Source organism: Halorussus salinus (assembly GCF_004765815.2).
Taxonomy (GTDB): domain Archaea; phylum Halobacteriota; class Halobacteria; order Halobacteriales; family Haladaptataceae; genus Halorussus; species Halorussus salinus.
Map to the genome: position 1 here is coordinate 278188 of NZ_SBIS02000008.1, position 56795 is coordinate 334982.

Below are 56795 nucleotides of genomic sequence, written 5' to 3' on the forward strand. Positions count from 1 at the left end.
ATAACTCGCACGGGTAAGCCCGGATTACTTCGTCGCTCGCCCACTCCGAACGGCCTCACTCGTCGCGGCGACGGGCCAGCGACGAGGCGACGCGCTCGGCGCGCTCGGGGTCCCACTCGGGGTGTCTGCGCCGGAGGTGGGCCGCCATCTGGTCGCGCGTCGGCCCGACGCCGAGGCCGTCGCCTCGCCCGTCGGTCGGGTCGCCGGAGTCGCGTCGCCACGGCCGAGGAGCCTTCGCGGCTATCGACCCGACGAGGTCGGGGCGGCGCGACCAGAGGCCCAGTCCCGCGACGACCGCCGCGCCCGCCGCGAGCGTGAGCCACGCCGAGTCGCGGACGACCAGCAGGGCGACCACCAGCGGCGGGAGACCGGCCGAGTGGGAGTAGTCCAGCAGGACGCGCTGGCCGTCGCCCAACAGCGCGGCGACGAACGCGTGATTGCGGCCCTCCTCGACCATCGCGTCGATGAACACAGACGAGTCCGAGACCACGACGACCCGGCCCGCGCCCAGTCGCTCGCTGGTCACGACCGGCGCGGAGGTCAGGTTCTCGGCCGCGCCGAGTCGGCCGTTTCGGTCGGTGTCGAGGTAGGCGTACCCCGAGGAGTTGTAGACCACCTGCGCGCCGTTGGGTTCGACCGCGGTCCCGTAGTTCAGCGTCACCGAGTCGGCCCCGCTCGCCGCGCTCCGGTCGCCGGTTTGCGGTCCGGCGGGAGCGCCCGACGCGCCGGGCGCTTCCGAATCGCCGGAACCGAGCGAGGAGTTCGGGACGCGCGAGGCCACGGGCATCGCCGGGGTGCGGTAGTTCGACCGCGGGTCCCGGAGCGGTCGGCCGTCGAGGCGCGCCTCCGCGCCCAGCACTCGGAGGAGGTCGTTGGCGTGCGGCCCGAAGTCGCCCGCCACGACCAGCGTGCCGCCGTCGCGCACGAATCGGCTCACTTCGAGGACTTCCGCCGACGAGTAGTTCGAGTCGGGCGAGAGGACGAACGCCGTGGTCCCCCGCGAGGGCACGGTGCCGTACGCGCCGGTCTCGCGGGCGACGACGACCTCGCCCCGCTCGCCCGCCAGCGACCGGAGGTCGCTCGCGCCGTCCCAGTCGGCGTTGTAGGGACTCAGCGCGGCCGACGACGAACTCCCGGCCAGCACCGCGACCACGAGGACCGAGACGGCCAGTCCGACGAGGACGATGCGGGGAATCGAGAGGTCGGCGGCGAAGTCGCTCGCCACGGTCAGGTCCCCCGAGGCCGACCACGAGTGTCGGGCAATCCGGAGCGAAGCGATTCGGCGGCCATCGGTTCGGCGGGGCTACGACGGCGCTCGTATAGAATCGTTCGGCGAAAGCCGTGGTTACTCCGCGGTGGTCGCGTCATCCGAACTCAGAGATACCCCAACTCCTCCAACTGCCGTTTCGTGCCCTCCTCGATGTCGGTCTCGTCGCCCGACCGGTATTCGAGCGGACCGAGGTCGTCGGTCGCTCGCTCCCGGAGTCGGTCGGCGACCGCCGGGCGCTCGCCGACGAGGTTCCGGGTCTCGGCGGGGTCCTCGCGCAGGTCGTAGAGTTCTTCGGTGCCGTCGCTGGCCTCGACGTACTTCCAGTCGGGCGTGCGGACCGCCCGGAGCGCCCGGTCGAACGTGGAGATATCGCGGGGCACCTCGTCGTAGCGGTCCCGCACGTCCCCGATTTCGGGTTGGGGGTGCAGGTACTCGCTGACGGCGTACTCGCGGTCGGAGCAGAGCGATTCGTCCGCTTCGTCGCTCACGAGGACGTTCCGGGAGGTCGCCGAATCGAGGTCGGGACCGCCGGAGTCGAGGGCGTCGAGGTCCGCCGGGTCGCCCCCGGCCAGCGAGAGAATCGTCGGGTAGAGGTCCCGGAGTTCGACCGGCTCCTCGCAGGTCGCACCGCGAAGGCGGTCGCCCGCGTCGCCCGGCGGACGGACGACGAGGGGCACGTGGACCAGCGTGTCGTAGAGGCAGTACTGGTGGTCCATCAGGCCGTGGTCGCCGATATTCTCTCCGTGGTCGCCGACGAGTACGACCGCGGTGTCGTCCAGTTCGCCCGACTCGGCGAGGAAATCGAGGAGGTCCCCGAGGCGCTGGTCGAGGTAGCGCAGTTCCGCCTTGTAGAGTCCGTGCAGAATCTCGAACTCCTCGGCGGTGCGCTCGTCGGCCCCGGTGATGTGCGCCCACGCGTCCTGATTGACGGTCTCGGCGCGGGCTATCTGGCCGTCGGTCAGGAACTCGCGCTGGAACCGCTCGGGCGGGTCGTAGGCCAGATGCGGTTCCATGAAGTTGGCGAACGCGAAGAAGGGCCTGTCGTCGTCGCCGTCGCGCGACCGGAACCACCGCTTCATCCGGCGGACGGTCCGGCGCGCGCCCGAGTCGTACGTCTCCCGGAAGAACTGCATGTAGAGGGAGTTGACCAGCGTCTGCGGCCCGGTCGGCGAGAGGAGTTCGCCAGCGAGTTCCCGCACCTGCTCGGAGCGGTCCTCGGTTTTCGCTATCGAGGCGAGGTCCGCGCCCTTCGAGAACAGCTTCCAGCACGGCGAGAAGTGGTCGAAGCCGTCGAAACCGAAGCTCGGCGAAATCCACGGGTTGTTCGAGAACGCCGCGGTCCGGTAGCCCATCCGGCCGAGTCGGGCGGGAAGCGAGCGGTCTCCGGCCGAGAACTGCTTGGTCCCGGCGTGCGCGCCGTGGTCGGAAGTGCGCTGGCCGGTGAACATCGCGGCGTGGGAGGGCAGGGTCCACGGGCCGTTGGCCGTCGCGTTCGTGAACCGGACCCCCGACTCCGCGAACTCGGTCAACCGCGGCGCTACCTCGGCGGCGTCGTCGCCGAACACCGTCGCGGCTCTGGCGGTGTCGAGGACGACGAACAACACGTTGGGACCACGCATCGTAGCGTCTGTCGGCAGTCGGCTTCATATCTCTGACGGTCCCAGACGGGAGAATTGGGCCATTTCTCGGCGTTACGGCCTGACCACTTTTGTGGGAGAACGTCGAACCCACGCCGATGAGTAGACGCCCGCAGTCGTCCCGCAGAGTCGAACGACTCCCGCTCGACTTGGCGGCGGTGGCGGCCCTCGACGTGGTGACGGTCGCCGCGCTTCTGGTCCCGGCCGTCCGCGCGACGCCAATTCGCGCCGTCTTGGGCCTGCCGTTTCTCCTCGTGCTTCCGGGGTACGCGGTCGTCAGCGCGCTGTTTCCGGAAAATCGGCTCGCGGTCGCGCCCGACGAATCGGCGAGCGAGACGGGTCCGTCGGCGAGCGGGACCGCCGCGAGCGACCCCGGCGTCTTCCTGCGCCACGAACTCGACGGCTTCGAGCGACTGGGCCTGTCGGTCGGCGCGAGCATCGTCGTCGTCTGCACCCTCGCGCTCGGCCTCGACCGGTCGGCGGTCGGACTCGGCACCGCCACGCTCGTCCCGACCGTCGGCGCGTTCACGCTCGGCGTCGCGGCGATTGCGGTCCTGCGGCGCGAGGAGCTTTCCCCGGACGAACGGTTCGGGGGCGCGCTCGGCGCGGAACTCGGAGCGACGCGCCTCGGGGGCGGGAGCGTCGGCGCGCGTTTCGCTGGCGTGCGAGACGAGCTTCTGAACCCGGACACGAAGGTAGACGCCGCGCTCAACGTGTTGGTCGTGGTGAGTCTCCTCGTGGCGGCCGGGGGCACCGCGTTCGCCGTGACCTCCGAGTCACGCGGCGAGGGCGACACCGAGTTGTACCTCCTCTCGGAGAACGACGACGGCGCGCTCGTCGCGGACGGCTACCCCGACACGCTGGCCGAAGCCCGGCAGAACCCGCTGGTCGTGGGCCTCGAAAACCGGGAGGGAGAGGCGACCGACTACACCGTCGTCGCGGAACTGCACCGCGTGACGGGACCGCCCAACGAGACGACCGTGACCGCCGAGCGCGAACTCGCCCGGTACGGGGTCCGAGTCGCCGCCGGAGGGTCGTGGCAGACCCGCCACGTCCCCCGCGAGCGACTGTCCGGCGACCGCCTGCGACTCGTCTATCTGCTGTACCGCGGCGACCCGCCAGCTGACCCGAGCGTCGCCAACGCCGCCCGCGAGGTCCACGTCTGGCTGAACGGGAGCCGGTCGGCCGGAGGCGGAGCGGTAGGGAACGCGACGGCGGGAACCACGACGGCGGCGAACGCGACCGCGAACGCCTCGGCTCTCGATAGCCCCGGCCTCCTCGGGAGGTGGTCGTGAGTGGACGTAGCGCGCTCGACGCTGAAGCTCTACGTCGCGCAACTCGGGAGCGCCGCGCTCGTGGCGGTCGGACTCGTCTTCTTCTCCCGAGAGTTGGGCGCGGCGACGATGGGGGTGTTCTTCCTCTTTCAAGCGGTGCTGGAGATGCTGATGATTCCCGCCGACTTCGGCGTCCGCGGGGCGGTCGAGAAGCGCATCAGCGAGGGCGAGAGCCCCGCGGACATCTTCTCGACCGGACTCCTGTTGAAGGCGGGACTGGCCCTCCTCGCGGTGGCTGGCATCCTCGTGTTCCGGGGACAGCTCAACGACTACATCGGCGCGGAGTTGGCGCTGTATCTGGCCGTGGCGGTCGTCCTCCGGGAGTTCTCGTGGCTGATGATGCGCGTGCTGAAGGGCGAACTCCGCGTCGAGGAGACCGCGACCCTGAAGTTCGCCCAGAAGGCGGTCTGGATTCTCGGCGGGGCCGCGTTAGTCTACCTCGGCTGGGAGGTCGAGGGGCTGGTCTACGGGCTGATGGGCGGCTTCGCGGTCGTACTGGTCTGGGGCGCGTGGAAGGTGGCGACGCCAATCGGTCGCCCCTCGCGCGAGCGCGCCCAGTCGCTCGTGGACTACTCGAAGTACAACGTCGTCACGTCGGTCCAAGGCTACGTCGGCAACTGGCTGGACGTGGTGTTCATCGGCTTCTTCCTCACCCAGACCCACGTCGGGGCCTACGAGGTGTCGTGGCGCGTGACGACGTTCGTCCTGCTCCTGAGCAAGTCCATCGCACAGAGCATCTTTCCCCAAATCAGCGAGTGGAGCGGCGAGGACGCGACCGGCCGCATCGAGCGACTCATCACCGCGGTCGTCACGCCCTCGGTGTTCCTGCTCGTTCCCGCGCTGGTCGGGACCGCCCTGCTCGCGCGGCCGATTCTCGAACTCGTGTTCGGCGCGGAGTTCGGTATCGCGAGCGTCGCCTTCGTGATTCTGATGGGGTTCACGCTGGTCCGAGGCTTCGGCGTCGTCTTCGGCCGGGCGCTCGGCGCGATAGACCAGATGCGCCTCGCGGCGACCTCGGGCGTCGTCGCCACGACGAGCAACGTAATTTTGAACGCCGTTCTCGTCTTCCAGTTCGGCCTCGTCGGCGCGGCGGTGGCCACGCTCTGCTCGGGACTCATCGGGACCGGACTCGACGCCCGCTTCCTCGCGCAACACATCGACCTCGAACTGCCCGTCACTGAACTGAAGTACTGCGTCGTCTCGGCGGGCGTGATGGGCGTCGCGGTTCTCCTCGCGCGGTCGAGCATCGGCGTCGGGAACCTCTGGGAACTCGCCGCCGTCATCGCGGTCGGGGCCGGGACCTACGGGGCCGCCGTGCTGGCGTTCCGACCGCTCCGGACGCGCGTCCTCGGGACGCTCCCCGTCGGGCGACTGGAGAGGTGGTCGCCGTGAGTTGGCTCCCGTCGAACTGGCCGTCGTGGGCGAGGAGCGACGGTGAGACCGACCGCGGCGGCGAGACCGACCGCGGCGGCGAGACGGAGAGTCGGGCGGAAGGCGAGGAGAGGACCGGCCACGGCGTTCTGACGCGAGCGAACGTCGTCAAACTCGCGGTGATACTCGGGTCGCTGTGTTCGCTGAACGCGGTGTACCTCTGGTCGTACCGCGGCGCGCTGTCGGGGTTCACCTTCGCGCGCCTCGGCGTGCTGAGTACCCACGTCCGCAACGACCTGTTCCTGCTGGAAGCCACGCCGTCGTTCCCCTTCGGCGCGTACTACCTCCGGTCGTTGCAGGCCGTGGTCGGCGGGAGTCTGGTGGACGTGCTGTACCTCCCCGTCGCGGCGCTGTTGAGTCCGCTGTTCATCTATCCGTTCGTGCGACTGTTCTTCGACGACCGGACCGTGGCGATGCTCGCGTCGCTCCCGGTGTACCTGCTGGTGTTCGCCGACAGCTACCACTTCCGGGCCTACGAGATGGGGAAGCTGTTCTACCTGCTGTTCGTGTTCGCTACCGTCCTCTTTCTCAACGACTTCGAGGAGTACCGGTATCGGTTCGGGCTCCTCTCGCTGCTCTTTTTCGCGGGCGTGAAGTTCTTCGCGCCGCCGATGGAGGTCTGGGCGGTGACGTGGGTCGGCATCGTGACGGTATTGGCCATCTTCCGGCGGTTCTACCGGGGCGACCTGACCATCACGCGCCGGACCGTCGCGCGACTGCTGGTCCTCGAACTCACCTTCGTCGTCCTCATGTTCTCGTACAACAACAAGTTCTACAACCAGTTGCTGACGATGGACTTCCCGCTGACCGGCGAGAACCTGCTCTACTCGGTGTTCGCGCTGGTGTCGGTGTTGGCGGCCGACCCCGTGACCGTCCAGAGCCAGTACGTGGTGGTCGAGGAGTCCCAGCGGCTCCTCCAGCTGGTCAACGTCCTGACCTTCGTGCTGATAGCGATTCCCTGCGCGCTGGTGCCGCTCTCGCGGCTGATTCGCTCCGGGCCGTCGTTCGTCTTCCGGAACGCGCGGGAGCTGTTGGCGATATCCCTGCTGGCGGCCTACGCCGAGGAGTTACTCCTCTACTCGCTGGTCGGGTCGGGCGTCCAGTTGCGCTACGTCGAACTGGTCTTCCCGGTCGTGGCGCTGTACTTCTACGCCGACGCGTCGGTCGGGGATTGGGTGCCAGCGATGTCGCTCCGGAAGGCGATGCCGGTCGTCCTCGGCGTCCTGTTGGTGACGAGTTCGTTCGCGCTCGGCTACGAGTACGAGAACCAGACCCAGCGCCAGTACGTGGACGAGGAGGCCGCCGACGCGCTCGTGGCGTGGCTCTACGAGTACCGGACCGGCGAGGAGGTCACGACCGACTTCCAGACGTTCGGCTCCATCGTCGCCCACTCGGGGATGCAGTTCGGCGAACCGTACTTCACCAACCTCGGGCGAATCGGTCCCGAGACCTACGCGAAGTTGGACGACGACGACACCGCCGACAGCTACGGCATGAACTACTTGGTCGTGAACGTCGGCTCTATCGACCAGCCGGTCATGCGCGGCCCGCCGACGTGGACCAACTTCGAACCGCTGGGCCGCCACACCGACGCGATAGCCACCGAGCGCGCGCTGAGTAAGGTCTACGCCAGCGAGTCGTTCCGCGTCTACCGGCCGGGCGAGGTGGCAGGCTCCGCTGGCGAGTCGGCTGGGGCGGCAGACGCGGCCGGGGAATCGGACACGGCCGGAGCGACAGACGCCGCCAGAGCGGCGGATACGACCGTAAACGGTTCCGAAAACGAATCCGAAAACAGTTCTGCAAACATTTCCGCAAACGCCGCGGAGTCTCGGCAATCGAGCCCGCGAATCGGAAACTCGGTTTCTACAGCACTTCCTCGGTCAGATACCGCTCGAAGTTCTCGACGTAGCGCGCTTGGCTGAACCGCTCGACGACCGTCCGGCGGGCCTCGCGGCCCATCTCCTCGCGCAGTTCGGCGTCGCCGCCGAGGAGTGCTATCGCGTCGGCGAGGTCGTCGCTCGACCCCTTCGGGACGACGAGTCCGTTCTCGCCGTGGGTGACGAGTTCGCGGGTCCCGCCCGCGGGCGTGGCGACGACCGGCACGCCCCGCGCGAACGCCTCCAGAATCGACCGGGGAAGCCCCTCGTTGTACGACGGGAGGACGAAGAGGTCGATTTCCCCGAGGAGCGCGGGCACGTCGTCGCACCACCCGAGGAAGGTCGTGCGCTCGGCGATACCCCGGTCGGCGACGCGCTCGCGGAGCTTCCGGCCGTAGTCGCTCCCGTGCTTGTACGCCTCGTCGGACTCCTCGCCAGCGAAGACGAGTTCGTAGTCGCCCAGCGAGTCGGCGGCGTCGGCCACCGCGTCCACGAGGTGGTGCTGGCCCTTCCGGGGTTGAATCGTGGCGACCTCGGCGATTATCGGGCCGTCGCGGTCGGCGAAGGGAAACTCGGAGTCGTCCGCGTCGCTCCCGCTTTCGGCGGCGGCGTTCGCGGGCGAGAACTCGTCTAAATCGACGCCGGTGTAGATGGTCTCGGCCTTCCCGTCGGGCGTGAGGAGTCCGTCGAAGCGGCTCTTGGTCCCGTCCGAGATGGTTATCACGTGGTCCGCGAGGTGGTACGCGAGCGTATCGAGGACCGAAATCGGCGTGTCGATGCGGACGTACCACAGAACCGGTATCCCGAGGAGTTTCGCCGCCGGACCGAACAGCACCACGGCTTTCAGACTGTTGCAGTACACCGCGTCGTAGTCCCGCGCTCGGAGGTAGCGCACGATGTTGCGCTGGTAGCCCGTCACGCTCGTCGCGGTGTCGAGGAGCGCCGCCGGGTGGGTGTCCAGTAGCGCGTCGCCCGACCGGTCGAGTTCGTCGGGGAGACCAACCACGTCCACCGCGACGCCGCGCTCGCGGGCCTCGTCGGCGAGCGCGCCCTCGCTCGGGACGACGAGTCGCGCGTCGAACTCGTCGCTGTCGGTCAGCAACGGGAGCATCGACTGCTGGGCACCCGTCACGCTCTCGTAGTACGGCTCGACGAAGGCGACCTGCGTCACGCGACTACCCTAGCGAGAACGCCACTTAGTAATGCTCCGCGTATCGAATCCGCGAGCGAGCGGGTGTCAAACCGAGAACCGGAACCGACGGTGAAACGGTCGAAATCCCTTTCCCCCAACTCGTCGTCGGTGACGACCAATCGTGTCGGGTGGGATTCGCGTCTGTCACGTCCTCAACGCGCTGGGCGACGGCGGGGTACAGAATCTGCTGTTGAACATGGTCGAGCGTTCCGAGAGCAACGTCGAGCATTCGATAAGCTACCTGAACGAACTGGAGACCTCCCTAGAGCCTGCGTTCCGCGCGAAGGGCGTCGAAGTCACCGACGCGAGTCCGGGCGGGCAGTTCGACCCGCGAGCGGTCGGCGCGCTGGCCCGCCACGTCCGGAAACGCGACGTAGACGTGCTTCACGCCCACCTGCCGTGGCAACAGGTGGTGGCCAGACTCGCCGGTCTCGTCACCGACACCGCGGTCGTCAGCACCCACCACAACCTCGGCGACAACAGTCACCCGGCCGTCCTCGCGGCCGAGCGAGCGACCAGACTCCTCGACGCGGCCACCGCGGCCGTCTCCGAGACGGTCGCCGAGCGCCACGCCGGACGGTGGGTCGGCGCAGACGACCGGTGGCGCGTCGTCCACAACGGCATCGACGTGCCGGGGTTCCGCGAGGAGGTCCGGTCGCGCGACGGAATCGAAGCCGGGCAAAAACGGGCGACGCCGGACGGCGGAGCCGAGAGCGATTCGAGCGCCCCGACCTTTCTCCACGTCGGGCGCTACATCCCCGGCAAGTCCCAGAGGGACCTCCTGCACGCGATGGCGAGCGTGGTCGAGGAGGCCCCCGGCGCGCACCTCTACCTCGTCGGGTGGGGAGACCTCGAAGCCGACCTCCGGGCGGCGGCCGACCGCCTCGGTATCGCGGATAACGTCTCGGTCACGGGCTACCAGAGCGACGTGGAGGACTACTACGCGGCGGCCGACGCGTTCGTGTCGAGTTCGCTCTCGGAGGGGTTCCCCATCACCTACATCGAGGCGATGGCCGCCGAACTGCCCGTCGTCTCGACGGCGTTCGGCGGCGCGGCCGACATCGTGGCCGACGGCGAGACCGGGTTCGTCGTGCCGACCCGCGACAGGGCGGCGCTCGCCGACGCGATGGCGAGACTGACCGACCCCGAGGAGCGCGCCGAGTTGGGGCGCGCGGGCTACGAGCGCGCCGAGGAGCTATTCGACGTGGCGCGCACCGAAGCCGAGTACCGCGAGATTTACCGGGAGTGTCTGGACGAGTCAGCCACAGGAGCGCCCCCGACGCCGCGGTGAAGTCGGCGGGACGCTACCCCGACGAGTCCGGGCCGAGCCGAGCGGTCGCCTCCTCGTCGGGGCGAACGTCCGGCGGACGGGAGGCCGAGGCGACGCTCTCGTACATCCCGATGGCCCAGTTGTGGCCGAAGACGCCGTTGCCGAAGTCGATGTTGCCGTCCACCGCGCACCGCCACGTCCGGCCGTCGAACCACGGGTCCACGTGGTGCATCTTCCCGGAGTTCCACCCGACCGGCGAGTCGCTGGCCTGCACCGTCGGCGACGAGTCGAGTTCCGCGTCCTCGTACCGGTCGGGTGAGAGGGCCGTCACCTCGAAGGCCCGGACCCGCTCGCCGTACCCCGAGACGCACTGCTGGAGAAAGAGGAGGACGCCCTCCTCGCGGACGACGGGCCGACCCGCGGGCCGCGCTCCGCGCGGCCGGTCGCGGACGACGGGGTTGTCGGCGTGGGGTTCCCAGTCGTCGGCCCGGAGCGTCGGCGAGTGGAAGGCGTAGAGGTCCCGCTCGTCGCCCGCGATGGCCCACCAGCGGTCGTCCCACCGGAAGACCACGGTGTCGCTCACGGGATAGTCGAGCGAGAGAATCGTCGCCGCCTCGGTCCAGTCGTGGGGGAACTCGCGGGCTTCGTAGAGGAGAACGTCGGCGGTTCCGGCCGACTTGTCCCACGGGTCGGGCAGGAGGTAGCGGGTCCCCTCCCACTGGAAGACGTAGGGGAACGAGAGGTGGGCGTCGGTTCGCAACACCACGCGGTCGTACTCCCACGACGACCCGCCGTCCGGACTGGTCGCGTGGCCGACGACCGCGGTCGGGTCGGCGTCCTGATTGAACACCTCGAAGAACATGTGCCAGTCGCCCGCCGCGGTGACGAACAGGAACGGGTCGGCCACGCCGCCCGCCCGACCGTAGTCGGTCACGTCGCGCGCGGTCAACACCGGATTGAGGACGTTCGGCGAGGGCTGGAGCGCCACCGGGTCGAACGGGGCGTCGCGGTAGGGGTAGGTCGGAATCGACTCGCCGGTGAACCACGGCCTCGCCGACGGTTGGCCGCGGCGGTGCCCGGCCGACGACCCGGCGGTGCGCGCGTCGCCGACGACCTGCGGGACCGTGTGGTGGAGCGTCTCGCCGACCCGGCGACTGAGCCACCGGACCGCGCGAACGTCGCCGAGTCTCGACCGGAGTGACCGAAGCAGTTCGTCCCGGAGTTCAGACGAGAGCGCCGACATCATCGCTCGACCTCCGGTTCGTTGACTTCCAACCGGGAGCGTTGCGGTTGATCGCTCGACGCCGGTTCGGCCTCGGCCTCGCTCCCGCCGGACTCGTCGCGGCCCGCGAGTCTGTCGGCGAGTCCGACGAGGCGTCGCCCCGCGTAGGTGGCGAACGGCAGGGGGTCGGTCGCGTCGAGGTAGTCGAACCGGGGGTGGCGAACCAGCGAGGTCGCCACGTCCGCGGCCGTCCGGGCGAACGAGGGCCGTTCGACCAGCGCGGTGTCGTCGGCGAGGAGACTCAACAGGTGGCTGGCCTCCCCGCTCAGCAGGTGGCCTGCGGTCCCGACCTCGTAGTCGCAGTCGATGCGGTCGGTCGCGCCGGTGGCCAACAGCCACGCGTAGTAGGGGAAGTCCGCGCCCGCCTGCACGGTGAAGGGAAGCGACGACCAGAACCGCGGGTTTATCTCCATGAGCGAGAACTCGCCGGTCTCGGGGTCCCGGAGGAACTCGACCATCGCCGCACCGTGCCAGTCGAGGTGGTCGAGCAGTCGCGTCCCGAGGCGCTCCAGTTCGGGAATCTCGACTGACTCGCGGTAGGCGCTCGCGCCGCCGCTGTAGTGGACGCCCCGAATCTGGCGATGCTGGAACGACGCCACCTGCTCGCCCTCGTCGTAGAGCGCGAAAAAGCCGTACTCGTCGGTCGCGGGCAGGAACGCTTGGACGATGGGAACGTGATACATCTCGTTTACCGCACGTGTTACGTCGGGACGCTCGCCCGCCGGGAGGTAGCGCGTCGTCGGCGGTCGGGCGAGGCCGTGGGACTCGCCCCCGGTCTCGGGGGCGCGACCGTCGAGTGCGCTCGCCTCGCCGTCGGTCGGCAGGACCGAGTACCGGCCCTTCAGAATCCACGGCCGCGACCAGTCCGTGCAGTCGGTCAGCAGGTGGGTCTCGGGCGTCGCCACGCCGACCTCGTGGGCGGCGTCGTAGAGCCGAATCCGGTCTTGAACCGTCCGAAGCGTCTCGAAGTCGGGCCACGGCGTGCCGACCCACTCGGCGAACTCGTCGCGGTACTTCGCGAGGAGGTACACGTCTTTCTCCCGGACCGGTAGCACGGTCCGGACGCGCGACCGGCGCGCGAGGTCGAGCAGGGCGTCCTTGTACCCGAGGGCGTCCCGAGACGGCGACGGCACGACGACCGACTCGTCGCAGTAGCGCGACCGGAACGCCTCGGCCGACGGCTCCTCGGAGACCAGCGTCGTTTCGATACCGCGGCGACCCAGCGACCGGACGCAGGCGAGTGAACTCGGATGAGTTATCGCAGGCACGACTACCCCATCCCCCGCCCCACCATTCGCAAACATGTTGTTATTGTAACTAATACGGTCGGTTTTCTTATAGAAGTTGCTCCCGTTGCCACCGCTCCCGCCCGTTATTCTATCGACGTATCCCCGAAATTTCATGCTTCACCCGTATCGAATCCGCTCCCGACGCGCCACGAGTTCGCTGGCGATGGGTCTCCGATTTCGGCGTGCGAGACTCCTCCGGCGAGCGACCGGGGGACTCCACTGCCCGTCACAGTTTCCCCGCGACCCGAACGAAGACAGCGTACCCGAACACGACCACGACCAACGCGACGAACCACTTCAAGCGGCGTCGCCACTCCGGCGAGCGCGTCGTGGGTGCGGTGAGCGCCACCAACCCCAAGAACCCGACGAACGAGACGAAGGCGAACGCTTGCAGGGACATGAGGCCGAAGAGAGTGAGTCCCACAACCCCCAACAGCATCCACGACACGTGAGCGAGCACGAACTCGTGGCGTCGTAGCATCGAGATAGACCATATGCCACGGCATTCTATGTAAGTACCGGCCGGAAGGACGGTGGACCGAACGGGAGCGACCCGCCAGCGCGGGACGTTCCCTCGTCGGCCCTCCGCGACGGTTCGGGGCCTCCTCGTCACCCGACGCCCGAGACCAGTCAGAGCCCGGCACGAAAGAAAACATCTCTACTAGGAATAGTAGGAAGAAAGCGCCTATTACCTACGTTAATTCAGAGATACATCCAAATACCGAAATATCTAGTTGCTGTTACGGAAGATTGATGAAGAGGTGTTGCAAACGCAGTTCCCGTGACCCCGTCAGCGACTGTCCGGCGGCGACGCCCTCCTCGCGGGAGACGACCACGGGGCGAGTGGGAGAGCGCCCGACAGTCCGACCGGGGGACAACGACTCGATATCTATGACACAGAACCACGACTATCAGACCCCCTCGAAGGGAACGAGCGATTGGCACGTCCCCATCAACGAGAACTTCGCGGCGCTCGACGCCGATGTCGAAATCCGTGACGCCGCCTCGAACAGGTCCGACTACGAACCCAAGCAGGGCGCGAAGTTCCTCGCGACCGACTCCGGCGAGCGGTTCCTCGGCGACGGGAGCAGTTGGAACAAGCTTCCGTACCCCGGTACCAGCGACGGTCCGAATACGTCACAGACCAACGACGGCGACCGACCGCTGGCGACGACCGGCGGCGTCGGCGTCACGGTGGACGCGAACGGCGGCGGCGACTACCAGTCGATTCAGGCCGCCATCAACAACGAGGTGCCGTGGCTGGTCGAACACCCCGTGGACATCCGCGTGAAGCCGGGGACGTACGACGAGGACGTTCTCCTCCCGCCCTACATGTCCAACTGGGCCGAGCAGAGCGACCGAGGAGAGCGCATCCCCATCCAGATCACCGGCGACACCAACTCGCCGGGCAACGTGAAGGTCAAGTCGTTCATGGCGACCGGCGGCGTCGGCGTGACGCAGGTACGTGGCATCGAGTTCACGGGCGCGAGTTCCTACGACGACGAGAACACCGCCTTCTCGGTGTACAACACCAACCGCGTCGGCATCATCGACTGCAACATCAACACCGGCGGGAACGCCATGACCGCCTACAACGGCGAAATCTGTGCGGTCCGCGTCAACGTGAACGGCGGCGGGTGGGGCGTGAAGGTCAAGCACAACGGCCAGTACTGGGAGTCGGGCGGCGGAACCTCCGGGTCGGTCAACGGCGCGGCCTACAACATGGACGACGGGACCATCAAGTTCAACCACCGCGACGAGGGCCACATCTCCGGCAACCCCCTCGTCGCGGCCGACAAGAGCCACGACGGCGGCTTCGTGATGGACGAGGGCAAGGGCCGACTCTACGGCATCAACCGGCTCGCGGTCGCCGACCAGAGCGACGGCTCGCTCCACGACATCGTGGTCGAGAACGGCTCCGTGACCGCGCGAAAACTGTAATCCTCCGGGATTACATCTCGACGTAGCCGAGGTCGGCGAGACGCTCCGAGACGGTCTCGTCGTCGATGCTGTCGGTGTCGGCGCGCGAGTCGCCGGACACGATTTCTCTGCGCTCGTCGGCCTCTTGGACGAGCCACGGCACCCGGACAAGCGGGTCGGTGTAGAGCTTCGGCGGGTGGCCGTAGAACTCGACCGGAATCGGCCGACTGCGCTCGCCGAACATGTTGCCGTGGTCCGACGTGACGACGGTCCGACCGTCGAGTTCCCCGACCAACCGCTCGACGTGAGGCAGGGCGCGTTCGAGGTTCTCCTCGAAGAGGTGCCAGAGCTGACGGCGCGAGATGTCGAGGTCGCCGTGGTTGAGTTCGTGCCAGAAGCTCTTGTCCTTCTCCGCGCCGTCGTGAAGCTGTTTCTTGTCGAACTCCGTGTCGGACTCGACGAACGGGTAGTGGGGCTGGATGTAGTGGACGAGGAGTCGCTTGTCGGGGTACTCCTCGGCCGCGTCGAGCGCGTACTCGGTCGTCGTCTCGGGCAGGACCGTCTTCACGTCCTCGTGCCAGCCCTCCTCGTTCCAGACGTTGATGACCTCGTGAAACTCCGCGTCGATGGCGTCCCGGTGGTAGTAGTAGATGGGGCTGGCCGTGACGTACACGGTATCGGAGAGGTCCCGCCCGTTGCAGTTGGCCTTCAGGAACTCCGAGGTGTTCGACCCCCGCGAGACCTTGGTCTCGACTTCGCCAGCGAGCGTGTTCGTGACGCGAAACTGGTCGTCGCGACAGGCGTCGAGGATGGCGAGGTTGTCCCAGTCCTCCGCGAAGACGTTGGTCCCCTCCGTGTTGTACTCGCGTCGGTCCATGCGGGTGTGGTAGAGACTGTTCAATTTCTTTATTATCAGATTCGGATGGTACGGGAGCGTCTCTGCGAGCGTATCCATAGCTACCGTACACATCGTCCTCACCTTTATACGTAGTGCCCGTCCGGCGCGCGGCCGAACGGTCGCTTCGGGACGGTATCTCGTCAGACGACGGTTGGTTGGGACTTGAACCGACGACCGGGATTCTCGCCGATTCGTCGCCACGGGTAACGGGCACAACGACCGCGAAAACGAGACGCTAATCCGTCAGTTTCGACGCTCCCGCGCGTCGGTCCGGGAGCGACCTCTCCTCGTTCGACCTCACGGGCCGATTCCGCGCGATTGGGGACGGGCGCGGCCGGTCGCTCGCCGTCGGTCGTCGAGGGTCGCGGTCGAACGTCGAAACGAACGAATACCCGAACGAAATCCGGCGTTCCGTAAATGTGTCACGAGTTATAACTTTCGAGCCCAAATAACAACGGCCAGATAACAAAGGAAGCAAGACCCCTCGTTTCAGGCGAGGAGATGGGGAAATGGGGGTACTACCGTCAGGCCCACAGCGTGTCGAGCGTCCGCACCGCGAGCGACGCCCGGCCGTCGGTCTGATAGCGACGGAGTCGAACAACGAGTCAATCGAGCGAACGGTACGACGAGCCAACGAGCTAGGCTACGAGATATTCGTCGTGCCCGGCGACGACGAGTCGGCCGACCTCGTCGCCCGGACGGGCGGAACCGTCGTCCGGACGGACGGCACGAGCGACGGCGACCCGAAGGTCGCGATAGCCGCGACCGCCCGCGACGAGGAGGTTCCCGGAGTCCTCCTCGCCGAGGAGCCGACGAGCCGAATCGACTACACCCGGAGCCTATCGGCGTTTCGAGAGCGCGACGCCTACGTCGTCTCCGCTGTCGAGGACGATGCGCGCACGGCCGCAGACGACCCGATACTGGCGGGCATCCCCGCGTACAACGAGAGCGAGACGATAGCGCAGGTCGTGGACGTAGCGACCGAGTACGCCGACGAGGTGGTCGTCGTGGACGACGGGAGCGCCGACCGGACCGCGCGAGTGGCCCGCGGGGAGGGCGCGGTCGTCGTCCGTCACTCCACCAACGAGGGGAAAGGGGCCGCGCTGAAGAGCCTGCTGGACTACGCCGAGCGCCGGTCGTGTTCCGCGCTCGTCCTCCTCGACGGCGACGGCCAACACCTGCCCGGAGACATCCCGACCGTCGCCGAGCCGGTTCTCCGCGGCGACGCCGACGTGGTCATCGGCAGTCGGTACCTCCAGCGGGGGATGGGGTCCCAGACCCCGCTCTACCGGCGCGTCGGCCAGCGAATTCTCGACCGGAGCATCTCCGTTCTGTTCGGCGTCTCGGTTTCGGACACCCAGAGCGGGTTCCGTGCACTGTCGCCGCGGGCCGTCGAGGAGATAACCATCCGGACGAACGGCATGGCCGTCGAGACGGAGATGCTGGACGCCGCGAACCGCAACGACCTGACCATCGCCGAGCGCCCGATTCGGGTCCAGTACGACGTACACAACGGCCAGACCTACAACCCGGTCCGCCACGGCGTGACGGTCCTCGGGCGAATCGTCCAGTTGGTCGCCCGCGGCGTCGTGACCGGACCGACCGCCGAGGAGACCGACCACCGCGGGCGAGCGACCGACGCCGACTCGCCCACCGAGGGCGAACGCGTGGCGAGGCGACGCGAGCGCGCCGTAGCACGAAACGGCGGCGGCGCGCCGCCGAGTGACGAGACCGGGGACCAGCGGAGCGCCGACGAACGAGAGCAGTCACGACGATGACCGACAGCCGAGAGACGACAGACGGACGAGAAATGACAGACAGGCGAGAATCGACATCGACACCGCGACGCGACGCATCGGAGCGAGGAGAGACGTTACGGATTCTCCGCGTGACCAGCGACATCCACCCGGAGGTCCCCGGCGGACTCGGACTCCACGTCCACAGCCTCTCGAAGAAGCAGGCCGAGATGGGCCACGACGTGACGGTCCTCACGTCGGACCACGGCGACCGGTCGCTCCCGCGCACGGAAGTCCGGGACGGCTACGTGCTGAAGCGCCACCGCGAGGTGGCCAGTCCCGTGGACAACAGCATCGTGCCCGGACTCGCCGTCTCCCTGTGGGACCTCACCGACGAGTACGACGTGGTTCACGCCCACTCGCACCTGTTCTTCTCGTCGAACCTCGCCGCGCTGTTCGGGTCGCTGACCGACGTGCCGCTGGTCGTGACCAATCACGGCCTGTTCTCCCAGTCTGCTCCCGAGTGGGTGCAGAAGGCGTACCTCTACACCGTCGGCCGGAAGACGTTCGACGCCGCCGAGCGCGTGTTCTGCTACTCGGAGACCGACCGCGACCGCCTGCAGTCCTACGGCGTCGAGACCCCGGTCGCGGTCGTGCGCAACGGCATCGACTGCACGGAGTTCCGGCCGGTCGAGAGCGAAACGCGAGACGAGAGCGGTGGCGGAAACGGAGAGACCGGAATCGCCGGAAGCGACGACCACACCCTCCTGTTCGTCGGGCGACTGAAGCCCGGCAAGGGGGTCCACGTCCTCCTGCAGGCGATGGCCGAGTTGCGCGAGGAGTTCCCCGACCTGACGCTGAAAGTCGTCGGCGAGGGACCGCTCCGGGAGTCGCTGGAGGAGTACGCCGCGGACCGCGGCGTCGCCGACCGCGTGGCGTTCACGGGATGGCTCGCCCAAGAGCGCCTGCCCGAGGAGTACAGCGACGCCAGCGTCTTCGTTCTCCCGAGCTACAACGAGGGGTTCCCGCGGACCGTCCTCGAAGCACTGGCCTGCGAGACGCCGGTCGTGACCACCGACCTGCCGCAACTCGAATCGGTCTTGGACGGCGTGGGCCTGACCGTACCGCCCGAATCGCCCGACCTGCTGGCCTCGGCCGTCGCCGACTTGCTGGGCGACGACGAGCGCCGCGAGGAGATGGCCGCCGAGGGCCGGGCGCTGGTCGCCGACCGCTACTCGTGGGACCGGACCGTCGAGGAGACCACCGAGACGTACTACGAGGTGCTGGACGCCCACCCGCGGACGCGCGAGCGACCGGTCCCGGCGAAGAGGACGCCGCCGCGATGACGGCCTCCTCGGGGCGGGTGGTCTACGAGCGGGTCGTTTACGAGCGGGTCGTCGCCGAGACGCCACCCCCCGAGCAGCGTTACGCGCCGCGAAACGCCGAAACCGTGACCAACCTTGATAGCGGCCGGGGTCGTGGCCGAGGTGAACGATGACGGTTCGCGTCGAGACGACTTCGGACGCCGACGAGTGGGACGCCTGCGTCGAGCAGTCGCCACAGACCGGCTTCTTCCACCAGCACGACGCGCTGGCGACGCTGGCGGACCACTTCGACGCGCGACTCCACACGCTGGTCGGCTACGTCGGACAGGAACCGGTCGGCGTCTTCCCGGTGTTCGGTCTCGAACGCGGCCCGCTGTGGGTCGCGGCCTCCCAGCCGCCGGGCGTCGAGATAAACACCGGTCCGGCGCTGTTGAACCACGAGAAGCTGAAACAGCGCAAGGCCGAGAAGCGCCACCGGAAGTTCCTCTCGGGGTGCATGGAGTTCGTCGAGGAGGTGCTGGACCCCGACTACTGCAAGATAGCGACCACCGACCGGTACGACGACGTGCGACCGCTGGTCAACCACGGCCTCGACGTGCGGCCCTCCTACACCTACGTCCTCGACCTCGAACCCGGAGCCGAGGAGTTGATGGCGCAGTTCAGTAGCGACGCCCGGAGTAACGTTCGGAACACCGACGAAGACCGGTACGAGATTCGGGAGGGCGGCGTCGAGGAGGTGGCGCGAATCGTCTCGTTCGTCCGGCGGCGCTACGACGAACAGGACGAGGACCACTACCTCGACGCCGATTTGGCGACCGACCTCTACGAGACGCTGGGCGACGAGGCGGTCCGACCCTACGTCTGCGAAGTCGATGGTGAGGTGGAAAGCGGTCTCCTCGCGCTCGAATACGGCGACACCGTCTATCGCTGGCAGGGCGGCCCCCGCCCGCGGGTGGACGTGCCGGTCAACGACCTGCTGGACTGGCGGGTGATTCGGGACGCGGTCGAGCGGGACCTCGCTCGCTACGACCTCGTGGGCGCGATGCTCCCGCGGCTCTGCGAGTACAAGGCGAAGTTCGGTCCGGAGCCGAGACCGGTGTATCTGGCCGAGCGGCGCAACCTCACCGCGAAACTCGCCTCCGAGACCTACCGGGGACTCCGGACGCTTCGGGGACTCCAGACGTTCCGGGGACTCTCGCTGACGGACTGACGAACGAACCCGATTCGAGTCGAAGATTTTAGACAGCATGACGAAACTCCAAGCAAACGTCGTCGGGAGCATCGACGCGGTCAACGAAAACCAGTGGGACAACGTGGTCGCCCAGTCGGAGTGTGGCACCATCTTCCAGCAAGCGGAGTGGCTCCGGGCGATAGAGAACACCTTAGACCGGACGCCGAGACACGTCGTCATCGAGAAGAACGGCAATCCGGTCGCGGTCTTCCCGAACTTCGTCTCGGACATCGAGTTACCCGTGGACCTCCCGGTGGACGCGAAGGCGGTCGGCGCGAGGCGACTGAGTTCGGTGGACCCCGGTTTCGGCGGGCCGCTCATCATGGGCAAGAAAGAGCGCGTCCTCGGCGCGCTCGACCGGACGCTCGACCGCGTTCACGACGAGAACTCGGTGTTCCACAAGATGCGAATCCTCGATTCGAACCACGTCCAGTACGCCCAGACGCTCCGCAAGTGGGGGTATCGGCCCTCCCTGCTCTACTGCCGGTTCGCGCTCGATTTGGACGACTACGACCGAATCATCGACGGGATGGACAAGGAGCGCCGGAAGGAGATTCGGGACGCCAAGGAGATAGACTACGAGGTCGAAGTCGAGGAGGGCGACCCCGAGGCGATGCGGGCGTTCCACGGCGAGTACCTCAAGACCATGAGTCACGTGGACGGGTCGCCGTTCCCCGAGGCGTTCTTCGCGGAGTTGGGCGAGCATCTCGGCGACCAGATTCGGATTCTGACCGCGCACGTCGAGGGCGAGGAGGCCGGGCAACACCTCTACCTGTGCGACGACAATCGGAACGCGCTCCACTACTTCTTCGCGGGCGTGGACGAGGAGTACTTCCGGTACTCGTCGCCGACGCTCATCCACGACCACGCCCTCCAGTGGGGAATCGACGAAGGGTACGACCGGTTCGACTTCGGGAGTACGAACGCCAACTACGCGAACGGCACCTTCAATTACAAACACAAGTTCGGCGCGGAGTTGGAGCCGATATACGAGTGGGAGAAGGGGACCGACCCGATTCGGTGGCCGGTCTACTGGGCGGCCCGGCGGCTCTACCGACGGCGGAGCGACACCCTCGAAGGGTGATGAAACTCGTGTACCGCTCGACTAATCGCGGTAATAGCGCGTTGGCGAATCGACCGACGGTGAACGGTAGCCGCAGTTTATGCACGCACGCCGGGAATCTCACTGGAAATGTACGGGAATAGCGATACACCCCTCTCGATGCAGTTGGTTTGGTCGCTCTACGACCACATCCCCGAGGAGGTCCAAGACGCGGGCGAACCGATCTACTATTGGTATCAGAGCAAGCGAGCGGACCACGACCACGAACCGCCGACGAGGAGCGTCCGGCGGCGCGACGACGCGCCCGACCACGTGCTGACGGTCGTCGTGGACGCGCTCCGGCCCGACCACGTGCCGAGCGTCGGAATGCCGTTCGACACCGCTATCGCACCGAGTACGTGGACGTTCCCGTCGGTCACGAGTATGCACACCGGCGTCTATCCGAGCGAACACGGCGCGGCGGCCCACACCCGACCCGACGCCGACGAGTACGCGATGCCCCGGCAGGTCGAGGACCGGCCGACGCTCCCGGCGGAGTTGGAGGCGGCGGGCTACGACACCTACGGCGGGTTCGCGTTCGTCGTGCCGTTCACCGCGCTCCGGGGCTGGTACGGGACTCACCGACTCTACGGTAACGACCTCGCGGAAGACCTATTCGAGGACTATATTTCGTGGCGGAGCGGCAGGGAGCGGACTTTCGGGTACGTCCACCTCGGGGACCTCCACACGCCCATCGAGGTCCCCGACGAGTACTTCGAGGGCCGAAACGTCGATACGGACGTGTTCGAGGAGCTACAGCCGTGCGTCGAGTTCGACGGCTGTGAGAACTGTCGGCGACTCCAGCGCGAGCGGTTCGCCCGGTATCGGGCGGCCCACGACTACGTGGAAGACCAACTTCGGCGACTCCTCTCGGTGGTCGGCGACGACACGCTGGTCGTCGTGGTGGGCGACCACGGCGAGGGGCAGGGCGAACACTACGAGCGCGCCAACCGCATCACCGACTCCCGGCCCAACGGCGGGAGCGGGTATCGCGGCAACGTCGGCCACGGCGGCACGCCCTTCGACGTGGTGGCCCGCGTGCCGGTCGGCGTCTCGACACCCGACGCGTTCGCGGGGTCGGACGACGACCTGCTCCCGGAGGGCGGGTGGCCGAGTCTGGTAGACCTCGCGCCGACGATTCTGGACGCGACCGTCGAGGAGTCCCTCCTCGCCGACGAGGCCACGGGCCGACGGTGGCAGGAGCCGATTCCGGCCGACCGGACCGCCGTCTGCGAGGCGGCGCGCTTCGGCGTCGAGCGCAAGGCCGCCTACCGGGGTGACTCGAAGGTTATCCGGTCGGAAGCCGACGACGTGACCTACACCGCCGAGGTCGGCCGGTCGGAGCCGGGCGAACGGTTCCGGACGATTCCGACCCGCGAGCGCGAGGAGTTGCTCGCCAGCCTGCCCGACAGTTGGGAGGAGTTCGACGTAACACAGTCGGTCAGTCCGGCGGTCGAGCGTCGGCTAAAGAAGTTGGGTTATCGGTGAGTCGCGACGCGTCCGCGGTCCTCCGCGACCGACTGCTACGCCCAGTAGAGGAGGTAGAGCAGATACGCGCTGGAACCGACGACGAGCAACCCGGTCGCGGCGAGGACCACGGAGACCAAACCGATAGCGTAGAGCGACACTTGAATCGTCTGTAGGCCGACGAGAGCGGCGAAGACCGCTAACACCGTCCAGAAGACGGTCGAGAGGACGGACCGTCCGGCGCTCGAAAGCTCCTCGCGCACGATGCGCCGAATCTCCGAGTCGGTGAGGCCGTCTGAGTCACCCATACGACCACTCCTATTCGTCGCCTGATATACGTTGCGCCGAGGAGCGAGCGATTCGGTACCGAACGGCCGTCCCACTCGTCGCTCCGGACGAAACCCGTACGTTTACCCACCACCACTACCGGAAGAAACAGCAGGCCAGCAAACCTTTCCCCGCAGGAACCCACAACCTCATCTATGGAAAACGAACCCGACGAACACGGCGAGCGAATCGAAGTAACGGTCGAGGAGGAACCGCCGGGGATGGAGCGCGTGCGGGCCATCGCCGACCTGCTGGACGAGGCCATCGAACTGCCGGTAATCAACTACAAAATCGGGCTGGACCCGATTCTCGGCATCCTGCCGGTCGGCGGTGACGCCGTGTCGGCGGCCATCTCGCTATACATCGTCGCCGAGGGTGCCCAGATGGGTGCCTCGAAGGACACCATCATGCGGATGCTGTTCAACATCGGCGTGGACGCCGTTATCGGGTCGATTCCGGTCCTCGGGACGCTCGTGGACGCCGTCTGGAAGGCCAACGTGCGCAACGTCGAGATGCTGGAAGACGAGTTCGGCGCGGACGACGAGTTCGAGAGCTACTGATAGGGATTATCGTAGAACTGCGGAGATTTATCGGCCAGAATGTGGGTGCTGTCGCTCGATTACGCTGAACTCTGTAGCGAGACTCTATGACTTGCTACGATAATCCCTATGAGCGGCGGGCGAGAGCGCCAGTCGCAAGCGGCGGGAGTCGTCGGGTCGTCCGCGGCAGGTCCGAGACGAACGTTTCTTCGGCGCGACCGGATTCGAAGTCACCTCGACACGACCGGCGTCGCAGTCGGACGCAAAATTGTTGACGGGCTAGCAAGAAGGCGGCGTATGGTCAGCAGACGAATCGTCGCCGTCGTGGAGTTCGCCGCGGCCGGACTGTTACTCGCGGCCCGGTTTCCGCTGTGGCGACGGGCATCGCCGGACGACGAAGCACTTCGCGTCTCGCCGTCCGAAATCGTCGTCGGTGGCGCGAGTCAGTTCGTCCGCTACTGGGCGCTGGACCGCGACGTGGCGGGGATTCGGACGCGCCGCGGTCGGCGGGTCGCGGCCCACCTCGCGTGGAGTGCGTGGAATTTCGTCGTGCGACGGCGGTCCGACGACCCGGAGAACGCGAGCAAGAACTTCCACGTCGGGGCGCTCGCCGCGACGATGGCGTATCGGCTTCGGTACGGACTCCTCGGTCCGCTCCACGACGACGACTGAACTCCGCCGGTCCCGGTCTCCGCCGCGAATCGACACGACGGTCCCTACTCGATTCGGACCCAGCAGAAGCCGTAGCGGCCCAACTCGAAGCGCCACGAGCCACCTTCGTCGTCGTCATCAGCTCCTCCATCAGTGTTAGCCACTCCTACAGATTTTTCAGCAGGTTCTCCACCTTGCTCGTCGTCCGCGTCGCTCCGGCCGTCACTCGCTCCATCCGACTCGTCGTCGGCGGACTCGCCGTCCCCGACGCGCTCGACGGTCGCCTCGCCGAACAGTCGCGTCGGTTCGCCGGGCAGGTCGAGCGCGACCTCGGTCTCGGATTCGTCCAAGTTGTGGACCGCGACGACGGTTCCGTGGTCGCTGGTCATCGCGTGGGCGAACACCGCCGGGTCGTCGGCGTCGAGTATCTCGCAGTCGCCGTGGCCGATTTCGGGACACTCCCCGCGCAGGCGGTTCAGGCGCGCGAACCACCCGAGGAGTGAATCCGGGTCGCCCCGTTGGTCCGCGACGTTGACCTCCTCGTAGCCGAACGCCCCGCCGGAGACGACCGGGCGCACCAACTCGTCGGGGTCGGCCGTCGAGAACCCGGCGTTCCGGTCGTCGGACCACTGCATCGGCGTCCGGACCGCGGTCCGGCCCGGCAAGTCGAGGTCGTCGCCCATGCCGATTTCGTCGCCGTAGACGAGCAAGGGGGTGCCGGGCAGCGAGAACAGCAGGCTGTAGGCGAGTCGGATGCGGTCGCCGTCGCCGTCCAGCATCGGCGCGAGGCGCCGCCGGATGCCCCGACCGTAGATGCGCATCTCGTCGTCGGGCGCGAACTCCGCGAAGACTTTCCGCTGGTCGGCCCCCGAGAGCCGACCCACGTTCAACTCGTCGTAGTTCCGGAGGAAGTTGGCCCACTGGCCGCCCTCCGGCGTCGGCGGGAGGAGGTTCAGCACCTCCCGAATCGGCTCGGACTCGCGCTCGGCCAGCGCCAACACGAGGTAGGCGTCGAGCAGGAAGTTGAGCAGGACGTTCATCTCGTCGCCCTCGCGGGCGGACGCGGCGGCCGCGGCGTCGTCCACGGACCGCGCCACGTCGCCATCGGACGCTACCGCGTCGCCCCCAACGCTCGAATCGGGGACGCGCCCGCCGAAGTAGTCGCCGAGGTGTTCGGGCGCGTCGTCAGCCTCCGCGAACAGGATGGCGTCGTCGCCCCGGCGCTCCACGAAGTGGCGCATGTCCCGGAGGACGCCGTGTGGGTCGTCGAGTTTCGTGGATTCGAGGCCGCCCTTGTGGTCTATCATCAGCGTCGCGGCGTCCACCCGGAACCCCGAGACGCCGAGTTCGAGCCAGAAGCCCATTATCTTGCGAATCTCCTCGCGCACGTCCGGGTTGGCGAGGTTCAGGTCGGGCTGGTAGTGGTAGAACCGGTGGTAGTAGAACGCTTCGGCCGCCTCGTCGTAGCTCCACACCGCGTCCTCCTCGCCGGGGAACACCGGCCCGCGGTGCGGGTCGGGTTCGTCGGGCAGGTCCTCGCGCCAGACGTAGTAGTCCCGGAACTTCGAGTCCGGGTCGCTCCGGGCGGCCCGAAACCACGGATGCTGGTCGGACGTGTGGTTGACCACGAGGTCGATTATCACCCGAATCCCCCGGCGGTCGGCTTCGCGGACGAACTCCACGAAGTCCCCGAGCGTCCCGTGGCGGTCGTCCACCCCGTAGTAATCGGCCACGTCGTAGCCGTTGTCCCGGTTGGGCGAGGGGTAGAACGGCAACAGCCAGATGCAGTCGATACCCAGACTTTCGAGGTAGTCGAGGCGGCCAGTCAGCCCCCGGAAGTCGCCAACCCCGTCGCCTTCGGCGTCGGCGAACGCCTCCACGTCGATGGCGTAAAACGTCGCGTTCTCGTACCAGCGGTCTTTCGTTCCCATGTGAACACCCCGGTTGTAGCTCCCGACGGGTCCCATCGACAAAACTGGTTTGGCGACCGGCGTCGCCGCCGAGCCGTCGGGGACGAGTGAAAATTCTTAGGTATCTGGTCGCGCAGAACGAGGAGCCCCGAAGTTCGTTCGCGTGTGGGGGTTTCGCGGGGACCTCCTCGGTCGGGAGAGTGTTCAGCCCGCGGTCAGAAGATAAGCTCGGCCAAAGCGACCGGCCGGGGCGGTCCGGGCGACCCTACCCGGAGAAACGGGAGATTTGTTCCGTAAATCTGGGTTAAGACGATAAAATCCCGCCTAAGCAACGTTCGGGTTCACAATCCTCGGGGCGTACAGTGTCGCTCGGGGCAACGAAATGACCGATTCAGACGACGATGGTCGAACGAACGGGTGGATGAATCGCCGAACGATGCTGAAGAGTGTAGCCGCCGCGGGCCTCGTGGGCACCGGACTGACCGGGAGCGCGAGCGCGACCGGAGACGACTGGCACGAACTGACGCTGTGTGCGAGCGGTGACGAAACGTTCAGTTACCACGTCGAGTTCAGCCACGGCGTCAAGCGCGGTGGCACGTACCAGAGCGACGAGGGCGACGAGGTCTCGAAGATGTCCGTCCACGGCGCGGTCTCCGACGAGCGGTGCGACAGTTTCCTCTTCAAGGGAGAAATCGAGGACTACGACCTCGACGGTCCCGGCACGGTCGAGGTGAACGGGAAGGTCGTCGAGGACACGAGCGGTGACGACGAGAAGGACGACGAAGACGACGAGAAAGACGGCGAGACCAAAGAGGTCACGTTCTGCGCGGCCGGGGACGACACGTTCAGCTACCGCGTGGAAGTGACCGGCGAGATGATGCGAGGAGGCACCTACCAGAGCGACGACGGGGACGAGGTCGGCGACGACTACGCGGAGGGAGCCACCGCCGAAGGGCGGTGTGACAGCTTCCTCTGGACGGGGAAAGTCAAAGACCTGAAAGTGGACGGTCGCGGCGTCGTGAAGGTGGACGGCGAAATCGTCGAGGACACGCGGGAGGACGACGAAAAGGACGACGAAGACGACGGCGACGACGGCGAACTCGACAAGGAGGTCATCGTGTCGAGTCCCGGCACCGACGAGCAGATGAACTACGTCATCGAGGTCACGGGCGGCCTCGAAAAGCTCGAACCGAACGAGGACGGCGGTGCGGCGGTCGATAACGTCTCGGAGTCGGGCGGCCGAATCCGGGTCGAGGGGACCGTCGGGTCCGGCGACGACCGGTTCGCCTTCTCGGGCGACCTCATCGAGGTCGAGGTGCCCGACGCGGTGCAGATAGAAGTTCGCGACCGCTGAGAGCGGCCCGAGCGCGGACCGACTCGTAATTACCGCTCTTTTTGTGCCGGGTAATCGGAGCGTACAGCCTGAAACGATAAGTGGGTTCGTCCCTTCTACACTCCCATTCTGGTGGGGGAGATGGACGCGAGTTCACGAACAGCGACGGAGGAATCGGACCGCAGGGAAGCGGTCGTCGAGTGCGACCGAGTGAGCCGCCGGTACGAACGCGGCGGGAGCGGCGGGTGGTTCTCGTTCGGCGGCGACGACGACACCGACGAGCGCCCGACGGTCACGGCGCTCGAAGACGTGACCCTGACCATCGAGCGCGGCGAGTTCGTCGGGCTGTCGGGACCGAGCGGGAGCGGGAAATCGACGCTCATCCACCTGCTCTCGGGACTCGACGCGCCGACCGAGGGGACCGTCACCCTCGCTGGCGAGGAGGTCTCGTCGCTCTCGCAGAAACAGCTCACGCGACTGCGACTGGAGCAGGTCGGCATCGTCTTCCAGCGGTTCCACCTGATGCCGTCGCTGTCGGCGCGGGCGAACGTCGCGCTCCCGCTCGTAGAGCGCGGGATGGGCAAATCCGAGCGTCGCGAGGAGGCCGCCGACCTGTTGGAACGGGTCGGTCTCGGCGACCGGCAGGACCACCGGCCCGGCGAGATGTCCGGCGGCGAGCAACAGCGCGTCGCGGTCGCTCGCGCACTCGCTGGCGACCCACTGGTCGTCTTCGCCGACGAACCGACGGGCGAACTCGACACCGACACCGGCGGGGTCATCCTCGATTTGCTCGGGGACCTCGCCGAGGAGCGCGCCGTCGTCCTCGCCTCGCACGACGAGCAGGCGCTGGCTCGGACCGACCGCGTGATTCGGCTCCGCGACGGGCAGGTGCAGGAATCGTGAGGTGTGACCCATGAGTGGCCTCTCGCGCTGGGTCGGTCTCGTCGGGGTCGCGCTCCGGCGGACCGCCACGAAGGCGACCCGGACCGCGCCGCGCCAGACCGCGGTGAGCGTCCTCGGCGTGGCCATCGCCGTCGCGCTGATGCTGGTCGTGACCGCGACGGGCCTCGGTCTCGTACAGGGGACGACGGTCCGCGGCGACGCGGTGGACTACTGGGTCGTGCCCGAGTCGGGCGGTGCCTCGACGATGGTCGTCTCGACGGCCTCGGCGCAACTCGGCGGCGTCCACGAGAAGACCGCCCAGTTGAACGCCGACGAGCGCATCGAGTACTCGACGCCGGTCCAGATTTCGGTGTTACAGGTGCGGTCGGGCGACGGCGAGGGAAGCGGCGGAGGCGGCGAGTACGTCCTCGGCGTGGGAGTAATCGGCTCGCCGAAACTCGACGACGTGGCGGGACTCCCGACCGCGCCGCTGTCGCCGGGCGACCCCTACTACAACAACGGGAGCTACAACGGAACGTGGACCGGCGAGGCGGTCCTCTCGACCGGGGCGGCACAGCAACTGGGCGTCAACGAGAGCGCGAACCTCTCGGTCAGCGGCGCAGTCTCGGGGTCGGGCGACCGCCAGTTGCGGGTCACGGCGGTCAGGCAGGCCGCCGTCGAATCGGGCCTGTCGGGGATGCCGGTCATGATAACCCACCTCAGCGAGTTGCAGGCCATCACGGGCGCGCAGTCGGGCGACCAAGCCGACCAGATTCTCGTCCAGTCGAGCGTCGGCGGTCTCGAATCCGACCTCGAAGGTCGCTTCGAGGGCGCGAGCGCAGTGACGCGCTCGGGGTTCACCGCCCAGAAGTCGGTGGACTCGGACCTCCCGCTGGCGATGGGACTCGCGGCGCTCCTCATCGCCGTCGTCGTCGGAACGCTGTTCGTCGCGACCACGCAGGGCTTGCAGGTCGAAGCCGACAGCGAGCAGTTGGCGACGCTCACGGCCATCGGATTCTCACGGCGCGCACGCGCAGTCCTGCTCGTCGTGCAGGCGCTCGCGCTCACGCTCGTCGGGGGCTTGCTCGGAATCGTGCTGGCGTACGCGACCACGTTCGTCACGAACTACGCGGCGACGCGCGCCATCGCGCCGGTCCCCATCGCGTACTTCCACCCCCTGCTGGTGGTCTACGGACTCGGCGTCTCGGTGTTCATCGGAATACTCGTCGCGCCCTACCTGCTGGCGATGGAGGGGCGCACCGAGGGCGTCGCGGAGGTGATTCGATGAGCAAACTCCGAGTAGCGGCTTCCGTCGCGGCCGCGCAACTGCGCCACGACCGCGCCCGGACCCTCCTCGCGGTGGTCGGCATCGCGGTGGCGGTCCTCTCGACCACCCTGCTGGCGAGCCTCGGCTACGGCGTCTTCCAGACCGGCCAACAGAAGTTCGACGCCTCGGGCCGGGACCTCTGGGTCACGGGCGGGTCGCTCTCGGAGGGTCCCGGCGGGTTCGGGACCTCGATTACGGACTCGCACATCACCGCGGGCGACATCGAGTCCCGCGAGGAGGTCCAGTCCGCGGTCCCGATGGCGTTCCGCGCGGTGTACGTCGGCAACGGCTCCGGGGAGATGCAGACGCTCGTCGGGGTCGGGGTCCCCGGCGGCGGCGGGGCCGTGGACATCTCCGAGGGCGAGGGGTTCCAGACGTACGACGTTCACTACGCCGGGGGCGACTACGACGGCAACATGACCTACTCGGTCATCATCGACACCCGGACCGCCGAGATGTTCGACGTGGGTGTCGGCGACACGCTCAACATCGGCGGGTCGGTCTCGACCGCGAAGAACCACGAGTTCACCGTCGTCGGTATCTCCTCGACGTTCTCCAGTTTCCTCGGAGCGCCGACGACCACGATGCACCTGAGCGAACTCCAGCGCGTCACCGGCACCACCGGGACCGACAAGGCGACGTTCATCACGGTCGATTTGAAGGACAGCGCGGACGTGGACGCGGTCGAACGGCAACTTCAACAGGAGTACCCCGACTACACGATTCGGACGAACGACGAGCAGATGCGCGCGGTCCTCCAGAACAACGCGGTCGTCATCGCGGTCGGCGGCGCGCTGGTCGTCCTCGCCGTCATCGCGGGCTTCGCGCTGACGCTGAACGTCCTCTCCATCGTCGTCTTCCAGCAGAAGGAAGAACTCGCGGCGCTGACCGCGCTCGGGGTCTCCTCGAAGACACTCGTGGCGATGGTCGCCGGGCAGGGCGTCCTGCTGGGCGCGGTCGGCGGGTTGCTGGGCGTGGTCGTCACGCCGCCGTTCGTCGTCGGCCTGAACTTCGTCGCGGCCGAAATCGTCGGCTTCGAGGGGCTGGTGCAGGCTCCGGGGTCGGTGCTGGCGCTCGGCGCGGGCATCGCGCTGGTCATCGGGACGTTGGCGGCCGCGGTCGCTGGCTGGCGGACGCTCCGGACGGTCGGCATCGACCAGTTGGCGCGTTGAGGGCGTCCGGACGAAGCTTTTTGTTTCTCAGCGTCGGGTTGGGACTCGATGGGAGAATCCGACTTTGACACCGACGCCGATTCCGAGGAGGACGCCGCGAAGGACGCCGACACCTGTTCGCGATGCGGCGACCCGCTCGACCCGGAGCGCGACCATCACGTCGCGCTCTCGCGGACCTCGGTGGACCTCCGGACGGCGAGGAGGTCCACCGACGAGCGCGTGTTCTGCCTCGACTGCACCGCGTCGTACCTCGACGCGGACCCGGACCGGGCGGCGGGGTCGGGTCCGGTTGGAGAGTAGATTTGCTCGCCGACGCCTCAGAGCGTAATCGTCTTCGACTGCTTGACGACGCGGTTGCCCTCGTCTTTCGCTCGGAGCGTCACGTCGAGCGTGCTGCCGACGGGGAACTGGAAGAGGTCCCACCCCGAGTCCTTCGTGCCGCTCACGTCGGAGACCGAGAAGTTCACGTCGGCGGCACCTTGGTGGACGACGACCTCCACCACGTCGAGGTCGGCGTCGGCGTCGGCGACGGCCCACTTCACCGAGAACATGCGGTCGTCGCCCAACTGCTCGCTCTTGGATACGTCGAACCGCTCGACGGTTGGCGCGGACTCGGCGGCCCCGCCGCCGAAGGCCATCTGGCCGTAGCCCCCTTCCCCGAAGCCGACCGGTTCGGCCGCGGTGGCGCTCCCGGACCCGGCGGCGACCGCCGCCGCGGCGGACCCGGCGAGTTTCATGTACGACCGTCGGTCGAGTAGCGAAGTCTCTGTCTCGTCGTCTGCTTTCAGTTGCTCGCGTGCCATGCGCAGTCGAATGGCTCTGAGGGCTAACTATGAACTTTTCGGTATCCTTGTAAAAAGAAAGGGTTCTTTGAACCTTCACCGCGGCGAAGTGACGGGGCCGCGTCCGACCGACCGCTCGGCCGAGCGCGGGCGAGGCGACCCGTCGCTCGCGTCAGTTCGAACTGTCGTTCTCGTCGTCCTCCGGCGGCCCGTCCCGGACCGTCACCTCGACGGACTTGCCGAAGTCGGTGGTCAGCACGTCGAGGAACGTCTGGCCGGGTTCGAGGTCGAGGTCGGCCTTCGAGACGGTGTACTGGATTTGCACCGACTCGCCGGGGTCCACCTTCACGCGGCGTTGCTCCACGAGGGTGCCGTCGATGCGCAACTCCACGACATCGGTGACGACTTGGTCGCTCGGGTTACTAACCTGCGCGTTCACGACGAGGGTGCCCTCGTCCAGCACTATCGTTCCGGGCGCGTCGAGCGCGGGCACCCGGAGCGAAGGCTCGTCGGCGGCCGGTTCTTCGGTCGTCGTTTCGGTCGGTTCCTCCTCGGTGGTCGTCGTTTCGGTCGGCGTCTCTTTCTCCGTCGTCTCTGTCGGCGTTTCCGTCGGGGTCGCTTCTTCCGTCGTCGTCTCGGTCGGTTCTTCTTCCGCCGTCGTCGTGGTTTCGGTCGGCGGCTCTTCCGCCGTCGTCGTCGTTTCAGTCGGCGGCTCTTCTTCCGTGGTCGTGGTTTCAGTGGGTTCCTCCTCGGTGGTCGTCTCGGTCGGCGTCTCCGTCACCGTCGTCGTCTCGGGCATCATCTCGTCCGGGAGGTCGAACTCCACGTCCTCCGGCGCGGTCACGACGAACTCGACGTTCTGGACCGTGACGTTCCGGAAGACGAACCGAACGTCCTGCACGTCGGACGCGGCTATCTGCCCGGAGTCGTTCGCGGCCTCGCCGACGGCCTCGGCGGGCGCGGCCCCGCTCAGAATCTTCGTGAGGTCCACCCGGACCGTCCGGTCGCTGACCGACACGTCCTCCACGACGACCGTGCGGTCAACGTCGGTCGCGTCACCGACGACGAGCGAGAACTCCTGAATTTGGAGGTTGTCGATGCGGAACTTGAACGTCTGTTCCGCGACCGGCTCCTCGACGACTTCAGTGGTCGTCTCGGTCGCTTCGGTCGTGGTTTCGGTCTCCGTCGTCGTCGTCTCGATTTCTTCGGTCGTCGTCTCCGTCTCGGGCGGCGCTTCCGTCGTCGTTTCGACCGGCTCCTCGGTCGTCGTCTCCTCGATTTCTTCAGTTGTCGTCGTCTCTGTCTCTTCGGTCGTCGTCTCCGTCTCTTCAGTCGTGGTTTCGGTTTCTTCGGTCGTCGTCTCGACTTCCTCGGTCGTCGTTTCGACCGGTTCTTCGGTCGTGGTGGTCTCCTCGACCTCCTCGACGGTCACCGCGGCGTCGTCCGCGACGACCTGCTCGTCAACCGTGTACGGGGCGTCCGCTTGGCCCTGCGTCTCCACGAAGTCGAACGTCTCGTTGTCGTTCGTGTCCTGATACGCCAGCGCGAGGAGGGGCTGGGACTCCGTAATCGGCTCGTCCAGCGTCACCCGAATCTCCTCGTGGGTCCCCGGTTCCAGATACTCGGAGACTCCGCGGACGCTCTCGACTACCGACCCGTCCAGCAGACTCGTGTCGTGAATCACGACGAAGCCACCCTCGGGGAGGGTCGCCTGCGAAATCGTGACGACGGTCCCGTTCGAGGTCTGGTTCTCGAACGTGAGCGACGCCTCGGCCTCCTCGGTGGTCGTCTCGGTCGTGGTCTCCTCGGCTTCTTCCTCGGTCGTCGTCTCTTCTATTTCTTCAGTTGTCGTCGTGGTTTCCTCGACTTCTTCCGCAGTTGTCGTCGTCTCCTCGACTTCTTCTTCGGTCGTCGTTTCGACCGGCTCCTCGGTCGTCGTGGTCTCCTCGGCTTCTTCCGCAGTTGTCGTCGTCTCCTCGGCCTCCTCGACGGTCACCGTGGCATCGTCCGCAACGACCTGATTGTCCACGGTGTAGGCGCTGTCGTCAGCGCCCTGCGACTCCACGAAGTCGAACGTCTCGTTGTCGTTCGTGTCCTGATACGCCAGCGCGAGGAGGCGCTGGGAGTCGTTGATCGGGTCGTCCAGTGTCACCCGAACCTCCTCGTAGGTCCCCGGTTCGAGATATTCGGACACCCCGCGGACGCTCCCGAGGACCGATCCCTCCAGCAGGCTCTCGTCGTGAACCACGACGAAGCCGCCCTCGGTCAGATTCACTTGCGAAACTGTGACGACGGTCCCGTTCGAGGTCTGGTTCTCGAACGTGACCGACGTGTTCTCTATCGTCTGGTCTTGGCGGACCTCCTCGCTCGCGGGCGACCGGTCGCCCGCCGCGTCGGGTCCGGTCGCACCGAGCGTCGTCGCGACGCCCCCGGAAACTGTTCCCAAAACGAGCATGATAGCCAGAGCTACGTGCTTGCGGCTCACTTTTTTCTCCCCGAAGGTACTCACTTCGAGGAGCGGCATAAATCCGCTGGCGGCCGATACCCCGATTCTCGGGGATTCAGACCGAGAGACGGCGGCCGACCCACCGGGGAATCGCGGCGACCACCCGGAGTCCCGGCGCGCCGTCGTAGAGCCAGAGGAGAATCATCAACAGCGCGAACAGTCCCTCGTCGCTAACGAGAGCCGCCGGAGAGAGTTCCTGAAGGTGTGCCACGAAACTCTGTTCGGTCTCGTACTCTATCGGGGCCACGAGCGGCCACGCGAGAAAGCCCAGCGAGTAGAGGTCCCCCGCCAGTAGCGGGTCGAGTGCGTCGCCGAGCAGGTGCGAGAGGTAGCCGATGACGAACGCCGTGCCTATCGTCGCGTAGTCGAGGAGTCGGAGAACGAGCCACACCGCCGTCAGGAACACCGCCGCGACGACGAGCGAGTGGGCCAGCGACCGACCGTTCGGGATGACGCCGAACGTCCACGCGAGCGGTTTGTCCACCAAATCCGGAAGTTGCGTCCCGAACGCGAGCGCGACGGTCGCGTACCCGTCGGGCGCGCGTCGGGCGCTGGCGTGGACGAACGACGAGTACAGCAGATACCCTACCGCGAGATGCCCCCAAGGCCACATGGAGTTCGGTTAGGGAAGAGAGCGCTTAGTCCTTCGGGCGAGAGCGCCGCGTTAGGCAGTGACAACCACGACTCGGTAGGGGCGAACAGTTCAAAGTGGCCGAGGATTTTTTAAAACATCGAGTAGACGTGTCTGTGGGGAATGGGAAATGAAAGCTGTTATTCTAGCCGCCGGAAAGGGCACTCGTCTGCGGCCGCTGACCGACGACAAGCCCAAGGGCATGGTAGAGGTAGACGGCGAACCGATTTTGACTCACTGTTTCGAGCAGTTGGCCGAACTGGGAGCCGACGAGTTCGTGGTCGTCGTGGGCTACCGCAAGCAGGACATCATCGAACACTACGACGACGAGTACGAGGGCGTGCCGATAACGTACTCACACCAGCGCGAGCAGAAGGGGCTAGCCCACGCGTTGCTGACCGTCGAAGAACACATCGACGACGACTTCATGCTGATTTTGGGGGACAACATCTTCGACGCCAACCTCGGGGACGTGGTCAAGCGCCAGCAGGAGGACCGCGCCGACGCCGCGTTCCTGACCGAGGAGGTACCGTACGACGAGGCCGACCGATACGGGGTGTGTGACACCAACGACTACGGCGAGATTACCGACGTGGTCGAGAAGCCGGACGACCCGCCGAGCAACCTCGTGATGACGGGCTTCTACACCTTCACGCCCGCCATCTTCCACGCCTGTCACCTCGTTCAACCCTCCAACCGGGGAGAGTACGAAATCAGCGAGGCCATCGACCTCCTCATCCAGAGCGGCCGCACAATCGACGCCATCCGCATGGACGGCTGGCGCGTGGACGTGGGGTATCCGGAAGACCGCGAGCGAGCCGAACGGCTCCTCCGGGGCGAGGAGATAGAATCCGGCGACTTCTCCGAGTCGGAGGCCGACTCGGCGGAGGCCGACTCGGGCGAGTCGGCCCCCGACACCGCCGAGGCGTCGTCGGACTAATCTCGTCGCTCGGTCACCGCTTCTCGAATCCGGCGTTCGACCGTCTCTCGCGTCCGCGACTGGACCGAGACCGTCGAGACGCGCCCGTGGACCAGTTCTAACAGGTTCAGCTCCGAGAGGAGTCGATGGGTCTGCTCGCGGTCGATACCCAACTCGCGCTGGACCTCGTAGAGCGTCTTGGCGGTGCAGACCGCCTCGGTGACCCCGACCACCGAGAGGTCGCCGGGGAGGTTCACCTCGTCGGCGATATCCGCCGCGACATCGCCGCTGTCGGGCGTCACGTCGCGGTCCGAAGACGGAGCGTCGTCGGCCGGTAGCGCATCGCGGTCCGAGCCTCCGGCCACTAATTCGGACTCGGACGGGTCCGCCTCGGGGTCGTGGATGCCGTACTCGACCATGTAGTGGCGCACCGTCTTCGGCGTCACGTCCACGCCCAACTCGTCGCGCATCTCCGGAAACGTCCGCCCGGCGTCGTACACCGCCGCCAACTCCTCGGGGTCCTTGTACGCCGGTTTCGGCCCGTCGTCGTCCGAGGGGACCGTCTCGGGGTCGTGGATACCGTACTCGACCATGTAGTGGCGCACCGTCTTCGGCGTCACGTCCACGCCCAACTCGTCGCGCATCTCCGGAAACGTCCGCTCGGCGTCGTACACCGCTTCCAACTCCTCGGGGTCCTTGTACGCCGGGCGGTCCGCCGCCGTCGCTCCGGCCGAGGAGGGCGTCGAGACGATAGCCGTCCCGCCGTCCGTGACCCCGCTGGCGGTCGCGTTCGCGTCGGTCGCTCCCTCTGGAGTCGTCTCCGCCTCGCGACCCATGTCGGTCGGGGAGGCGTCGCCGACCTCTGACGGGAGCGCGTCGATAGCCGACGCCTCCTCGTCTGCGCGGTCGATAGCCGTCGAGAACTGTATCGAGATATCGCCGTCGTCGGTCAAGCCCGCGTTCGTCACGGATAACTCGGTGATACCGCCGTCTACGTCTGCGTGGAGCGGTATCTCCACCGATACGTCTGCTTCGATACCGCCGGTCTCCTCGTTGCGCGATTGTAGTTCGGTAATCTCCGGTTCCGACCCTTCGAGTCGTTCGGCGAAGGCCGCCAATCGTCTGAGTGAATGACTAACTCCCATAGTTCTCCGTCGGTCGAAACTCCTCGTCGTCCAGTCTGATAGTTATTCCCTCGTATCTCCCCCGACAACGCGAGTTATGGGCGTTACAGGTTCTGAGTCGCGATTCTACTCGTGGTCCAAGGAGGACGTAACGTCGGCCGCCCGGTCGGTCGCTTCGTCCGGCCGCCCCACAGCGATTACAGGTCCGGTAGCTGACCTGTACCGTTTCGGTTACGCCGGGTTTATACCGGGCGGTTGGCGTCGTCTACGCATGGGTCGCTGGGGTAAACTCGCCGCGAGGAGACACGGGGGCGCGGGCGACGAGCGACCGCCGACGATAGAGGAGTTCCTCGACGCGAACCACCAACTGTTCACCGTCATCGGCATCTTCGGTGCGCTCTCGGTGTACCTCATCAAGTTCCAGCAGTCGGCCGCCGGGACCGGCGCGGCGACCGGTTCGGTCGGCGCGATACTCCTCTTGTTCTTGCTCACGTCGGTGGTCGCGGTCCGCAACTCCTATCGCTGTACCGAACGCGCCCGCCAGCACGGCGCGTACCTGCTGGTCTTCGGCTACGCCGTCTTCATGTACGCGTTCGTCACGCTGGTCGTCTCGGTCCTGCTGGTCATCGTCGGCCGGTACGCCCAAGGTGCCGAGAGCGTCCTCGGGTCGAGTTTCGTCTACGCGCTCGTGTTCGTCTACGTGCCCTTCATCTTCCGGGCCGACGCCTTCCGGGAGTTCGAGGGGTCGAGTCTCGCCGCCGCGGGCGTCCGGCGCGCTCCGCACGTCGGCGCAATCGCGCTCGCGGCGTGGTACGCGATACAGTGGCGTCGGGGCACCCTCCCGGTGCTGGAACTCGACAGCGCGGCCTACTCCATCGGCATCGTGACGAGTCTGGTCGGCAACCACTTCGTGCTGACCGCGGCCGCGTTCGGCGTGCTGTGGGTCGGTGACAGGGTGCTGACCGCGGTTCGGGGCGGGGCGGAGTCGGGCAAAGAAGCTCAGTAACTGCCCGCCACGCGGTCTATCTTCGGGTCGGTGAACACGTCCTTCTCGTCGTAGCTCGGCGAGGAGAACTCCGAAATGACCGCGCCCTCGTCGCCCGCGACGAACCAGTGGCGCGTGTCCGGCGGGATGGTGTACTGCTCGCCCGGTTCGAGGTGAATCTCGTCGCTGGCGGTGTAGAACTCCTCGCGCATCGGCGGCGCGACCGACCAGTTCTCGGTGTCCGGTACGTCTCCGGCGTCGTCTTCGCCCTCGACGTAGAGGTACACCTCCCCGGCGCGACACCGGAAGGTCTCGCGCTTGCCGGGGTACTCCTCAAACGGCGGGTGGCGATGCTCCGGGCAGGTCTGGCCGGGGAACAGGACCAACTCCTTCGCGCAGTAGCGGTCGTTGTTCTCGTAGACGACGATTTCGGTCCCGACTGATTCGAGGTCGTCGAGACCGTAGTCCACGACCTCTATCTCCCGGCGCTCGTCGTCGGTGAGGACGACGCCAGCGTCCGCGAGGAGGGCCGCGGCGCGCTCGCGGGCCTGCGCTCGCTCCGATTCGTCGGTCGCGTCGCGTTCGTCCGTCGCGTCGCGTTCGTCGGTCGTACCGCTCTCGTCCGTCGTACCGCGCTCGTCGGTCATGGCGCGTCGTTGGCGTCGCCGAAAGAAAAAGCCATCCGCCGTCGGTCCCCGCGGTCGGCGAAGTCACTCCCCGAGGTCGGACCGGTCGGCGAGTTTCATGAACGAGACGTTGCCGTCTTGGTCGAGTTCGATGCGGTAGCCGTGGTAGGAGAACTCGATTTCGGCCTGCGCCTCGGGCGGCGGCGGCGTGCTGAACAGGTGTTCGACCATGTGGTCTACCTGCTCGTAGAGCGGCGGCAGGTCGGTCACCTCGCAGTTCTCCAAGTTGGCGATGAGTCGCAAGAGACTCTCGTTGGCCTCCTCGGCATCCGGCGTCACCTTGCGGTGGCGTATCCGCCGAATCTCGTCTGACTCGGCGTCGCTATCAGTCGTCTCGCTCTCGCAGTCGCCCTCGTCTTCGTTCCCCACTTCTTCGTTCCCCCTCGGCATCGCCTCTAACGTAGCGTTCGCGGGAGTGAAAAATTACTCCTGCGTTTCGACGGAAGTGCGTCGAAATGAACCACGAGTGGCGAACGACGAGACCGCTTCGAGCGGATCGCCGACGACCCCTGAAATGTATTACGGCAAAATCCCGTCTAGAAGCCCTCTACGGTGGCCACGTAGCTTTTCCGCCGAGAGCGATTAGAGCCGACGACCTCGACACCGAGGTCGATTCATCAATGACTGAGAACGACCAGCGATTGCTCGGGAGCGAGTCGCGACGTTCGTTCGTCAAGAAGGGGGCGCTCGCCTCCGGCGGACTCGCGTTCGGACTGAGCGGAACCGGCGCGGCCCAAGACGGTGGCGGAGGAAACGGCGGCGGAGGAAACGGCGGAAGTGACGGCGGTGGCGGTGCCCCCGCCGAGGGCGGCAAGGCGCTGATGTTCAACGACGAGTTCCGGCCGGGAGCGCAGTTCCGCGTCGTCTCGCCCGTCGTGGAACAGCAACCCGACGTGTCGGGCGTCAACCGAGGAGACATCTGGAGCGACTACAACACGCGCATCATCGAGTTCGTCAACACCAACGAGCGCGTGGTGATCTTCCCGGCCCACGACGCCGAGGTTCAGCAGGGCCAAACCTACACGCTACAGGACAACTTCTCGCTGTTCGCCGACGACACCAACGACGAGGGCATCGTCTCGGTGTCGTTCGAGCCGGTGGGGCAGAACGAGGCCGTCGCCGACGACGACTGGGACGTGCTGGACGAGGGCGGCGGCAAGGCGCTCGTCAAGGCGAACACGTTCTACCCGAACGCGCTGTTCCGCGTCGTCTCGGGCGTCGTGGAGTGGCAACCGAAGAACAACGTGCAGGGTAGCGACATCTTCAGCACCTACAACACGCGGTTCGGGGAGTATCTGAACGCCAATGACGAGTTCCTGTTCTACCCGGCGGCCGACGCCGAGGTACAGCGGGACGCAGTGTACGTGATGAACAAGGAGTTCGACATCACCGACCCCGAGGGGAACCTCGTGACGGTGGACTTCGAGCGCGTGGACGAGAACACGGTCAACGACGGTCTCCTCGACTGAGCCGACGGGCCGACGGAGCTTTTTCTTCGACGCGGACACCGCTCGCCGGTCAGCGGTGCGTCCCCGTACCGACCCCCGAAACGCCGACAACCATTTGCCGGACGGCGTTGGCATTCGACTGAAGATGTACAAGGCACAGATTGCCGACGGCGAACAGATAGAGTGCGAGGAGTACGACGAGGGCGACAACGGCGTCGAGTTGTTCGACGGTGACGGCGAGTTCATCGCGTTCGTCCCCTACGCCCACTTACTGTACGTCGGCACCATCACGGACGACGGCCAGATGGTCTGGTAGCCCGGAGCGCCCGGCGTCCACGACGCTCGGACGCGTTCGACCGTCACCTCATCGGGTTTCACGGGCCGCGTACCGCGGACGCCGTCAGTGGAGACACTCGATGCCGTCGTCCGAGGCGGAGGGAGTGGTTCGTCCGTCACACCCGGAGTTCTCGTAGCTGACTTCGGCGACCACCGACCCCTGCGGGTCCCTCACGCGGACGGTGGCGCTCTCGCCGAGTACGGACGCGTCCGATCCGGTGCCGAATCCCGCGTATCGGAGGTAGACAGGTGGACTCGACGTGAGCGTCGCGTCGTCGCCGCTCCGAGTGAGAATCGCGAGCTGTGCGCCCGGTTCGAGCGTGAGGTCTTCGATTCGATACGTCCGGTTGCCGGGGTACTCGACGGCGAATCCCGAGGCGTCCACGGCGTCGTCGGCGGTGTTCCTGAGAAGGACGTACTCGTCGTCCAGAAAGTCGCGGTCCGCCTCGTCCGGGTAGACACCCGCGAATCGCAGGCCGGTGTCCGGGGTCGTCTCGTCAGCCGTCGGCGTCTCGTCAGTCGTCGGCGTCTCGTCAGCCGTCGGCGTCTCGCCCGACTCCGACGCGACGGTCCCATCGAACGCCGCGATACAGCCGCTCGACGCCGCCGAAAGCCCCACGGCGGCCGACGCGAGGAGTGTTCGACGTTTCACGTTTGGACAGAGTGCGTAATCGGAAATAAGGATTCTCGAATGTCAAACGGCCGTTTCAGCTATCGGGCGGGGACGGCTACACCGTCACGCTGAACCGGCTCTCTATCTCGGTCATCTTGGTGACCTGCGCGGGGTCGGCACCGCGGAGGACGCCGCCGATGTAGGTGTACGTGGCGAACGAGTCCGTCCGATTCTTGTAGAACGGACAGCCGGAGTCGCCGCCGTTGATAGTCGTGTCCACCTCGAAGTACGTGTCGTAGACCTCTTTGACCGTCCCCGAAGTGATGCCGGTGCGAGCGCCCTGTTTCGTGACGTTGTAGCCGTTGTCTTCGAGTTGGTGGAGCCAGTCGTCGTCCATCGTCCCCGCGATGCCGGGGTCGCGGTAGGTGTCGCACTGCTCGTCGGCGAGGTCCCGGCGAACGTCGGTCCCGGAGTTCAGATCGACTACCGCGGCGTCGAAGAGGTTCGGCGGGTGATCGAAGTTTATTTTGTCCTTGTCTCTGGTCCCGATTTTGTCGCCCGACCCGGCGTTCTGACGACAGTCGGTCGCGTCGTAGCTCAGGAAGCAGTGGGAAGCCGTGACGAGTCGGTTCTCGTCGTGTTCCTCGTCGTAGACGGGCGTCCCGGTGGTACAGACGTTGCCCTTCTCGGTGCGCCACGCACACCCTGCGGGGACCGGGCGGTAGTTGCAGTCGTAGTCGTACGACGCGGCGGTCGAGACGGCGTCGTCCGTGAAATCGACCTGCTGTTGCTTGGTCACGACCGGAATGCCCTTCACGGCCCTCGCTTTCTCCGTGCCGCGACCGGCGACGCCCGTCACCGTCGCCGGAAGCGCGTCGCGGAGTTTCTCGGCGGAGACCCCCGGCGAGAAGTCGGCCTGCCAGTCGTACTCCTCGGTCTGGTGTTTCACGACGACCGCCTTCCGGGGCTTCTGGCCGCGCGTGACCGTCGTCACACCGACCTGCACGCCGGGAATATCGAGTCGGTTCCGGAGCTGTTCGGCGGCGTCGCGGGCGCTCTGGACTTTCACCCACTGGTCGCGCGACACGCCGAAGTACTCCGGCTCGCGCTCGGGTTTCGCGCCGTTCTCCACGACCTCCTCGTGGTTCGTGTGTTTCCACGCCCGCACCATCGGGACCTCGTTACCGAGGTCCACGTCGGACTTCGCGAGTGCGGACTTCGAGGCGTTGGCCAACGCGGTGCCGGTCACACCGAGCGCGGCGAGCGATTCCACGAACCGTCGGCGACCCATTTTCGTTATCTTGTCAAGCCGCATGTAAAATTCATCCGTTTCGGTGTGAAATAATTCTCCGCGAACGAGAGGAAACCGCCGACAGCAAAAAGTTAATTTTTCTATAATTCTACTCTTAATTTTATTTTGGCTAGCTATTGTAACTTTATTCGACGAGACGACTCTCTCGTCGTGTCGTCGTTCGAGAAGCGAAAAGTGTGAGCGCTAGCGATAGCGAGAGGACCGTTCGACCGGTTCGACCGACTCTACCGGACCGGCGGGTACGCACCGTCCGGTTTTGTAACGTCGCGGACCGAATCGAACGATTACCGCACCCCGTACTTCCGTCGCGGGCCGCCTTCCGGCCGGGAGGGGAACACTCGGCGATTCGTCACGTAACCGTCTTGGCGGTGGTGCGTGCCGACGAAAATAAGATAGCTAACCGTTTCACACGTTCCATTACTGGGCTGAATCCGAGTTAATTGGGTCCGAACCGATGCAAGCATCGCCTGCGTCTAATAGCGTCTAGGACGGAGTGTCGGGCGAGATGAGTTCCGGCATAACCGACGACGACAGGGAACGCATCGCGTCATTTTGCGAGACCCCGTCGCACGCTCGTTCGCCCGACGACCTGACCCCGCAACACGACGACCAACCGACCGAGGAGTCCCCGAAGTCGCTGTTCAGTACGGTCTGGCACCGGTTACGGGGGTGACTGCGGGACCGCGGGTCTCGTCGCCCGTGATGCGGGCGCGACGCGAATGACACCTATTTTTACGTGTGGGACGCAACATCGCGCCACGAGGAGTGTAGTATGGGTTGGATTAACTGGTCGTCGGCTGAAACGATGCGGGAACGGGCGACCGAAGCGCGGTCGCAGTGGCGCAGGTCGCCGCGAGCGAGCGAGCGACGGGGGCAATCCGGCGTGCGGAGTGGGGAAACTTATTTCTATCACAATCGACGAGCAAGCAGACGAATACGAACGGAGGTCGGACCGAGCCGCCGACTCGTCGCTCCCGGCGTTCACCGCGAGTGCGAGGAGGACGACGGCGAGCGTAGGCAGCGTCCGGAAGGGGCCCGAGAACGAGCATGACCGAACAGTTACGCGAAGAAAAGCGGAAGATAGAGGAGTTGCACGAGGTCGCCTCCGAGATGGAGGCCTGTACCAGTAAAGACGAGGTCTATCGTCTCGGCGTGGACGCCGCGGAGGGAATTCTGGAGTTCGACATCTGTGGCATCGACATGGAGGAGAACGGCTACCTCGTCCCGAAGGCGAGTTCGTCGGAGATGCCCAACGACGGGTACGACGCGCTCGAAGCCGACAAGGGACTGGCCGGACGGACGTTCCAGAACGGCGAGTCGTTCCTGATTCAGGACGTGCGGACGATGGACGAGGCCGAACCGGTCCAAGAGCAGTACCGGTCCATCCTCAGCGTGCCCGTCGGCGACTACGGCGTGTTTCAGGCCGGGTCCCGCAAGGCGGAGGCGTTCGACGAGGACGACCTCGAACTCGCGGAACTCCTGATGAGCCACGTCACGGAGGTCATCTCGCGCATCGACTCCCAGTCCGCGCTCCGCGAGAGCGAGGAGAAGTACCGGACGCTCGTGGAGGGGAGCCACGACGCCATCTTCATCCACAGCGGCACGGAGTTCCAGTTCGTCAACGACCGCGTCTCGGAGATGACGGGCTACAGCGAGGAGGAACTCCTCGGGATGCCCGTCTGGAACGTCGTCCACGAAGAGGACCGCGACCGAGTGCAGAGTCTCATCGAGCGCCGCGAGCAGGAGGGCGAGACGCCCCACTACCAGTTGCGCATCCGGACGAAAGAAGGCGAGGTTCGCTACGTCGAGTTGAGCGTGCAGGCCATCTCCTACGACGGCGAGAAAGCCCACCTCGGGTCGGCCCGCGACGTGACCGAGCGCCGCAAGCGCAAGCAGAAGGTAGAGCGCCAGAACGAGCGTCTCAAGGAGTTCGCCAGCGTCGTCAGCCACGACCTCCGCAACCCGCTGAACGTCGCGCAGGGCCACCTCGAACTCGCCCGCGAAACCGGCGAACAGCGCCACTTCGAGAAGACCGGGTCGGCGCTCGGCCGGATGGAGTCGCTCATCGAGGACCTGCTCAAACTCGCCCGGCAGGGCCAAGACGTGAGCGAGACCGAATCCGTCGGCTTGGAGACGGTCGTCCGGCGCGCGTGGTCCACCGTCTCGACCGGCACCTCGACCCTCGACGTGGCCGACGACCTCGGCGAAGTCGAGGCCGACGACGGGCGACTCCAAGAACTGTTCGAGAATCTGTTCCGGAACGCAGTCGAACACGCTGGCGACGACGTGACCATCTCGGTCGGCAGGCTGTCGGACGGCGGGACGCGCTGTTCGGAACCCGAAATCGAGGAGTCGGAACCGGAGACCGACGCCCCGCCCGTCGAGTTCGGCGAGACGGGCTTCTACGTCGCCGACGACGGGCCGGGCATCCCCGTCGGCGAGCGCGAGAAGGTCTTCGAACACGGGCACACGACCGCCGACGACGGGTCGGGGTTGGGCCTCTCCATCGTCAGTAGCATCGTGGACGCCCACGGGTGGACGGTTCGGGTCTGCGAGGGCGAGGCGGGCGGCGCGCGCTTCGAGATTTCCACCGTCTGAGTACCTGACACCGCGAGCGTCGCCGTTACCGCCCGATTATCTGAACCCGCGAACGTCGCCGATGGCGAGCGGACTCGTCGGGAGGTTCTCGGGGGATTCCAAGTCGTTGTACTCGCTCGGAGCCACGTCGTTGGGCGACTCCGGGTAGAACAGCGACGCCAGCAGGTGGAGGTGGCGACGCCCCACGTCGAGTTCGAACTGGCCGCCGCCGTACATCCTGATGTCGTTCTCCTCGCAGAACTCGACGGTGTCGAGGAGAGACCGGACCGACCCGAACCGCGAGGGCTTGATGTTCAGCCAGTCGGGGTCGATGGGCAGGTCGCGGACGCTCTCGACGCTCGTGACGGGATAGTCCCACGAGAGGCGGTGGCGAGCGTCCGCGAGCGCGTCGGCGGTCTCGTCGGTCCACGCCGAGTCTTCGAGAATTGCCTCCGGGAACGCCTCGGCGACCGTCCGGTAGAGGTCGGGGTCCGCGCTCCCGGCGACCTCCTCGTCCTCGTAGTGGGCTTTGAAATCAACCACGCGGACGCCCTCACCCGAGAGGTCCGCCAGCAGGTCGTCGGTCCACGACTCGTCGGCGTCGAGTTTGAATTCGAGGCCGGGGACGCGCTCGTGCCACTCGCGGATGGGGTCGGCGCTCGGCGGGTCGCCGAGGACCGGACTGGCGACGAACCGGACCGGCTCGTACTCGCGGTCCAGCAGTGCGCCCAAGTCGGTGTCGGCCTGCCGGAGCGCGAGGTCGAGCGCGGCGCTCTCGACCGCCCACCGGCGGTAGTGTCGGTAGTGGTCGTCCACTGCGTCGGCGGACTGGTCGGGGAAGAGGTCCAACTCCGCTACCTCGTCGGCGAACGAGTCGAGGGTGTACTCGCCCGCGAGGTCGAACTCGTCGGGGATGGGGTGTAACTCGGCGTCGTAGGTCACGTCCTCGCCCCGGCCCTCCTCGCCGTCGCCGGACAGCGAGACCACGGTGGTCGCGCGGGTGAACTTGGTCGTCTCGCGCTCGCGGCGCTCGTACTCCACGGCTTCGACTGTCAGCGGGAGGTCGGCGACCTCCTCGTAGAGACTCATACCCCAATACTCGGACGCTGGCGGGATAGTCGTTGGCCTCGCAGTGAGTCGGACTGCGAATGCGGTCGATTCCCGTGTTCGAGTCCGAGGCTAGCTCGTTTCGGGCGTCCGCGTTCGGCTCTCATGAACCGACGACGCCCGAAAAATCCGAAACCGAACGACCGCTACCCGGACGCTACTCCGTCACGACCGTCACCGGGCCGTCGAAGTTCAGGATGATGGACTGGGTGAGGTCGCCGAACAGCGCCTTTCCGGCGGGCGAGCGCTTGTCGCCCGCGATGAAGAGGTGGTCACAGTTCCGGTCGGCCGCCGTGTCGAGAATTTGGCGCTGTTCGTCGCCGAGCGCGCCGACCGCCTCCCACTCGACGGCGACATCCTCCAGCGCCTCGCGGCCCACGTCGGCCGCGAAGTTCTCGGCCCCGTTGCGGGCCTGCTCGGCGGAGTAGCCGACCGACTGGCTCGGAATCGACTCCATCGTCTGGCGAGTCTTCTCGTATTCCTCGTCGGTCGTGACGTGGAGGAGGACGAGTTCGGCGTCCACGGCGGCGGCGAGTTCCCCGGCCTCGTGGACCAACGCTTTGGTTGACTCCTCGGCATCGACGACTGCGAGCGCGCGTTCCATATAAGGGCCATGAAGTGACCGGTACATAAATAATACGATTAGGTGGTAATAATTAGCACGACGGGGACGCACGGAGCGAGCGCCGCCCGCAGTTATATGACGGTCGATAGCGTCAGAGCCTCCGTGCCAGAACGACAGTCGACGCGCCGAGGAGTTCTGAAAGCGGCGGGCGCGACCACGCTCGGGTCCGCACTGTCGGCGCTCGCCGCGGCGGACGCCACCGCGCCGCGACTCGTTCCCGAACCGCACGACGAGAGCGACGAGAATGCCGAGACGTTCGACGTTCGACAGGAGGCGGCCGAGGAGGTCTTTCCCCACTCGGTCGCCAGCGGCGGTCCGACGCCGAACGGGGTTCTCCTCTGGACGCGAATCGCGCGCGACGCCTTCTCCGAGGGGACGAAACTGGGCGTCGAAGTCGCCGAAGACGAGCAGTTCGGGAACACGGTCTACCGCGGGACGGTTCCGGCCGAGCAGGTCGGTCCGAAGCGCGACTACACCGCGACGGTGGACGTAGACGGGGAGTTGAACCCCGACAGTGAGTATTTTTACCGGTTCGTCTACGACGGCGCGGCCAGTCGGGTCGGTCGGTGTCGGACGCTCCCGAAACCCGGCGCGAGTCCCGACTCGCTCAGTCTCGCGGTCGCCTCGTGCAACCACTACCTACAGGGCTACTTCGGCGCGTTCGCGCACGTCGCCGACGAGGACGTGGACTTCCTCGTCCACCTCGGGGACCTCATCTACGAGATGGGTGGCGACGGTATCGGCGACCGGTCGCTCGACCTCCCGACCGGCCACGAGAAGGCCCACGGGCTGGTGGACTTTCGATACCTCTACCGGCAGTATCGGAGCGACGAGTTCCTCCGGCGTGCGCTTCGGAACCACACGCTGATTCACACGTGGGACGACCACGAGATAGTCGGCGACCGGTGGTGGGACTACGACGCCGACGCGCCGAAGACGGAGAAACACCCCCGCGGCGACGACCCGGAGTTCATGCGCCAGTTGTACGTGGACGGGATTCGGGCCTACACCGAGTACGTCCCGGTGAGAGCGCGATACGACCCTTCGGGCGAGGAGCTAGCGCCCGACGCCATCCGGGAGAACTTCCGGCTCTACCGGTCGTTGCAGTTCGGCGACCTCGCGGACCTGTTCGTGACCGACGAGCGGCTCTACCGGTCGGAGCCGCCGGGGACCGACGACGAGACGGTCGCGGTCCCGGTCGAGGCCGCCGTCGAGAACTCCGGGCGGACGATGCTCGGGGACGACCAGCGGTCGTGGCTCACGTCGGGGATGGCCGACTCGGACGCCCGGTGGAAGCTCTGGGCCAACGAGGTGTTGGCGGCCTCGTTCCGGTTCCTCGAAGACGGCCGGATAACGGTCAACGCCGACGCGTGGGACGGCTACGCGACCGAGCGCGAGCGGGTCCTCTCGCAACTCGCCGAGGCCGACGTGTCAAACGTCGTCGCGCTGACCGGCGACATGCACAGCTACCTCGCCAGCTATCTCGCGACCGACTTCGAGTTGACCGCGGGAGGCGACGGTGGCGGCGGTGAGGAAAGCGGTGGCGACGACGGGAGCGAGCGCGTCGGCGTCGAGTTCATGGCTCCCGCGATAAGTAGCGACAACCTCGTCGCGTCGGGGCAGTTGCCCGAGTCGGGGACCGACGTGCTGGTCGCCGCGCTCCGCGCGGAGAACCCCCACGTCCAGTGGTTCGACAGCAGTCACTGGGGGTACGCGGTCGTGGACGTGACCCGCGACGAGTTGGTCTACTCGGCCTACGCCGTGGACCGCACCGTGGACGCCGCCGACGCGCCGAAGGAACTCCTCCGGCGCTACCGGGTGCCCGCGGGGTCGGTCGAGATGGAGCGGACCGACGGAAGCGAGGACTGAGTCGGCCCGCAACCGAACCGGGTCAGCGCGTGGCCGAACCGGGTCAGCGCGTGGCCGAACCGGGTCAGCGCGCGGCCGAACCGAGTCGGCACGCGACCGGCGACCGTTCCGCGCGAAACCGACGTGCAACGGGACCGAGGATTTTTAGGGTTTCACTGAGACGAAACGTACAGTTCCGGAGGCCGCAACCAATGTCCACGCAACCGACGTTCAGTCCCCTGTCCGACGCGACCGGCCTCGACATCGTAGACCCCATCGAGACGCGTCACTTCTCGCTGCTGACCGACTCGCCGGTGACGCCGACCGCGGCCGACACCGACCGGTTCGCGTTTCCGGTCGCGACCGCGTGCCGGATTACGACCGGTCGCTTCGCGTTTCCCTACATGGTCCCGATGGAGGTCAGGACGCCCGAGGGCGACCATCTGGCGTCCATCGACCTGCCGACGACCCGCGAGTTTTCCGACGACGAGTACCTGCTGGAACTCCACTCGCCCATCAAGGTCTACTTGCGAGCGACCGGTGGGATGACCATCGACGCGAGCGACGACGCCGTGGCCGTCGAGTTCGACGGCGAGGTCTCGGTCGCGGTCGGCGCGCGGTCGTACCACAGTTCCCCGGCGGCGACGATTACGGTCCCCGACGACCCCGAGGCCGTGATGGCGGCGGTGTCGGCGTTCCCGTCGGCGCTGAAGACGACCAGCCCCGAGCGCGCGTGGCCGACCCTGCGCGGGCATCCTCCTCGGGTCGAGCGCGGCGAGGAGTTGTCGATTCCGGACGCGCTGGAGACCCCCGACACCGGCATCGAAATTGCGGTGCCGCCGGAGTACGGCCACGTCTACACCGTCGCGCCGCTGGCCTACTACCTCGGCGCGGAGGTGGTGCCCGGCGAGACCGCGCGCCTCACGGCCGACTCGGGCGTGAACCGGTTCTTGGGCGAGGACGTGGCCGCCGTCGGCGAGGAGGTCGAGGCGATTCTCAAGCGCGTGTTCCTGCTGGACTGCGTGACCCGAACCGAGGGGCTGTACCCCGACGAACTCCACGAGCGGGAACTCCTCGAATCGGTCGGCGAGTTCGACTTCGAGGCGCTGTACGAGGCGTCGCCCGCCGACCGACTCGCGGCGTACCTCGCGGTGGACGACGACGCCTTCGCGGCCATCGAGTCGCCGTGGCACCGCGTCACGCACGTCGAGGCTGACCCCGGTCCCGACGCGGCGGAACTCCTGCCGTACGTCGTCAACGACCTCTCGCTGGTCCGGGTCAAGCCCGGCCGCGACGAGGCGTGGTCGCCGAGCGAGTCCCAGCAGGAGACCAACGAGGCGCTGAACGCGTTCGTCAGGTCGCCCGGCGGCGCGGACGACCGCTCGACCGCGGGCGAGTCCGAGACTCCGACGACGGGCGAGTCGAAGGCTCCGGCGGCGGACGAGTCCCGACCTCCGACCGCGGCCGCGGGCGAGGAGCGCGAGGACTTCCTCCGGTCGGCGAGTCTGCGACGTTCGACGCGCCGGAGCCAGTTCGACGAGTTGGAGGACCCCGACGCCGGAGACGGCGAGGAGAGCGGCGGTGACGGAGCGGAGAGCGACGGCGACGGGCCGGAGAACGCCAGTGGCGAGTCGGGGAACGACGCGGACGCCGCGGCCGACCCCGAGGAGGCCCGCGGCGTGCCCGGCGAGGGCGGCTACATGCCCCTGCCCGAGACCGACGCGCTCGAACAGGCGTGGATCGGCGACCGGACGCCGGTGGAGGGGACGAAGCTCCTCAAACCGGCCTTCGAACACGAGTCGGCCGCGTCGGAGGACGGCACGGTCGAGATTACGGTCGCCTGCAACGACGAGCAGATGCGGAGCGAGTGGGACTCGGCGGCCGAAATCTACGCCGACCGCGACGACCTGCGGGCCAGCGTCACCTGCGAGTTCGGCGTGACCACCGAGCGCCTGCGCGACCTGCTGGCCGAGGAGACCGACATGTTCCACTTCGTCGGCCACATCGACGGACTGGGCTTCCAGTGTTCGGACGGCGTCTTGGACGCCGCCGCAATCGAGGAGACCGGTGCGACCACGGTTCTCCTCAACGGCTGTCGCTCCCACGACCAAGGCGTCGCGCTGGTCGAGGCGGGCGCGAGCGCGGCGGTCGTGAGCCTCGGGGACCTCTGGAACGAGGGAGCCGTGGAGGTCGGCGAGACGCTGGCGGGGCTATTCCGCCACGGGTTCAGTATCGGCCACGCGATGACCATCGTCCGCGAACACACCTCGCTCGGGAAGGAGTACGTTGTCGTTGGCAGTCCTAGCGTAACGCTCTGCCAATCTGAAAACGGGATTCCATTCATGTACCATATTTTTCATGAAGGAGAGGAATCTGAGTCGTTCGAGGTCCAGATGTATTCATACCCCATGTGGGGGTTCAGTATCGGGGGAACTATCGTGAGCTATCTTCCACAAATCGAGAGACATCATGTAGCCATCGGTGAATGTGGAAAAGGAGAGACGACGATGGACCAATTCAAAGAAATTCTCGAATCCTATCCTGAGCCGTTACTCGTCAATGGAGAATTAACTTGGTCGGACGTGTGGGCTGGTATTTAAGGACCAAGCTTTGCGCCGCCGGAACCTGCCGCCACGTTCCCTGCCTGCGAGAGCAGTAGCATCAGTGTAAAGAGCGCGCCCATCATCCGCGGGTTCTCTGCGAGCCATTCCGTGAGGTCTGTCTTCTGTGCCATTACAGTAGTATATCGAACGCCGGGAATTATCTAATTTTCTAAATATTTCCTAGAGCAAAAAGAAGATAGAATGTCAGAGGCTATAACTTACGTGTCTATGTCACGGTCAACGAACTTGGAAGTATCGTCCGGACTCCTCGTTCGGCGCGTCACTCGGCCGCGGGCTGGCAGTAGGCTCTGAATCGGTAATAATCTCCGGATTCTGGCCACAACCTTATTGTATCCACTCGTTTTCAGGAGGAAAATTTATAAGCTAATAGGTGGAACCTCTGATACGGTAACAGTTATGACGACGGATAGTTCCACACCTCGGGGAGGAGACGACGGCCCGCCCGACGACCAGATAAACGAGTTCCTCAACGTGCTAAACGAGCTGAAAGCGACCGGCTGTAACCTGCTGGTCGTCGGGGACGCTCCGCGAGAGGTGTTCACCCGCGCGAGCAGTCAGCTACTGGGAGACCCGGATATACTCCGCTATCGAGTGCTGGCCGTCACCGACGCGACGACCCAGAGCGTCGCCGACCGACTTCCGGACGCCGAGACGACGCCCCGGCCGCTGACCGAGACGACTCGTATCGTCAACCACGCTGGCGCGCCGCGGTCGGTCACGGCCCAGAGCGAGGCCGCGCCGCCCGAACTCGCCGGGATTCACGAGACCTGCGTGGCCGACCCGCAGTTGCAGGGCCTCCAGTCGAGTCTCGCGGAAGCGATTCAGGCGGTCGCGCGCAACGCCGGGGCGCTCGACCCCTCGGACCTCCGCGTCGGCGTCGATTCGCTCACGCCGCTGGTCGAACACCACGGCGAGGAGGTCGTCCGGAACTGCCTCGAACTGGTCGGCGCGTACGTCCGGGACAACGACGCAATGGCCCACTACGTCCTGCCGGACGAGTACGACGCCGAGCGCGTCCAGTCGCTCGTCCCGTCGGTCGATGCGGTCATCGAACTCCGGACGGTGAACCCCGACGAGCGCGGCCACGACGTAGAGCAACGCTGGCACGTCCCCGACCGCGACATCACGAGCGGTTGGACGCCGCTGTAGCGGTCGGCGAACCCCCGAGGAGACGGTCCGTCGTCTCGCGATTTTCTCCCCGACTCAACTCTCGACAGGCCCGCCCAAACGCATCGCGTCGGCTTCGAGGCGGTCCACGACCGCCTCGCCCCACGCGACGGCCGCGCGAGCGTCGGTGTGGACGAACCCGACCAGTTGCCCGTCGTCGTATATCATCGCGCCGACTCGCTTGGCCGGTCGGTCCGAGTCGCGGCCCCGAGCGGACCGAGCGGCGTCGGTCCCGCGCGACCGGTCGGCGTCGGGCGCGCTCTCGTGTGCGTCCGCGGCCGTGTCCGCGAGCGCGTTCGCGGACGCGCGGTCGTGATTTTTCGTCGGTTCGTCCTCGCGTCGTCCTCCCGACTCGCTCCCGTCGCTCGCCGCGTCGGGGTCCTCGCGCTCGGTCACGACGAGACTGACGGCTCGGTCGGCGCTCGTCTCCCACAGCGTCACGCCGTTGCACTCGGCGATAGCGGTCAGTTGCTCCTCGCGTCGGGCGAGAATCCAGTCGAGGACGCCCTCCGCGCAGACGATGTCGGCGGTCATGCCCTTCTCGACTATCTGCTCGTAGTAGATGTCCACGTAGGCGGGGATGACCGCCGTGGCGAACACGCGGGCGTGGTCGGCACCGTCGAGGAGCGACTCCAGCGCCTCGACCGGCGCGTGGGGCGAACACGACGTGGGGAGCGAGACGGTGGCCTCCTCGAAGAGCGCGCCGTCGAGCGCCGCGTCGGTCCCTAACGGGTCGAGGGCCTCGCGGGCCGCGGCGAGTCCGTCGAGGCGGGCGCTGTAGCGTCTGTAGGCTTCGAGCGCGAGTTCGCCGGTCAGCGTCGTCCGGTAGCCGCGGTCGGCGCGCTCGACGAACTCGGCGTCTTCCAGTTCCCTGAGCGCGCGGTCGATGGTCGAGCGCGATTCTTCGAGGTTGTCGGCCAGTTCGCACTTCTGGCGAGGACGGCGGAGGTGGGCCAAAAAGTGACTTCGCGCTCGAAGACACTTCTGGAGGTCGGCGGAGCGGGAGCGCATATCCGACCGTAGTCACCCGCCTCACAAGAAACCATGCGAAATCGTGCATTTAAGTCGTCGCCGGACTTTTATAGTAGTAACTACGATTTGAGTGAAATCTCCAACGAGTGAGATAAAGCAGGTAGGGTTCGTTCGTCCAATCGCTGGTGCCGTAGACCAGCCGCTGCGTGCGTCTGACACCGGCCATACCATTGTCTGACGGGGAGGACTCCTCCCCACAACTTCGCAGTGTACAGTGTCTCGGACGACTCGCAGTGACTGGCGACGAGCGAGTCTCGCAGGTCCCCGCAAAAAATGTTCTCCCGAGCGGTTATTCCAGTTCGGTCGTGTTGTACATCTGGCGACTCGTCCCCGCGGCACCGAACCGCGAGATGTCCACGTTGTCGTACCAGAACCGCTGGTCGGTCCGGTGGTACACCGGCAGGAACACCACGTCCTCCCAGTTGGCCTCCTCCATCTGGACGTACGACTCGTTGCGCGCCGCCTCGGCCTCGTCGGTCGGCGCGGGGTTGTCCTGCACCTGCTCGTAGGCGCTGGTCGCCCGCTGGGCCGCCTGCGTGCCCGACCAGTTGACGTACGAGATGGGCGCGTCCTGCGAGGTGTCGGTCTGTGGCGGGTTCAACAGTTGCAGGAAGTTGTCCGGCGCGGGCCAGTCCATTATCCACCCCAGCGAGTAGGCCTGTAGGTTCCCTTCCCGGCCCCGCTGGAGGAGCGTCGAGAACGGCGCGGTCTCGACGTTCATCGAGATGTGCGCGCTCGCCAACTGGTCGCGCAGGAGTTGTGCCGTCTGTTGCCACGTGTCCGACCCCGAGTAGATGGTGAAGGTGAACTCGTACTGGTTGTTCGGCCCGTACCCGGCCTCCTCCATCACCTGCCGGGCCTGCTGAATCTGGGTCTGGTCGTAACCGTACGGGTAGTTCTGCTCGGCGTGCTGGTCGTAGGCGTCGGGGCCGCCGGGGTAGATGCTCGGCGGCGTGAAGTGGTAGGCGGCCTGTCCCCGCTCCTTGAAAATCTGGTCGATGACCTGATTCTGGTTCATCGCGTACGCCGCGGCCTGCCGCGCGGGCTTCTCGACTTGCGCCGTGTTGAACCCGATGTAGAAGGCGTTTATCGTCGGCACCGCGAGGAAGTTCAGCGTCGCGCCGTTCCGGACCGGCCCGTAGGTGCCGAACTGCCGCCCGAGGTCGTCGGTCTCCTCGACAGTGACGTTGTTCGGGTTGTAGAACGGCGTCGGAATCGGGAAGTAGTCGGCGTTCCGGTTCATCGCGTAGGTGTACCGGGCGTTGTCGTCCTCGATGATGCGCCAGTTGACCGCCTCGACCTGCGCGGGTTGGCCGTGGTAGTTCGCGAACCGCGAGACCTCCGCCTCGTCGTTGGACTGCCAGCGGACGAACTCGAACGGCCCAGCACCCACGGGGTTCGAGGTCGCGAACTCCTGATACGGAATCTCGCCGTCGTAGCCTTGGATGTCGCCGACGATGCCCTCCGGGAGCGCCGCGAACGACGTGTACGCCAGCATCGGGAGCGTGGCGTGGAACGGCTCTTCGAGGTTCACTTCCAGCGTGTAGTCGTCCACCGCGTTCACCGCGAGCGTCCCCGGCTGGTAGTTGCCCTCGTCGTCGGTCTCGTGCTGGACGCCGATGGAGTCGAGGATGAAGTACGCCCGCCGGGATTCGTCCGAGGCCGCGAGTCGCTCCCACGCATACACGAAGTCCTGTGCGGTGACTTCGCCGAAGTCACCGTGGAACTGCGCGCCCTGTTTGAGGTTGAACGTGTACGTCGAGAAGTCCTCGGAGGTCTCGAACCCCTGTGCGAGTTGCGTCTGGACCTCTATCTCCCCGTCCGGATAGTTCATCAGCGCGTCGAAAATCTGCTGGATAACCGTCCCCGAGGCGGTGTCGGTCGCCTTGATGGGGTCCAGCGTACTCATCGTGGAGTTGATGAGGTTCAGCGTCCCCTGTGCCGCCCCGTCACCCTGAGTGGTCGTCTCTTGGCCCGCCGCGCTCCCCGTAATCGCGACAGCCGATGCCGCCCCGCCGGTCGCCTTCAGGAACGACCGACGAGACATGTTGGATTTCTCGGACATGCAAATAGAAGGACCACGCTATTGCATATGTAGTTAATTATTTATAATGCGGTATCGGGGGATTAGTAAAACGGCCTCCTCTATCGCGGGTTTGAGACGACGAGGAGTTGTGAAATCCACTCCGAACGCTAACCTGAATCCCGGCCGGTCGGAAGAAAGAACAATCTACTGAGTGGGTACGCGGTCCCTAACCCGCCCTCGGAGCGGTTGTGGCATCTCATCGAAACTACAGCGGTCGGAGAAGACGGGACCGACGACGGAGCCACCCGACCGACACCGGCGACCCCGCAGACGGCGACGACAGACCCCCGCCGACGAGAACGAAGCGACCCCGCGGACGGCGACGACGCTGGCGCTCCTCGCGCGGCGGCGAAGCGAGTCGTGACCGACCTCCCGCCGCTGGGGAACGGGAAGCAGACATTTCATCGTGGCTCTCGTACCCGCTGTATGAGCATCGGCCGGGCGCGACACGGGGACCGCGAGACGGCGTTCGACTGGCTCGCCGCCCTGCTGGCGGCACTGCTGGGGGGCATCCACCTCTATCTCGGGGTTACGGGCGACGAACCACAGTTCTTGGTCGTGGCCGCGCTGTTCTTCGGCGGCGTGGTGTTTTTCTTCACGGAGTTCTGGCGCGCGGTGGTCTACCTCCTCGCGGCGCTGTACGTCGCCATGCTCGGGGTCCTCTGGCTGTTCGAGGGGATGCAGTACCGCCAAATCGGGCTGGTGACCGGCGCGGTGAGTACCGTCTTCTTTCTCCTCGTCATCTACCTCTTCTACGCCGAGTCAGAGCTATTCGAGTGAGACGCAGAATTCGAGGACGCAGAATGGAGCGAGGAGAACCCTCGCTACTCGACGAGGGAAAACCCTCGCTACACGAGGAGAACCCTCGCTACTCCACGTACAACGAGTACGTGATAACGCCGAATCCGGCCGCGGTCAAGGTACTCTCGATGACGAGGACGACCTCGCGGTCGATGCCGACTATCTGGTCGGCGATGCCCGCCAGAAACGCGCCGAGGGTGACGACGCCGAACCCGAGCGCGAGCGCCCGGAGCGCCGGGGAGTCGGTCCGGCGGTAGGCCTTGAACGCGAAGAACGTGATGAGGCCGCCGAGCAGGAGCGTGACTGTCTTCAGCGCCACTACCAGCGAGGTGAGTTGGGTCAGTTCGTTCATGTCTCTTTGCGCACCTCCGACCACATGTCCGCGAGGCGCTCCTCGGCGCTCCGGGCCGGGCGGGAGACGGCCACGTCGAACTCGTTCTCCTCGGTCAGTGAGAGGTTCACGTCCTCGAAGTCGAGGTCGTAGCGAGTCGTGTGGTGGCCGTCGCTCCGGACCTCGGTGAGTTCCGAGAGGAGCGACGCCTCGGTCAGCATGTCCAGTTTGCGGTAGACCGTCGAGAGCGGGATGTCGGTCGCGTCCGAAATCTCGCTCGCGGTCATGGGTTCGTCGATTCGTTTGACGATGGCCCGGCAGTCCGGGTCGTCGAGCGCGTCGAGGAGCGTCTGGAGGTCGGGGTCCTCCTCGATACCCGCCGGGTCTCGAACCATCTCCTCGAACGTTTCCAAAGGCGATACATAATTCGTTCGACTTCAGTGACGAACTCGCTCGGGACCGGCGTCCGAGTCGAGCGTCGGTCGTCCGAATCGGGCGTCGCTCCTCCCGAGGACCGACCGTACCGTTTGTGAGCGCACGACACACCGAACACGTTCGAGTCCCGTCCCATCCGCTGAGAATCACCTCCAGCGCTCTTTAAGTAGCCCCCATAAGCTGGAACTGTAACAATGACCGACATCGGAGCCCCCGGCGACGGACCCTCGCGACGCGACTTTCTGAAAGCGACCGGTGCTGGCGGTCTGGCGGCCGCGGCCGGTTGTACTGCACCGAGCGGTCAGACCAGCGAAACCCGACGGACGACCCAACAGCAAGCCATGAACGCACAGAGTTCCCTTCCGACGACGAGTCCCCCCGAAGTGGTGAACGTAGACGAGCAGGGCGGTTCGGTCAC

The 56795-nt window shown here is 66.4% G+C and carries 52 protein-coding genes (1 of these 52 running past the window's edge); 28 read left to right on the forward strand and 24 right to left on the reverse strand.

Annotated features, from left to right (window positions below; translation table 11 throughout):
* Nucleotides 1-55: 55 nt before the first annotated feature.
* A complete protein-coding gene (locus EPL00_RS18365; RefSeq protein ID WP_238398245.1) occupies nt 56-1225 on the reverse strand; it encodes a DUF4350 domain-containing protein in 1170 nt (389 codons plus the stop codon).
* Between the two features lie 149 nt (nt 1226-1374).
* Nucleotides 1375-2889, reverse strand: a complete 1515-nt coding sequence (locus tag EPL00_RS18370; RefSeq protein ID WP_135854096.1) for a sulfatase-like hydrolase/transferase — start codon at nt 2887-2889, stop codon at nt 1375-1377.
* Between the two features lie 116 nt (nt 2890-3005).
* On the opposite strand from EPL00_RS18370, the gene EPL00_RS18375 reads away from it, so the two are divergent.
* Genes EPL00_RS18375 through EPL00_RS18385 form a run of 3 tightly spaced genes read left to right on the forward strand, consistent with a single transcriptional unit; the run spans nt 3006 to nt 7594 of the window.
* Nucleotides 3006-4202: a DUF1616 domain-containing protein gene (locus EPL00_RS18375; protein WP_135854095.1), complete on the forward strand. Its 1197-nt coding sequence runs from the start codon at nt 3006-3008 to the stop codon at nt 4200-4202.
* Nucleotides 4203-5633, forward strand: a complete 1431-nt coding sequence (locus tag EPL00_RS18380; RefSeq protein ID WP_135854094.1) for a flippase — start codon at nt 4203-4205, stop codon at nt 5631-5633.
* On the forward strand, nt 5630-7594 hold the full coding sequence (locus tag EPL00_RS18385) for a hypothetical protein (protein ID WP_135854093.1): 1965 nt from the start codon (nt 5630-5632) through the stop codon (nt 7592-7594). The genes EPL00_RS18380 and EPL00_RS18385 overlap by 4 nt, the downstream gene beginning before the upstream one ends.
* On the opposite strand, the gene EPL00_RS18390 is transcribed toward EPL00_RS18385, so the two are convergent.
* Nucleotides 7536-8720, reverse strand: a complete 1185-nt coding sequence (locus EPL00_RS18390; RefSeq protein ID WP_135854092.1) for a glycosyltransferase — start codon at nt 8718-8720, stop codon at nt 7536-7538. The genes EPL00_RS18385 and EPL00_RS18390 overlap by 59 nt on opposite strands.
* Before the next feature lie 142 nt (nt 8721-8862).
* Between EPL00_RS18390 and EPL00_RS18395 the strand changes: the two genes are divergently transcribed.
* Nucleotides 8863-10032 carry a glycosyltransferase gene (locus tag EPL00_RS18395; RefSeq protein ID WP_135854091.1) on the forward strand — a complete coding sequence of 390 codons (1170 nt, stop codon included), beginning with the start codon at nt 8863-8865 and terminating at the stop codon, nt 10030-10032.
* Between the two features lie 13 nt (nt 10033-10045).
* Here the strand turns inward: EPL00_RS18395 and EPL00_RS18400 are convergent, their stop codons facing one another.
* From EPL00_RS18400 to EPL00_RS18410, 3 genes are all read right to left on the reverse strand, one after another.
* Nucleotides 10046-11257, reverse strand: coding sequence for a glucosamine inositolphosphorylceramide transferase family protein (locus tag EPL00_RS18400; protein ID WP_135854090.1), 1212 nt, complete (start codon nt 11255-11257; stop codon nt 10046-10048).
* The gene (locus tag EPL00_RS18405; protein ID WP_135854089.1) at nt 11254-12597 is read right to left on the reverse strand and encodes a carboxylate--amine ligase; all 1344 of its coding nucleotides are present in this window, start codon (nt 12595-12597) and stop codon (nt 11254-11256) included. The genes EPL00_RS18400 and EPL00_RS18405 overlap by 4 nt, the downstream gene beginning before the upstream one ends.
* A 211-nt stretch (nt 12598-12808) precedes the next feature.
* Nucleotides 12809-13042 (reverse strand): hypothetical protein, encoded by a 234-nt coding sequence (locus EPL00_RS18410; protein ID WP_238398247.1) that lies wholly within the window; start codon nt 13040-13042, stop codon nt 12809-12811.
* A 431-nt stretch (nt 13043-13473) separates the two neighbouring features.
* On the opposite strand from EPL00_RS18410, the gene EPL00_RS18415 reads away from it, so the two are divergent.
* The gene (locus EPL00_RS18415; RefSeq protein WP_135854088.1) at nt 13474-14523 is read left to right on the forward strand and encodes a pectinesterase; all 1050 of its coding nucleotides are present in this window, start codon (nt 13474-13476) and stop codon (nt 14521-14523) included.
* Nucleotides 14524-14533: 10 nt separating this feature from the next.
* Here EPL00_RS18415 and EPL00_RS18420 read toward each other — a convergent pair whose 3' ends face one another.
* The gene (locus tag EPL00_RS18420) at nt 14534-15457 is read right to left on the reverse strand and encodes an alkaline phosphatase family protein (RefSeq protein ID WP_135854087.1); all 924 of its coding nucleotides are present in this window, start codon (nt 15455-15457) and stop codon (nt 14534-14536) included.
* A gap of 452 nt (nt 15458-15909) precedes the next feature.
* Here EPL00_RS18420 and EPL00_RS18425 point away from each other — a divergent pair, with 452 nt between their 5' ends.
* From EPL00_RS18425 to EPL00_RS18445, 5 genes are all read left to right on the forward strand, one after another.
* The gene (locus tag EPL00_RS18425; RefSeq protein WP_135854086.1) at nt 15910-17178 is read left to right on the forward strand and encodes a glycosyltransferase family 2 protein; all 1269 of its coding nucleotides are present in this window, start codon (nt 15910-15912) and stop codon (nt 17176-17178) included.
* Nucleotides 17179-17210: 32 nt separating this feature from the next.
* Nucleotides 17211-18482: a glycosyltransferase family 4 protein gene (locus tag EPL00_RS18430; protein ID WP_135854085.1), complete on the forward strand. Its 1272-nt coding sequence runs from the start codon at nt 17211-17213 to the stop codon at nt 18480-18482.
* Between the two features lie 148 nt (nt 18483-18630).
* Entirely contained in the window at nt 18631-19671 is a 1041-nt protein-coding gene (locus EPL00_RS18435; protein ID WP_135854084.1) for a lipid II:glycine glycyltransferase FemX, read from the forward strand.
* Nucleotides 19672-19708: 37 nt separating this feature from the next.
* A complete protein-coding gene (locus tag EPL00_RS18440; RefSeq protein ID WP_135854083.1) occupies nt 19709-20776 on the forward strand; it encodes a lipid II:glycine glycyltransferase FemX in 1068 nt (355 codons plus the stop codon).
* 108 nt (nt 20777-20884) lie between these two features.
* A complete protein-coding gene (locus EPL00_RS18445) occupies nt 20885-22282 on the forward strand; it encodes a sulfatase-like hydrolase/transferase (RefSeq protein WP_135854082.1) in 1398 nt (465 codons plus the stop codon).
* A 35-nt stretch (nt 22283-22317) separates the two neighbouring features.
* Here EPL00_RS18445 and EPL00_RS18450 read toward each other — a convergent pair whose 3' ends face one another.
* The gene (locus EPL00_RS18450) at nt 22318-22569 is read right to left on the reverse strand and encodes a hypothetical protein (protein ID WP_135854081.1); all 252 of its coding nucleotides are present in this window, start codon (nt 22567-22569) and stop codon (nt 22318-22320) included.
* A 174-nt stretch (nt 22570-22743) separates the two neighbouring features.
* Between EPL00_RS18450 and EPL00_RS18455 the strand changes: the two genes are divergently transcribed.
* Together EPL00_RS18455 and EPL00_RS18460 are read left to right on the forward strand one after the other, a co-directional pair.
* Nucleotides 22744-23148, forward strand: coding sequence for a DUF4112 domain-containing protein (locus EPL00_RS18455; protein ID WP_135854080.1), 405 nt, complete (start codon nt 22744-22746; stop codon nt 23146-23148).
* 276 nt (nt 23149-23424) lie between these two features.
* Complete coding sequence (locus EPL00_RS18460) at nt 23425-23799, forward strand: hypothetical protein (protein WP_135854079.1); 375 nt, start codon at nt 23425-23427, stop codon at nt 23797-23799.
* A 44-nt stretch (nt 23800-23843) separates the two neighbouring features.
* On the opposite strand, the gene EPL00_RS18465 is transcribed toward EPL00_RS18460, so the two are convergent.
* Nucleotides 23844-25709, reverse strand: coding sequence for an alpha-amylase family protein (locus EPL00_RS18465; RefSeq protein WP_135854078.1), 1866 nt, complete (start codon nt 25707-25709; stop codon nt 23844-23846).
* Nucleotides 25710-26070: 361 nt separating this feature from the next.
* On the opposite strand from EPL00_RS18465, the gene EPL00_RS18470 reads away from it, so the two are divergent.
* The 5 genes from EPL00_RS18470 to EPL00_RS18490 all read left to right on the forward strand — a co-directional run bounded on the left by EPL00_RS18470 (nt 26071) and on the right by EPL00_RS18490 (nt 30702).
* Complete coding sequence (locus EPL00_RS18470) at nt 26071-27042, forward strand: hypothetical protein (RefSeq protein ID WP_135854077.1); 972 nt, start codon at nt 26071-26073, stop codon at nt 27040-27042.
* A 120-nt stretch (nt 27043-27162) separates the two neighbouring features.
* On the forward strand, nt 27163-27924 hold the full coding sequence (locus EPL00_RS18475; protein WP_135854366.1) for an ABC transporter ATP-binding protein: 762 nt from the start codon (nt 27163-27165) through the stop codon (nt 27922-27924).
* A 10-nt stretch (nt 27925-27934) separates the two neighbouring features.
* A complete protein-coding gene (locus EPL00_RS18480) occupies nt 27935-29191 on the forward strand; it encodes an ABC transporter permease (protein WP_135854076.1) in 1257 nt (418 codons plus the stop codon).
* A complete protein-coding gene (locus EPL00_RS18485) occupies nt 29188-30402 on the forward strand; it encodes an ABC transporter permease (RefSeq protein ID WP_135854075.1) in 1215 nt (404 codons plus the stop codon). Before EPL00_RS18480 ends, EPL00_RS18485 begins: the two co-directional genes overlap by 4 nt.
* Nucleotides 30403-30450: 48 nt before the next feature.
* Nucleotides 30451-30702 carry a hypothetical protein gene (locus EPL00_RS18490; protein WP_135854074.1) on the forward strand — a complete coding sequence of 84 codons (252 nt, stop codon included), beginning with the start codon at nt 30451-30453 and terminating at the stop codon, nt 30700-30702.
* Between the two features lie 17 nt (nt 30703-30719).
* Here EPL00_RS18490 and EPL00_RS18495 read toward each other — a convergent pair whose 3' ends face one another.
* From EPL00_RS18495 to EPL00_RS18505, 3 genes are all read right to left on the reverse strand, one after another.
* Nucleotides 30720-31205: a hypothetical protein gene (locus EPL00_RS18495; protein WP_135854073.1), complete on the reverse strand. Its 486-nt coding sequence runs from the start codon at nt 31203-31205 to the stop codon at nt 30720-30722.
* A 151-nt stretch (nt 31206-31356) separates the two neighbouring features.
* Entirely contained in the window at nt 31357-33639 is a 2283-nt protein-coding gene (locus EPL00_RS18500; RefSeq protein ID WP_162224262.1) for a DUF7282 domain-containing protein, read from the reverse strand.
* A 106-nt stretch (nt 33640-33745) separates the two neighbouring features.
* Entirely contained in the window at nt 33746-34303 is a 558-nt protein-coding gene (locus EPL00_RS18505) for a metal-dependent hydrolase (protein WP_135854071.1), read from the reverse strand.
* 148 nt (nt 34304-34451) lie between these two features.
* Between EPL00_RS18505 and aglF the strand changes: the two genes are divergently transcribed.
* A complete protein-coding gene (aglF, locus tag EPL00_RS18510; RefSeq protein ID WP_135854070.1) occupies nt 34452-35261 on the forward strand; it encodes a UTP--glucose-1-phosphate uridylyltransferase AglF in 810 nt (269 codons plus the stop codon).
* Here the strand turns inward: aglF and EPL00_RS18515 are convergent.
* A complete protein-coding gene (locus EPL00_RS18515; protein ID WP_162224263.1) occupies nt 35258-36358 on the reverse strand; it encodes a hypothetical protein in 1101 nt (366 codons plus the stop codon). The two genes, aglF and EPL00_RS18515, sit on opposite strands and share 4 nt — an antisense overlap.
* Nucleotides 36359-36635: 277 nt before the next feature.
* Here EPL00_RS18515 and EPL00_RS18520 point away from each other — a divergent pair, with 277 nt between their 5' ends.
* Nucleotides 36636-37370 (forward strand): hypothetical protein, encoded by a 735-nt coding sequence (locus EPL00_RS18520; protein WP_135854068.1) that lies wholly within the window; start codon nt 36636-36638, stop codon nt 37368-37370.
* On the opposite strand, the gene EPL00_RS18525 is transcribed toward EPL00_RS18520, so the two are convergent.
* Together EPL00_RS18525 and EPL00_RS18530 are read right to left on the reverse strand one after the other, a co-directional pair.
* Nucleotides 37364-37996 (reverse strand): D-lyxose/D-mannose family sugar isomerase, encoded by a 633-nt coding sequence (locus EPL00_RS18525; RefSeq protein ID WP_135854067.1) that lies wholly within the window; start codon nt 37994-37996, stop codon nt 37364-37366. The two genes, EPL00_RS18520 and EPL00_RS18525, sit on opposite strands and share 7 nt — an antisense overlap.
* A 63-nt stretch (nt 37997-38059) precedes the next feature.
* Complete coding sequence (locus EPL00_RS18530) at nt 38060-38425, reverse strand: HalOD1 output domain-containing protein (RefSeq protein WP_162224264.1); 366 nt, start codon at nt 38423-38425, stop codon at nt 38060-38062.
* Between the two features lie 230 nt (nt 38426-38655).
* On the opposite strand from EPL00_RS18530, the gene EPL00_RS18535 reads away from it, so the two are divergent.
* Nucleotides 38656-39504, forward strand: a complete 849-nt coding sequence (locus tag EPL00_RS18535) for a hypothetical protein (RefSeq protein WP_135854066.1) — start codon at nt 38656-38658, stop codon at nt 39502-39504.
* A 124-nt stretch (nt 39505-39628) separates the two neighbouring features.
* On the forward strand, nt 39629-39799 hold the full coding sequence (locus tag EPL00_RS23655; RefSeq protein ID WP_238398248.1) for a hypothetical protein: 171 nt from the start codon (nt 39629-39631) through the stop codon (nt 39797-39799).
* A gap of 84 nt (nt 39800-39883) precedes the next feature.
* On the opposite strand, the gene EPL00_RS18540 is transcribed toward EPL00_RS23655, so the two are convergent.
* Together EPL00_RS18540 and EPL00_RS18545 are read right to left on the reverse strand one after the other, a co-directional pair.
* A complete protein-coding gene (locus EPL00_RS18540; RefSeq protein WP_135854065.1) occupies nt 39884-40471 on the reverse strand; it encodes a lamin tail domain-containing protein in 588 nt (195 codons plus the stop codon).
* Nucleotides 40472-40547: 76 nt separating this feature from the next.
* On the reverse strand, nt 40548-41723 hold the full coding sequence (locus EPL00_RS18545; RefSeq protein ID WP_135854064.1) for a hypothetical protein: 1176 nt from the start codon (nt 41721-41723) through the stop codon (nt 40548-40550).
* A gap of 526 nt (nt 41724-42249) precedes the next feature.
* On the opposite strand from EPL00_RS18545, the gene EPL00_RS18550 reads away from it, so the two are divergent.
* On the forward strand, nt 42250-42417 hold the full coding sequence (locus tag EPL00_RS18550) for a hypothetical protein (protein ID WP_162224265.1): 168 nt from the start codon (nt 42250-42252) through the stop codon (nt 42415-42417).
* A gap of 374 nt (nt 42418-42791) precedes the next feature.
* Nucleotides 42792-44342, forward strand: coding sequence for a PAS domain S-box protein (locus tag EPL00_RS18555; RefSeq protein ID WP_238398249.1), 1551 nt, complete (start codon nt 42792-42794; stop codon nt 44340-44342).
* Between the two features lie 36 nt (nt 44343-44378).
* Here the strand turns inward: EPL00_RS18555 and EPL00_RS18560 are convergent, their stop codons facing one another.
* Entirely contained in the window at nt 44379-45410 is a 1032-nt protein-coding gene (locus EPL00_RS18560) for an enolase-like domain-containing protein (RefSeq protein WP_135854063.1), read from the reverse strand.
* Between the two features lie 175 nt (nt 45411-45585).
* A complete protein-coding gene (locus EPL00_RS18565; RefSeq protein WP_135854062.1) occupies nt 45586-46032 on the reverse strand; it encodes a universal stress protein in 447 nt (148 codons plus the stop codon).
* Nucleotides 46033-46155: 123 nt separating this feature from the next.
* Between EPL00_RS18565 and EPL00_RS18570 the strand changes: the two genes are divergently transcribed.
* Nucleotides 46156-47922 (forward strand): alkaline phosphatase D family protein, encoded by a 1767-nt coding sequence (locus EPL00_RS18570; protein ID WP_162224266.1) that lies wholly within the window; start codon nt 46156-46158, stop codon nt 47920-47922.
* A gap of 191 nt (nt 47923-48113) precedes the next feature.
* Entirely contained in the window at nt 48114-50501 is a 2388-nt protein-coding gene (locus tag EPL00_RS18575) for a CHAT domain-containing protein (RefSeq protein ID WP_162224267.1), read from the forward strand.
* On the opposite strand, the gene EPL00_RS23660 is transcribed toward EPL00_RS18575, so the two are convergent.
* Nucleotides 50498-50635, reverse strand: a complete 138-nt coding sequence (locus EPL00_RS23660) for a DUF7503 family protein (protein ID WP_202932692.1) — start codon at nt 50633-50635, stop codon at nt 50498-50500. The genes EPL00_RS18575 and EPL00_RS23660 overlap by 4 nt on opposite strands.
* Nucleotides 50636-50921: 286 nt before the next feature.
* Between EPL00_RS23660 and EPL00_RS18580 the strand changes: the two genes are divergently transcribed.
* On the forward strand, nt 50922-51674 hold the full coding sequence (locus EPL00_RS18580) for a DUF7504 family protein (RefSeq protein WP_135854060.1): 753 nt from the start codon (nt 50922-50924) through the stop codon (nt 51672-51674).
* Nucleotides 51675-51728: 54 nt separating this feature from the next.
* Here the strand turns inward: EPL00_RS18580 and EPL00_RS18585 are convergent, their stop codons facing one another.
* Complete coding sequence (locus EPL00_RS18585; RefSeq protein ID WP_135854059.1) at nt 51729-52703, reverse strand: helix-turn-helix transcriptional regulator; 975 nt, start codon at nt 52701-52703, stop codon at nt 51729-51731.
* A gap of 310 nt (nt 52704-53013) precedes the next feature.
* A complete protein-coding gene (locus EPL00_RS18590) occupies nt 53014-54789 on the reverse strand; it encodes an ABC transporter substrate-binding protein (protein ID WP_135854058.1) in 1776 nt (591 codons plus the stop codon).
* A 447-nt stretch (nt 54790-55236) separates the two neighbouring features.
* Between EPL00_RS18590 and EPL00_RS18595 the strand changes: the two genes are divergently transcribed.
* Complete coding sequence (locus EPL00_RS18595; RefSeq protein ID WP_135854057.1) at nt 55237-55590, forward strand: hypothetical protein; 354 nt, start codon at nt 55237-55239, stop codon at nt 55588-55590.
* Nucleotides 55591-55678: 88 nt separating this feature from the next.
* On the opposite strand, the gene EPL00_RS18600 is transcribed toward EPL00_RS18595, so the two are convergent.
* Complete coding sequence (locus tag EPL00_RS18600) at nt 55679-55963, reverse strand: DUF7521 family protein (RefSeq protein ID WP_135854056.1); 285 nt, start codon at nt 55961-55963, stop codon at nt 55679-55681.
* A complete protein-coding gene (locus EPL00_RS18605; protein WP_135854055.1) occupies nt 55960-56337 on the reverse strand; it encodes a transcriptional regulator in 378 nt (125 codons plus the stop codon). The genes EPL00_RS18600 and EPL00_RS18605 overlap by 4 nt, the downstream gene beginning before the upstream one ends.
* Nucleotides 56338-56571: 234 nt before the next feature.
* On the opposite strand from EPL00_RS18605, the gene EPL00_RS18610 reads away from it, so the two are divergent.
* On the forward strand, nt 56572-56795 hold the start of the coding sequence (locus EPL00_RS18610) for a multicopper oxidase domain-containing protein (protein ID WP_135854054.1). It continues 925 nt past the right edge of the window; 224 of the gene's 1149 nt are visible here — the first part of the coding sequence; its start codon is at nt 56572-56574; the stop codon falls past the right edge of the window.

Coding starts and splice junctions, on each gene's coding strand:
- EPL00_RS18580 (WP_135854060.1), top strand. CDS start 50,922: ATGACGACGGATAGTTCCACACCTCGGGGAGGAGACGACGGCCCGCCC.
- EPL00_RS18500 (WP_162224262.1), bottom strand. CDS start 33,639: ATGCTCGTTTTGGGAACAGTTTCCGGGGGCGTCGCGACGACGCTCGGT.
- EPL00_RS18555 (WP_238398249.1), top strand. CDS start 42,792: ATGACCGAACAGTTACGCGAAGAAAAGCGGAAGATAGAGGAGTTGCAC.
- EPL00_RS18465 (WP_135854078.1), bottom strand. CDS start 25,709: ATGGGAACGAAAGACCGCTGGTACGAGAACGCGACGTTTTACGCCATC.
- EPL00_RS18370 (WP_135854096.1), bottom strand. CDS start 2,889: ATGCGTGGTCCCAACGTGTTGTTCGTCGTCCTCGACACCGCCAGAGCC.
- EPL00_RS18565 (WP_135854062.1), bottom strand. CDS start 46,032: ATGGAACGCGCGCTCGCAGTCGTCGATGCCGAGGAGTCAACCAAAGCG.
- EPL00_RS18435 (WP_135854084.1), top strand. CDS start 18,631: ATGACGGTTCGCGTCGAGACGACTTCGGACGCCGACGAGTGGGACGCC.
- EPL00_RS18535 (WP_135854066.1), top strand. CDS start 38,656: ATGACTGAGAACGACCAGCGATTGCTCGGGAGCGAGTCGCGACGTTCG.
- EPL00_RS18550 (WP_162224265.1), top strand. CDS start 42,250: ATGAGTTCCGGCATAACCGACGACGACAGGGAACGCATCGCGTCATTT.
- EPL00_RS18485 (WP_135854075.1), top strand. CDS start 29,188: ATGAGCAAACTCCGAGTAGCGGCTTCCGTCGCGGCCGCGCAACTGCGC.
- EPL00_RS18375 (WP_135854095.1), top strand. CDS start 3,006: ATGAGTAGACGCCCGCAGTCGTCCCGCAGAGTCGAACGACTCCCGCTC.
- EPL00_RS18585 (WP_135854059.1), bottom strand. CDS start 52,703: ATGCGCTCCCGCTCCGCCGACCTCCAGAAGTGTCTTCGAGCGCGAAGT.
- EPL00_RS18530 (WP_162224264.1), bottom strand. CDS start 38,425: ATGCCGAGGGGGAACGAAGAAGTGGGGAACGAAGACGAGGGCGACTGC.
- EPL00_RS18480 (WP_135854076.1), top strand. CDS start 27,935: ATGAGTGGCCTCTCGCGCTGGGTCGGTCTCGTCGGGGTCGCGCTCCGG.
- EPL00_RS18545 (WP_135854064.1), bottom strand. CDS start 41,723: ATGGGTCGCCGACGGTTCGTGGAATCGCTCGCCGCGCTCGGTGTGACC.
- EPL00_RS18495 (WP_135854073.1), bottom strand. CDS start 31,205: ATGGCACGCGAGCAACTGAAAGCAGACGACGAGACAGAGACTTCGCTA.
- EPL00_RS18595 (WP_135854057.1), top strand. CDS start 55,237: ATGAGCATCGGCCGGGCGCGACACGGGGACCGCGAGACGGCGTTCGAC.
- EPL00_RS23660 (WP_202932692.1), bottom strand. CDS start 50,635: ATGGCACAGAAGACAGACCTCACGGAATGGCTCGCAGAGAACCCGCGG.
- EPL00_RS18600 (WP_135854056.1), bottom strand. CDS start 55,963: ATGAACGAACTGACCCAACTCACCTCGCTGGTAGTGGCGCTGAAGACA.
- EPL00_RS18525 (WP_135854067.1), bottom strand. CDS start 37,996: ATGACCGACGAGCGCGGTACGACGGACGAGAGCGGTACGACCGACGAA.
- EPL00_RS18445 (WP_135854082.1), top strand. CDS start 20,885: ATGTACGGGAATAGCGATACACCCCTCTCGATGCAGTTGGTTTGGTCG.
- EPL00_RS18455 (WP_135854080.1), top strand. CDS start 22,744: ATGGAAAACGAACCCGACGAACACGGCGAGCGAATCGAAGTAACGGTC.
- EPL00_RS18575 (WP_162224267.1), top strand. CDS start 48,114: ATGTCCACGCAACCGACGTTCAGTCCCCTGTCCGACGCGACCGGCCTC.
- EPL00_RS18415 (WP_135854088.1), top strand. CDS start 13,474: ATGACACAGAACCACGACTATCAGACCCCCTCGAAGGGAACGAGCGAT.
- EPL00_RS18405 (WP_135854089.1), bottom strand. CDS start 12,597: ATGTTTGCGAATGGTGGGGCGGGGGATGGGGTAGTCGTGCCTGCGATA.
- EPL00_RS18490 (WP_135854074.1), top strand. CDS start 30,451: ATGGGAGAATCCGACTTTGACACCGACGCCGATTCCGAGGAGGACGCC.
- EPL00_RS18425 (WP_135854086.1), top strand. CDS start 15,910: ATGGGGGTACTACCGTCAGGCCCACAGCGTGTCGAGCGTCCGCACCGC.
- EPL00_RS18475 (WP_135854366.1), top strand. CDS start 27,163: ATGGACGCGAGTTCACGAACAGCGACGGAGGAATCGGACCGCAGGGAA.
- aglF (WP_135854070.1), top strand. CDS start 34,452: ATGAAAGCTGTTATTCTAGCCGCCGGAAAGGGCACTCGTCTGCGGCCG.
- EPL00_RS18590 (WP_135854058.1), bottom strand. CDS start 54,789: ATGTCCGAGAAATCCAACATGTCTCGTCGGTCGTTCCTGAAGGCGACC.
- EPL00_RS18560 (WP_135854063.1), bottom strand. CDS start 45,410: ATGAGTCTCTACGAGGAGGTCGCCGACCTCCCGCTGACAGTCGAAGCC.
- EPL00_RS18430 (WP_135854085.1), top strand. CDS start 17,211: ATGACAGACAGGCGAGAATCGACATCGACACCGCGACGCGACGCATCG.
- EPL00_RS18470 (WP_135854077.1), top strand. CDS start 26,071: ATGACCGATTCAGACGACGATGGTCGAACGAACGGGTGGATGAATCGC.
- EPL00_RS18520 (WP_135854068.1), top strand. CDS start 36,636: ATGGGTCGCTGGGGTAAACTCGCCGCGAGGAGACACGGGGGCGCGGGC.
- EPL00_RS18450 (WP_135854081.1), bottom strand. CDS start 22,569: ATGGGTGACTCAGACGGCCTCACCGACTCGGAGATTCGGCGCATCGTG.
- EPL00_RS18460 (WP_135854079.1), top strand. CDS start 23,425: ATGGTCAGCAGACGAATCGTCGCCGTCGTGGAGTTCGCCGCGGCCGGA.
- EPL00_RS23655 (WP_238398248.1), top strand. CDS start 39,629: ATGTACAAGGCACAGATTGCCGACGGCGAACAGATAGAGTGCGAGGAG.
- EPL00_RS18505 (WP_135854071.1), bottom strand. CDS start 34,303: ATGTGGCCTTGGGGGCATCTCGCGGTAGGGTATCTGCTGTACTCGTCG.
- EPL00_RS18420 (WP_135854087.1), bottom strand. CDS start 15,457: ATGGATACGCTCGCAGAGACGCTCCCGTACCATCCGAATCTGATAATA.
- EPL00_RS18400 (WP_135854090.1), bottom strand. CDS start 11,257: ATGATGTCGGCGCTCTCGTCTGAACTCCGGGACGAACTGCTTCGGTCA.
- EPL00_RS18605 (WP_135854055.1), bottom strand. CDS start 56,337: ATGGTTCGAGACCCGGCGGGTATCGAGGAGGACCCCGACCTCCAGACG.
- EPL00_RS18440 (WP_135854083.1), top strand. CDS start 19,709: ATGACGAAACTCCAAGCAAACGTCGTCGGGAGCATCGACGCGGTCAAC.